This is a genomic window from Acidiluteibacter sp., from assembly GCF_055129545.1.
Map to the genome: position 1 here is coordinate 1 of NZ_JBSRUB010000004.1, position 57,671 is coordinate 57,671.

Genomic DNA, 57,671 nt, shown 5'->3' on the forward strand with positions numbered 1-57,671 from the left:
GTTGTAAAGAATTCTGATAACCAACAAATTTGATAAAAAATATAATAATTTCTGCTGCTCTACTCTTGGCATTTAATTTATTTGCCCAAAAGTCAAATAGAGAACCTTTAACCTTTGATTTATATGAAATTCAAATCTATACAGGACTTACAATTAACGGCGACCACATTCTAAAAATGGATAAAGATGGAATGCTATTGAAGAAAAATAATTTTAATAGCATGAAAGACAGTGAAGCAGATGTTGTAAATTTTCACAAATTAGTTAGCGACCTAAGTGATTCTGATTTAAAATCATTTAGAAAAAGTTATAATAACCTGCTCCAATTTATAGAAGGTTTTGATTTTAAAAATTACAAAGCGTTAAATCAAAAAATTGATACCATAATTGTGGATGAAAAAGTTCTAATTAGGGAAACAATTAATTCCAATCACGATTTAGGAACAAGAATCTTAATTATAGATAAAAACTACAAGTCGTATTTTATAAATTATCAATTCTGCGATAAAAAACTTGAAGAATTTATTCAAAAAATGAATAATGTTATTCCTGAAAATTTAAGAGAAAAGTATAAATTCAGCGGAAGATGCTCTTAAGAATATTGACTTTGCAAACTTCATCAAAGTAGATTTTAATCAAATAAAATCAGCCAATTTTGGCTTTTCACATTAGCAACTTAAAAGGCTCAACCATGCTTATCGGACGGACTACAAAACTGATATTCCTTTTCTGCAAGCTTGCTACTACTCCACTTCGCTTTATCGGTTGGACTAATTACCTAACTCAAAAATTATATAACTTGTTAACTTTGCATATTTCTGCAAGGTAGATTTTGAACAAACAAAATCGCAAGCTTCAGCTTTTCAATTTAGTGCTTAGTTTTTGTGTAAATGGACTAAGTATTTGACTCGAGTATCTTCTTGTGAGTACTTAATTCTGAGAACAATAACTCTTTACAACATAATGTAAAATTCATTGGGGTTTAGGCAGTTAGGTTAGCTTTGGTGCTGTTTGACGTCCCACAAAATCCGTCTCGGATTTACGGGACGACAAAAAATCTTTCAAATCCCAGCCGGTTTTTGTTACTTGGTAAACTGAATATATTACTTTTACTTAGCTCCCAACAAATCTTACATGGGCGTTGTGGTTAATTCCCGAACTTCATTTTAAGAAAAATAAAGTTTAATTCAAGAGTTTTTTATTCTTCTAAAGCAATGTTTTTTTTACCCATATTTTTTATAGTTATTCTAACATTTATATCTATTTATACCATAAGTAGAGTTATAAATGCGATACTAGAAATAATACAAAAGAATAACCATCTAAAATTCAACAGTGTTAAAATAGCAGGAATTATATCTTTCCTTTGCCTTATTATACTCGTTATTTTTATATTATCACAAGATGGAGAATGGATAAACTAAAAGTTTAATAAATGATAGATTTTCTGAAAAATGGCAACATACTAAATAGCATCAAATTAGGAACTAACTTGGAATTTTTATACTCCACCCTAGGAGATCCAACAAATATTGTTGGAGATAAAAAGCATGGCTATTTGTATTATGGTGCTTATCGATATGGATACACTAATAATATTATAGATGAGCTAGCTGTAGAATTTAAATATTTAGAAAAGCCCTTAGAGTTTAAAAACCTTGAATACAAGTCTTCTGATATATCTATTTTTGAAGACTTTATCATAAAACCAAACAGTAAAGTTCATGACTTCATCAATTTGATAAATCATTTGAAATTAAATTGGGTTTCAAAAAACAACATTGATAAAGACTATATGAATGTTAAAATTGAAGGAGGTCCATATCTAATCTTCGATTTATATAATGGAACAATTGATAAAATATCCACAACGACATGACAACAATATACTAGAAGTCTATCTTAATTTACAATCTGAATGTAACATTCTGCAAAATTGCAACTACTCCACTTCGCATCACTGGTTTGACTGAGTCCATAACTCATTGACTTCGCCAACTTCATCAGTTTAGATTTTAATCAAATAAAATCAGCCAATTTTGGCTTTTCAATTTTGTACTTTGTTTCAGTGTAAATCGACTAAGTTTCTGACTCGAGTTTTTTCTTGTGAGTGGTTGATTATAAGAATAATAACTAACCACAACATGCTGTATAATTCATTGTGAGTAAGGCAGTTGTTCTGTCTTTTTCCCTATTTAAAACTCCACAAAATCCGCTTGCGGTTTTGTAGAAAATGAGAAATATACAAATCCGCTGCGCGGCTTTTGCTATTTAGTAAATTGTAAGTGTTACTTTTATCTATCTCACAACAAACCATACAGGGGCGTAGCGGGCATTCAAAAAATTAAATATTGGACCTTAAAAAAAAACTAAAAAAGATTGATGACGAGATTGCCAGTGGACTTAAATTTAAAGCTGCTGACCAACTCCGAAATATGATAAATGTCAATCCCAATGATTTAACATTATGGAATAAACTTGCAGAATTATATTATGAAGGTGGCTTTTTAGATGCAGCAGGAAGATATTGGATACTTTTTGAGCCAAATGATGATCGAATTAGAAAAAGTATTGAAATCTACACAAAAAGCACAAATAATTCAGGGTATCAAATCCTAAGAGAAATAACTTTTAGAGGAGATAAAGATAAACTACCTCATTATGCTCGTAAAAAATTATTTGAATTAGAAGCTGATAGCTTCAAACAAGTTAAGACTGTTCCAAAATTCACTCCGATTTTAAATAAACAACAGAAAAAGAAACCCAATGAAAAGAGAACTTTAAAAGATAAAATCATTGAGAAAATCTTTATTGGATTTATAATACTTATTCTAATTTTAGCAATAGTTGGGTTAATTAGAGTAATCCAATGGATATTTTAATTATTTCGGAGTAGATTTTAATCAAGATACAATAGCTTTCAAATTGAAATCTTAAATCATAATAATTTGACGGACTACAATACTGATATCCCAGTTCTGCAAACTTGCTACTACTCCACTTCGCTTTATTAGTTGGACTGATTACAAAACTCAAAATTATTTCTTAAATTTGTATCCAAGTGAATACACTTATTTATGTACTTAATTGAAAAAACTTCTGAATTTGATAAATGGCTTCGCAAGCTAAAGGACAGACGTGCAAAAGCAAAAATCTTATTTAGGATTCAACGGATAGAAGAAAAAGGAAACTTTGGAGATTGCAAGCCAATTGGAGACGGACTAACTGAACTAAGAGTTCCAGAAGGAAAAGGGTACAGAGTGTATTTAAAAGAACATGCAGGAATTGTGACTATTCTGCTATTTGGCGGCGATAAAGCCACACAACAAGCAGATATTGAAAAAGCTAAATTACTGTGGACTAAATATAAAAAAGACTAATTATGAAAACTACAAAATTTGACATCGCAGATTATATTGATGATAATGAAATGGTAGCTGAATATTTAAATACAGTTTTAGAAGATGGAGACGCTTCTGATGTAATTGCTGCAATTGGACATATTGCTAAAGCCATCGGGATGACCAAAATTGCTGAAGAAACAGGACTTAGTAGACCTAGTTTATACAAGGCTCTTAATCAAGATTCAAAACCACAATTTGACACTATTTTCAAAGTTTTAAAAGCTGTTGGTGGTCAGCTCCATATCAATTCTATGCCTGTCGCATAATATTACCGCCTTGACTAATTACAAGTCTCAAAATTGATAGACTGAGAACAAGGCTGATAAAAATAAAAAACGATCCGCTAACATTAATTATAGTGCATAGGGAGACAATAGGTTAAGAAATTTTTTTATTCTTTGATACTCCGTAAAATTCGCAAGCGAATTTTGTAGAAAAGAAAATGCACAAAATCCTTTTAAGCAAATTGTATCTTTACTAACCTCATTACGCACTATATTTGGCCGTTAGCAAAAATTCGGTGCGTTAAACAAACATGCGTTACAAAGTTAAAGATACATCCTTTACACTTTTAGGACGTATAATCTGAACACCAATTCAGATTATCATGCCTTGGAAAGCATCAACAACTCATTGAACAAAAAGCAACAACAAAAAGTTCTCCTATTGAGAACTTTTTTATTTATCTTTGTAACTCAGTCGACAGGATGAAAAGAATAGTTGCAAAAAAGACATTAAGGGATTTTTGGGAAAATCACGCTGATTCAGAACAATATTTAAAAACTTGGTTCGAGACAACTAAAAACTCGAATTGGAATTCTCCGAATGACGTAAAACAAACCTTTATCAATGCAAGTATATTAAAAGACAGTAGAGTTGTTTTTAATATTAAAGGAAATTCATACCGACTAATTGTAAAATTTAATTACGTGAGACAATGGGCTTTTATTCGTTTTATAGGAACTCATGCTGAGTATGATAAAATAGACGCTGACACTATTTAAAAATTAAGAATTATGGAAATAAGACCAATCAAAACAGAAAACGATTACGAAAAAGCGCTTGAAAGACTTGAAGTAATATTTGACGCATCTCCTAATTCAAATGAGGGAGACGAAGCTGAAATTTTAGCAATGTTGATTGATAATTATGAGAATCAGTTTTTTCCTATTGATGCTCCTGATCCAATCGAAGCAATTAAAATTCGAATGGAAGAAATGAATTTTAAGCAAAAAGATTTAGTCGGAATTATTGGAGGTAAAAGTAGAGTTTCTGAGATTCTAAGCCGAAAAAAAAGATTGACAGTCGATATGATTAGAGAACTTGAAAGAGTTTTAAACATTTCAGCCTCCGTATTGGTAAACAATTATCAACTGACAAAATAATAACAACCAGTAATCATAGACTATAATTCATTTGGGTTTTAGAGAAAGCTAAAAGCACAAAAACGACACCCCTTACTCCCCCTTCAACCGATTCCACAAACCACTCATTGCCGCTTTGGCTTTGCTCACGTCGTTTGGCTTACGGTCCACTTGTAGGCTGCCATCTTCGTTGCGAGTGAGGTAGTATGAAAACACAAAATTATGTTCCGCCTCTACTGAAAGTCCATCATTCGGGATGCTTTCCCAACCAGATAATTCCCCAAAACGCAAATCATTCATCACTAAAGTATCTGATCGTTGCTCTAACGTATAATATCCTTTGGTGAGAAACTGCAATCGCTGAAAGCCATACTCTTGAGCAACATTATCTTGTAGGATTCTATCTTTTGGAATGCGCTTAAACACCAACTCTGGTTTGGTGTCCAACAAAGAGAAATAGCTCATTAAAAAATCGTCCTCCAATTCTACATTGGCGGCCCACAAAATGGTATTGAAAGGTGTTGGCCGAGTTTGAAAGCTTTCAAAAGCAATGTCTTGTCGCCTTAAGCTGTCCACCACGACTTCGTTTACATGTGTTTTGATCAATAAAGTCACTCCTAAATAGGCAGTGCTGTAAAAGATACCAAACCGGTTCCACCGCCTGCGAATTTGAGAATCGCGCTTGTAGAACAATACGGCAATGGTGCTGATGAGAAAAGGAACGGTATACAAAGGGTCAATCACAAAAATGCTGTGAAAGGCCACCCGATAATCCAACGGCCAAAATAGCTGAGTGCCCCAAGTGGTAAAACTGTCCAACAATGGATGCGTGAACAATGCCCAGAAGAACAATAAAGTCCATCCGCGCCAAGTAGCTTCTTCTGATTTTTGATAGAGTTTATTGACTAAATAGCCCAGAATGGGCGCCAACAATAAACTAAAAATGATAGAATGACTGAATCCTCTGTGAATGTCTAATTCAGTCACGGTGTCGAATAGTTTTCCTACGAAAACATCTAAGTCGGGAATGGTGCCTCCTATGGCTCCCCATAGGAGGGCTTTATTCCCTATTTTTTTTCCTAAAGTCGCTTCACCAACAGCGGCTCCAAGAATAATCTGTGTGAGTGAATCCATTTAGAATGGAAGATCGTCCTCTTCAGAAGCCTCATCAGCAGGGCTCATGCTTGCAGGTGGCGGCGGAGTATTGGTTGCACCAGGAGCAGCTGCTCCGATTACATCAATTTTCCATGCATCTACATTGTGAAACCACTTTCCATTGTATTCTCTAGAAGACAAGTTAAATTCTACTTTAATGTCCTGACCTGATTTTAATCCATTTAACATGGCAATTTTATCGTCACCAAACAAACTAAAACAAACCTCTGGATTGTATTGAGCACCTGTATCTACTACAAATCCTTGCTTTTTCCATTCTTTACCGGCTTTACTTGTTCCACTTTCTACCGGCAATATTGATGTTAATTTTCCTTCTACTGATAAACCCATAATTTCTTAATCTTCTATAATTTCTATTTTTTGAATTTTATCGCCCATTTTAATGGCATCGATTACATCTAAACCTTCTACCACTTTACCAAAACAAGTATGATTACGATCTAAATGAGAGGTATTTTTTCTGCTGTGGCAGATAAAAAACTGACTTCCTCCTGTATTTCTACCAGCGTGTGCCATAGACAATACGCCTCTATCATGGTGTTGATTTTCACCATTCAATTCACAATCGATAGAATAACCTGGACCACCTGCACCAGTTCCATCAGGACATCCACCCTGAATCACAAAATCAGGAAGTACTCTGTGGAAAGTTAATCCATTGTAAAATCCATCGTTTGATAATTTTACGAAATTCTCAACTGTTTTAGGAGCGTCTTTCTCGTAAAATTCGATCATCATCTCACCCTTATCGGTAGTCATTTTTGCTTTTTTCATCTTTTCCAAAATTTAAGAACACAAATTTAAGTTTTTGAATCTCTTTTTCATAATCCACACACTTATTATTCTCCATTAAATAAATTTGGAATTAACTTTTTTTAAGTCTAAATTAACTGCTTAAACTAAAATTTAATTGCTATGAAAAAATTGTTACTAATTATGAGCGTTCTTATACCTTTTGGAATGATGGCTCAAACTTCGGGAGGACCAGATAATTTTGGGTACACTTGGAAATCGTCTGCTGCGAGCGGCGGTCCAACTTATGCTTGGTATGATATAGAAACAATAGGTACTCAGGTTGTGGGCCTAGGAGACGATAACGTTATCGGGCCATTTCCACTTTCAGGTTTTACTTATTACACTTCGCAACCAACTAGCTTTTATGTTGGATCAAATGGTTATGTTTCATTTACTTCGGTTAACATTGCTTCTGTTGGTGCGGCATTTCCGATCATTCCTACAATAGGTGCTCCCAATAATTTTATTGCAGCTTTATTGTCTGATTTATCGTTTGCCAGCACAGGTAATCCTGGGCGAGCATACCACCATGACAATGGCGATAGTGTTTGTATCTCTTTTATCAATGTGCCCTTTTGGATTAATAATTCTGCACAATATGGCGGAAGTAATACCTTTCAGATCATTTTAAATAAACTAGACACTTCAATCACAGTTAACTATAAGTCGCAAACTGGTTTACCAGATCCTACTTATACCACAAATGGTTTATCTAATGGAATTGAAAATGCATCTGGAACTGACGGATTGCAACAGTACAGAGGAATGACATTTCCTACTGCTAATACTTCTGTAAAATACTATTATCCAAATGTAGTAGCTCCTTTAACAGATGCTGCTGTAAACTGGGTTGGAAATTCCTCTTCTGCAGGAGAATTCGTACTACAAGGACAAGTATTGGATTTAAAAACCAACATTAAGAATACAGGGAATCAACTCATTCCAAACGTAACTGCGAATGCAAACATGACACCACCAGTAGGAGGTACGCCTTTAAACACTACTAAATCCATTGCAAATTTAGCAGCAGGAAAAGATTCTACCATCACGTACAATGTACCTTACACTTTCAGTCAGCTTGGAGCTCACGCATACCGAACGAATTTAACTGGTGTAACCGGTGACAATACGCCTTCAAACAATTCATTAACACAAAAGATTATTGCATTGAATCCAACCAGTGATACCATCACGATGGATTACACAGATGGAGTCTCCACTGGAAGTATTGGTTGGTCAGGTGGAAATGGCGGTACATCCGTTTACATGAGTCCTCCAATATATCCTGCAAAAATTATTAGTACAGAATTCTACATCACAGCATTAGGTGCGGTTCCTGTGGGTTTCCATGCCATGATCTATGATGACAATGGTCCAAATGGAACTCACGGCACTTTATTAGACAGTGTTTATGTTGCTCCAGGTTCTATAACCATCAACTCATATACTAGCGTAAAACCAAAAGACACCAACATTTCAATTACAAGTGGCGGTGTATATATTCACTGGTTGATGGATGGTGACGGTATTAACATTGGTACAAGCACAGCCACTCCAATATCTAAGCGTGCCATTGAGGTGATTGCTGGAAGTTGGGCCGATTATAGAGATCAATCTACACAAGACTTTATGATGGGAATGACGATTGCGACTCCTTCTGAAGATGGAGAAATCACCACTTTAGGAAGAGATAATGGAAAAGCAGTATTCTCTCAGCGAGTACGTCCTTATCCATTGACCACTACAGTAAGCAATATTGGCTTTAGAGATGCAACAAATGTTACTGTAACCAACAAGCAATTCACCAATACTGCGATTCAAGTAGGAACGGGATCTTCTGTTTTACCAATTTTAAAAGCAGGAAGAGATACGACCTTTACTTTTTCAAACACATTTACTCCTTCAATTGCAGGAACGTATAGTTATCATGTTTACTTAAGTAAACTACTAAAAGATAACGAATTGGAAAATGATACGATGATTCAAGAGATTATGGTAGTAGATACCAACAATAACATTGTAAATGCATCATATGCAAATACAACTTCTGAAGGTTCTACTGTAAATGCATCAACCATGCTAGGATATGCAGTGTATTTCAAACCTCCTTATGCATCTTCTAGAATCAAGCGAACGTCATTTTATCACACTGCTTTGGGTGGTGCATTTGGATTTGATGCATTGATTTACAAAGCTGATGGTGCCAACGGAATGCCAGGTACTTTATTGGACAGTGTATTGGTTGGTTCAGGAAACATTACTGTCAATACCTACAATGACGTAACTCCAGCCAACAATAATATATTGGTTGATACTTCTGGTTTTTATGTTGTATGGAGACCATTTGGAAATGGAATTACATTAGGAGTGGATAAAGACCTTCCTTTCTCTAAGTACAGTTACCAATTGGATGCAAATGGATATGCACCTTATGTAAACAACAATTCAGAAGACTTTATGATCAAAGTTCAATTCGAAAACGGAACTGTTCCTGTTGGAATTGAAAAACAAACTTTAGAAGAATTGTCTGTTTATCCAAATCCGTTTAATAACAATACTACCATCGAACTATCAAACACCATTGATGGCAATGTGGTAAATGTAGAGATTAGAGATATTAAAGGTCAATTAGTAAATCCTAAGGTGATTAAATACCAAGATAAGATCATGATTTTTAAAGGTCAATTGCCAGAAGGTCAATACTTGTACCAACTGAATAGTAATGGCAAAATAATCGCTAAAGGAAAGTTGATAATGAATTAAGTAGTTAATTAGTTTTTAAGTTAGTTTAATTTAGAGATGTCTTTGCCCAAGCAAAGACATCTTTTTTTGTTTTATCCCTTTAGTGTGAATTGATTTTCTTAATTTTTCAACTGAAAACATAAAAAAATTATTTATGAAAATGCTAACATTTAGCAACGGAGATCAAATTCCAACAATCGGATTAGGAACATGGAAAAGTCGACCAGGAGAAGTAAAAGCCGCAATTATCTCAGCCATTGAAGCTGGGTATCGCCACATAGATTGCGCTGCCATTTATGGAAATGAAAAAGAAATTGGAGACGCTTTCGCTGAATTATTCAAAAATGGAAGTGTAAAAAGAGAAGATCTATTTGTTACCTCAAAACTATGGAATGACAAGCATGTTCCAAAAGATGTAGCTCCAGCAATGAAACAAACGTTAACCGATTTAAAGCTCGATTACCTCGATTTATACCTGATGCATTGGCCTGTAGCCATGAAAAAGGGAGCCGATCCTGCCGTATTTTTACCTTTAGAAGAAGTGCCCCTTTTGGACACTTGGAATGCGATGATTGAATTAAAGAATGAAGGTTTGAGCAAGCACATTGGAGTTTCCAATTTTTCAATTAAAAAGCTAAAACACCTCAATGAAAACTCAACCCAGCAAGTTGAAATGAATCAAGTGGAATTACATCCATTCTTTCCACAGGAAGCCTTGAAACAATTTTGTGATGCGAGCCATATTTTAATGACGGCCTACTCTCCACTTGGTTCTTCCGATCGTTCTGAAGGATTTAAAAAAGCAGATGAACCACAAGTATTGACGAATTCGACTATTAATAAAATAGCCAACAGTCATAATTGTACAACAGCTCAGGTTGTAATTGCTTGGAATCAATTCCGGGACATTTGCGCCATTCCTAAGTCGACTAACGCAGGCAGACAAGCGGAAAATTTGGCAGCAAATAATATTAAATTAACTGAAAGTGAAGTAAAACAAATCGCCGATTTAGACAGTAATTATAGACTAATCGACGGATCATTTTGGACCGACAACCCATTTTATACGAAGGCGAATTTGTGGGATTTATAAATCCTATTTAATCAACATTGATATCAAATTACAAAAGTGATGGTTCGGGAATTAAAATCCGATGTTTCCATCTACCTTTGTAAAAATTCAGTAAAACAACTATTCCATGTCATTTTCTTCTTTAGGCCTTTCTCAACAGCTTTTAAAAGCTATTGAAGCACAAAACTATAAAACGCCTACCCCAATTCAAAAACAAGCTATTCCTGAAATATTAAAAGGAAAAGATCTATTGGGAATTGCGAAAACTGGTTCAGGTAAAACAGCTAGTTATGTATTGCCAATTTTGATGAATTTAGACGGAAAAATAGTTGTAAAAAACAGAGCAATTAATGCTTTAATTTTAGTGCCTACTCGTGAATTGGCCGTTCAAGTGAATGAAGTTTTTCAAGAGTTAAGCGCACACCTCTCCTACCCGTTTCGATCAATGGCGGTGTATGGTGGGGTTTCCATCAATCCACAAATGAAGAATCTATTTGGAGTCAATGCGTTGATCGCAACTCCAGGTCGATTACTGGAATTAGTGGAATCTAAAGCTATAGAATTTGGAAACATCAGCACGCTGGTATTGGATGAAGCCGACAAAATGTTGAATCTTGGATTTAAAGCCGAAATGGACAGAATATTTGCTTTATTGCCAAAAAGGAAGCAAAATTTGCTTTTTTCGGCCACTTTAAGTCCAGAAGTTCAAAAAGTAGAGCAACTGTTATTGCAAAATCCTGTAGTCATAAAAGTAGAGGATGAAATTGCAGAAATAGACTTAATCAATCAAAGTGGTTATTTTGTGAGTACAGAAAACAAAGGTCCTTTGTTGCGTCATTTGATCGAATCAAAAAAAATAAATCAAGTATTGGTTTTTGCTTCTTCTACCCATGAGGCCGACAAAGTTGCTGACAAATTGTATAAAAATGGGATCTCGGCCAGAGCCATCCACAGTAAAAAAACGCAGGGAAATCGAACAGAAACCATGAATTTATTCAAATCTGGGAAATTAAAAGTGATGGTCGCCACAGATTTACTTTCAAGAGGAATTGATATTGAATTTTTACCCTGTGTGATCAATTATGAATTACCTCGATCACCAAAAGATTTTGTGCACAGAATAGGTAGAACTGGACGTGCAGAAAATGCCGGCGAGGCCATTACTTTTGTAACGCCAGAAGATACACATCACTTCAAAGTCATTCAGAAAAAGATGAAAAAATGGGTCACCATGATTGATTCAGAAAACATCGATTTTTGAAAAATGATTGCTATACTTTAGATTTTGCGTACTTTCGCGCACCATTAAAAAAAGCAGCAATGAAACGCATAAATGAATACAAGAAACTATTTTCTGTAGAAAAAGAGATTGATTTAAAGGAACTTAAAACCACTTACAGAAATCTTGTAAAAGAATGGCACCCTGACAAATTTCAGGCAGGTGATGAGAAAGCTGAAGAAGCAGACAAAATAAGTAAGCAAATTATAGATGGCTACCACTTTTTAGTGAGTATTGCGCCTGAAACAAAAGCGGCCAACTTGGAAGAATACACCAATATGTTGGAAACCGAAACTGTAGTAGATTACAAACACAAAGGACTGTTGTTCGACATTACTTTTACTGATGGTTCTACTTACGAGTACTTTGGAGTAAATGCAAAGTTGTTTCAAAAATTTAATAGTTCAGACAAGCAAATGCGTTTCGGTAAGCGAAACATCTTTCATTCTTTCCTTTATAGAAAATCGAAAAAAGGGTCTGATCAAGAATAAAATAGCTTAAAAAATAGATTTAAAATGCCTCATTGGAAGTTCCGATGAGGCATTTTTTTTGAATAAATTGAGTCAATTGATTTTTAACTATTATTGTATTTCTATCAGGAAACCGAATTATACATGACCAAACAAATGCAATTCGCAAACGCAATAAAAGAAGCCTATACCTTCGAAGGAGAATACATCACTTTAGGTGCAGCAATGGTAAATTTTGAAACCCAGACGAACTCTTTTGTAAATATTCCATTAAACACATTGAACCGCCATGGATTAATTGCAGGAGCCACTGGGACCGGAAAAACTAAAACCTTACAAATCTTAGCTGAAGAGTTATCTAAAAAAGGAGTTCCTTCCCTAATCATGGACATTAAAGGGGATTTAAGTGGAATTGCCGCTGCTTCTCAAGGTCATCCAAAAATTGATGAACGGCACGAGAAAATAGGACTTCCATTTAGAGCAGGTAAAAGTCCAGTTGAATTTTTATCACTCAGTGATGAAAAAGGGGTGCAATTACGCGCAACAGTTTCAGAATTTGGACCAGTGCTATTTTCAAAAATATTGGGGCTGAACGACACACAATCGGGTGCAGTATCTGTTGCATTTAAGTATTGCGACGACAAAGGATTACCCTTACTGGATTTAGACGATTTCAAAAAAGTATTGAATTTCATTTCTCGAGAAGGAAAATCGGAAATAGAACAAGAATATGGCGCCATCAGTAGTTCATCTGTCGGAGCCATTTTGAGAAAAACATTGGAATTAGAGCAACAAGGAGCCGATCGTTTTTTTGGAGAACCTTCTTTTGAAGTAGAAGATTTATTACGCACTGATTTAAATGGAAACGGAATTGTCTCTATTCTAAGACTTACTGACATTCAAAACAAACCAAAGTTATTTTCCACTTTTATGTTGTGTTTGATAGCAGAACTTTACGCCAAATTACCTGAAGAAGGCGACATGGAAAAACCCAAGTTGTGCGTTTTTATTGATGAAGCACATTTAATATTTGATGAAGCCTCAAAGGAATTGTTGGAACAATTGGAAACAACGATAAAATTAATTCGATCTAAAGGAGTTGGATTGTTCTTTATTACACAAAACCCTATAGATGTGCCAGAAGCCATCCTTTCTCAATTGGGCTTAAAGGTGCAGCACGCATTAAGGGCATTTACTGCAAAAGATAGAAGATCCATTAAATTGGCCGATGAGAATTATCCATTGACCGACTTTTACGATACCAAAGATTTGTTGACCAATTTAGGTACAGGAGAAACCTTAATTTCTGCATTGGGGAAAAAAGGTCGACCAACAGAATTGGTTCATACCTTATTGAGAGCTCCACAATCAAGAATGGATGTTTTAACTCCTATAGAAATAGATCAAATTGTATCCCAATCTAGAATTGCTGCTCATTACAACAGAAGTATTAACAGAGAATCTGCTTATGAAATACTGACAGCAAAACTAGACAGTGCTGGACAAGCACAGGATATTTCTGATAAAAAACCGATTAAATCAGCAAAACAAGAAAAATCGACATTGGAGAAAGTGTTGGGCTCAACTGCTGCCCGTCAAATAGGCCGAACTATAGCAAGAGAGCTGACTAGAGGATTAATGGGCGTTTTAGGAATAAAGCAAAGAAGGTAGAATTCTTTATCGCCCTTCTTAAAATTAGTAATTTAAATCAGGCATTAATGCTATCTTTATTCCAATAAATTCTACTGCAAAATGAAGTCTACTTTACTCATCCTCTTTATTCTAATTTCTTTTTTAGGCATTAGCCAAGATAAAATCGTAAAAACGAATGGAGAAGAAATTTTCTGTCAAATCACAAAAATTGGAAGTGATTCTATTTCATATACCCTACCTTATAAAGATGCCACTAAAATCATTTATTCTATAGCTAAATCGCAGGTTAAGCAGTACTCTTTAAATGTGAATGAAAGCACTAAAAATAATGAGTACAATGATTATGTCAAAGAGTTTGATGAACCAAAAATGAAGACTATTACACCCATAATCAATGATCGCCCGAAATTTACAATAGGTGCTAATGGTGGATTTAGTTATTTATTAGCACAAATAGGCGATGTAATCGATCCAGAAATTAAAGAGTATTATAAAGATTTGAAGAAAGGTTATCACTTTGGTGGAGATGTCACCTATTTTTTAAATAAAAACATAGGCTTAGGAGCCAGATTTTCAATCTTTAAAACGGAAAACTCTATAGAAATAATTGCTTTTTATCCTAATGGAACAAATAGAACTGGTTTACTTAAAGATGATATAAGGAATACCTTTATTGGACCCAGTTTTACTTTTAGATTATTTCCTGGAATGGGAAATAGTCCAATAGTATTATCTCATTCGATCGGTTACTTCGGATACCACAATCAGGGATTAGTTATCGATCCAATAAAATTAACCGGCAAAACTTTAGGTATGGTAATAAATGTTGGGTACGACCTTCAATTAGAAAAGCACTTGTATCTATCTTTTCAAGCGAGTCTAATTGCAGGCTCTCTCGCAAAAGCGGAAATAGAAATAGGTGGTAAAACTCAAACTATAGAATATCCCATAGACCAGCAAGAAAACATGAGCAGAGTTGATCTGTCAATAGGCATTCGATTTGGAAAGTAACAGTTTAGTAGGGCGATGCTTTAACTACAAAAATGCGTTTGAAATCAATTGATTTTTCAATGCAAAAAGAACCAACCCCACTACATTTTTAGCTTCTGTTTTTTGAAACAAATTAGTTCGATGGCGCTCAACGGTCTTTAGGGAAATAAACAACTTTTCTGCTATCTCATGAGTGGTTAACTGCTCACAAATAAGAATCAGCACATCCACTTCTCTTGAAGTTAATCCTTGGTTAACTAACTCCTTCTGTGCTTTCACAGAAGCAATACTTTCGTGATAGGAATTCAGCACCAATTCTTCAAAATAAAAGCCTTCTTCGGCTACATGTCGAATGGTTTTTTCGAGCCTTGGAATGGTTGCATTTTTTGGTAAATAAGCTGAAGCGCCAATCTTTAACATTTCAAAAATTAACACATTGGAATAATGAGAACTCAATCCAATGATTTTAACTTCTGGTGTCTTTTTAGCGAGTATTTTAGTGAGTTCAATGCCATTAATATTGGGCATTTTCATATCCACCATAATGATATCAGGTCGATCTTCATTCTCTTCCAGCTCTTTAAGTAAATCTTCAGGAGCGGTAAAAGTCTTGAGCACTTCTACTCCTTCAAACTGGGTTAAAATACTTTGTAGTCCTTTAATAAAGAGTATTTCGTCGTCAACTAAGTATATTCTTATCATTCTGTTTTACTCAATGTTTGTGTAATGATAAATTTTAGACCCGGGGTCAGTTGTTCCATTTCAAGTGTAGCGTTTAGGATGCTCAATCTACTATTAATATTCTTAATTCCTAATCCTTTTCCCTTTAAAACTTGCGTTTTCTTTCCAATTCCGTTGTCGTTATAAATCAATTGAAAACCATCCACTCCTTTCTTTAACGCGATTGATATTTTGGTACAATTGGCATATTTTATTGAATTATTCACCAACTCTTGAACAATTCTATAAATGTGTATAGACGACTCCAATTGAAAATCAGCATCTTTATAATCAACCTCTAGCAGGGTTTCTATTTGATTAGAACGATTGAGTTCTTTCAATTCATTTAGTGCGGTTACAATTCCAAAATTTTCCAAAACTACTGGAAATAAATCATGAGAAATCCGTCTAGTTTCGTCGATGGTTTTGTGCAATATTTCATTGATGGTCTGAAAAGATTCATCTTCATCTGCTGTTAGTTTTCCAGAAAAATGTGACAATTGAAAGTGGATGATATTGAGTTTTGATACAATTCCATCGTGCAATTCTGCTGATAAACGGTCTCGCTCCTTTTCTTGGGCAAAAATAGAATGTTCTAGTAAATCTTTGCGGTAGGTACTTGTTAGTTTTTCACGTTCCAATTGTTCATTTTGCACCTTATTCTTGGCTTTATTGATAAATATAATTAGCATGAGAACAATCGTTAACATACCAAACATGACCAATAGAATCAGCCCAACTAATGATTCGCTTTCCATAATTTAGATTTATAAAACTCAACGAAATAAAAAATTAATCCAATTATAAAAGCAGAAGAATTTACAATCATCAAAATCATCCTTCCTTCTATGGTAAATGCATCAGTGATACGAAGATTCCAAAAAGTGAAATAACAAATACCGACGACAGATAAAAACACGGTTCCAATGTTCAAATAATAATAGTGTTGCTTTGAAATGAGTTGATTCTTATATACTTCAATTAATCCCATTATTATTACCATTAACTTGAGTGCAAAATAGCCTAGGATGTTAAATTCAGTGACTGCATTTATGAAAATGGAACCATATAGCATAATCAATAATACAAGAATAGAGACCCCTTTAACTAAGCTTTTATAATTGTCTGGATAAAAGAGTACAAAAAAACAAGACATTAATAACCATTCTATATAATTAAAATAATGCCATAAGAATACATTATGGATTCTGAACTGTCCCAAAACGAAACCAGAAAAATTTACAGAGGCCAATAAAAACAGAAATATTGAAAATATCTTTAATGGCTTTGACAATTTCCTATAATTGGCTAAATACATAATTGACAGTATAAATGAAACTATATGTCCTAAATACCTCAATATTTTATATGTGGTCATCCAAAAAAAGAGTTATCAACTATCTATTTAGATAGTTAAAGTAAGTAGCATTAGGGTGAAGATGGGAATACTCCATCCTGAAATTTTATGAAATATTCCCTATTGAAATGTCTGTTTAATTACAAAGTACACTTGTTTCATCACAAATATCAGGACAAACTGTAGTAAAATCATACACATAATATCCTTCGCTGTAATTGATCAAATCAACACCAGCTTCATCCACACCTACAAGTAAAAGGTGTTTCCCACCTTCGGCATCGTTTCCAATGTAAACACGAATATTACAACATCCCTTACTGATGATTTGGGTCAAGTCATCCATTGGGATTAAGAATCCTTTGAAAAAGTCGGTACCTAATTTCTCTTCGCCTAGTGTTCTCCAGCTTGCGGCATAGTCAATTGCTTGCTGCTCAGGCAAGGCATTCTCTGGTAATTCATTTGTTGGGTTACTCATATCTAAATTTTAATGGTTTGTATTAGTGTGGACTAATATCGCACTTTTTAGATACAGTAGAAAAAAAAAGAAGGTTTTTATAAAAAAATTAAGGAAAAGTTAAAGTAGAAATTTAAGCCGCTTTTAGTAACGTTTTCATAACTACTACATCAGTAAGGTAACCTTCATATTTTTCTGGAATGATTTGTTCGGCTTGGAGTTGAGAAATACTACGTTTTTCTTTTACATAGATTTTAAAACAAAGTTGACTTGTATACTCTCCTGCCACTTCTTTTAATCCAATAGATACACATAAAACACCTGGGAGATGCATCATGTCATGAAGAATCTTTGTTCTGAACTGCATTAAATCTTCTCGCTTATATTGTTCAGGCTGAATATTCATGGGATTTCAAATTTAAAGGGTTAGCACTTTAGGAAAAGATGAAAAGCTGAACTACTACACTACTAGTTGGGCAACTCTTAAACCCATTTTCAACTTTTCATCTTTTCAATCCCTCATCTAATAAATTAGCTTGAAAGGTAAAGTGTGTTACACAGTTTAACCATAACAAATATGAGTCTAAATGCAGGATTGGTCAATGAGAGAAAACCCCCATTTTAGTATTAGGTGTATTTATATAGGTATTTCACTCAAGTGAAAATGGGAATTTTTACATCCCAAATAATTGTGATTCTTAATAGTGTATTCTTAAGCTGAGGATAGTAAATAACCTACTCCACAGCAGAAATACGTGCTATTTTTTCCAAATGTAATTGATTGTGATTCTTGAATTACCCTTGATTTGACGATTGATTGCATTGATTATACTATAAAACAGAATATAAAATCCCATAAAACTATAATTTAGAGATTTTTATATTTAATGCCTTAATCGTTTTATTCCTTAACAACAGGAGCACAACTCATTATCAAAAGATTAATTAAAATTTAGCACAAGGAACTATAAACTTTCGCTTTCTTCTCTTTTTCCTTTTGCTAGCTGTTTCATAGATTAAAGAAATTTCGTGTGCTCCTCCAGAAGCTGAAACTAATCTAGAAATAGTAATATCATAACTATACCCAATCTTAATATCCCCAGCTTTATACCCCAGTAAAAGAACCATTGCATCATTATTGGCATAGCCCTCATAACTTTTAAAGCCTTGAAGCCCTCTGTACCAAGCCCCAAAAAAGATATTGTACTTTTCATAATACCCTCCGAGGTCAAGCTGATCCCAATCTTGTTGACTTTTATAATGAAACAATAATCTAAAAGTGGTGGGGCTTGAGACCACCCCTTTTTCTTCAATTTTAAAATTCCATCCGCCATGAAGAGAGAAATTTATTGGCAACCCACTTTCAAAACCAACTAGTGCATAATTGGGTCTATTAATATGATTAACAGCAATCCCCAACCAATATTTTTCGGAGTGTGACAAAAGAACTCCTGAAGAAATATCCGCATAATTAATTCCATCTTGCAAACTTTCTATAGATGTAGGAGCTCCACCTCTTGCAATTTGATCACCAAATACCAATTTAGAATAATCTACTTTTCTAAACGTATAACTAAACCTCATTCCTGCTCGCAAAGAAACTTGTCGACTTAGTGGAATATAATAAGCGTAAGAAAGTCCCACATTTGTAAAACTCAATCCTCCGCTACCTGCCTTATCTCTAGTAAATAGCAGCCCAAACCCACTATTGGCTTTCTCTAGATTGTAATCAAATGCCGCAGTATTTGACACAAATGCTCCGGGGATACTGGGCCATTGATTTCTATAGGTTGTTGCAAGTCGATACTCTGTTGTATTCCCCGTAAGAGCAGGATTTAAATAAAGGGAGTTGGCATAGAATTGAGAAAATTGAGGGTCTTGCCCGAATGAGTAAAACGCATTGGAAAGCCCTACAATCAGGAAAAAATAATATAAAATGTACTTGTATAGCAGCTTTCCCATCTATCTCAACAGAGTTATATCCCCCACTTTTTTAGTATTCGACCCATCTATCCATGTAATTTCAACCTTATAAACATACACATCCTGTTGCAGTAATCGATTGTGATAATATCCATCCCATCCAATATTAACGTCGTCTGAAATAAAAATTAACTCTCCCCATCGGTTAAATATGCTCATTCTAAATTCCCTTACGTATTCTGCATACACAAAAAATACATCGTTGTTGAGTTGATTAATATTGTAAGTTCCTCCATTAGACCCGCCTGAATTTGGCGTAAAAGCAGTTGGTATTTTAAGGTCGAAGGTTGGCTCCACAATCACTTCTTTACTAATTGAATCAATGCAACCAAAACTATTCCTAGCAATTAATTTAACCACATATCTCCCTGTATCCTGATAAGTTATCATTGTGTCATTGATACTTGTATACAAGCTATCAAAAAATGCCCACCGAATCGAATTTGCTCCAGTTGAAGTATTCGTAAAATTAATCCTAGGAAACTCTAATTTCGTAAGGTATCGAGATGCATTAAAATTGGCAATTGGAGTAGGATTCACATTCACTTGAATCCCACCATTAGAGACGCTTTCACACCCTTTATTATTGGTTATTTTAACGTTAACACTATAGTTTCCAGCAGTTGTATAAGTATGGGTTATTGGCATGGTTCGTTTAAGTGAAGTTCCATCCCCAAAGCTTACTTCATACGTATAGTCGCGATTGGGTATATTAAGTGTATCATTAACAGTAATTGTCAATGGAGCGCAGCCTGACTCTGCTCGAACAGTAGGATTCAATTTTGGATTTGGATTCACCTGAATTAAAATCGAATCTGTTTTTTCTACTCCACATATATCTTTTACAGAGAAAGTATAGAATCTGCTCACTTGGGGCCTTACTGTAAAAGGTCCTAGTCCATTACCTAACCCTTTCCAGAGATAGGTGTAAGTTGGAAAATCTCCTTGATGATTGGCGAGTACAGTCGATTCTTCGCCTTCACAAATATCTCCACCAGAAGTAAGGGTAAGAACATCATTCCCCAAATCTCGAATACTCACGGTGACACTGTCAAGATCAATACACCCTTTACTATCTGTCGCAGTGACTAAATAGGTCGTATTTTGCGGCGGACTCACTCGTTTGCTTGTCCCCAAACCTAAGCCGGCACTCCAGCTAAAAGTATAAGCTGGGTTTCCCCCACTTCCACTTGCTAATAATTGAATAGTGTCGTTAACACAAATGGTATCGGAAGCAGACAAATTCAACTTAAATTCAGAGGGCTGAGAAATAGAAAAAGTGGAGTCTAATTGACATCCATTAAAGTCGGTTAATGTCACAGAGTAACTTCCTACTTGTAAATTAGTAGCGTTAGAAGTGGTCATTCCTCCTGTCCATAAATAGGAATAAGGCAATTGTCCACCGGTTGCAGTGATTAAAATTGCTCCATCGTTTCCACCAAAACAACTCACATTTGTGATCGCTGCGTTCAATTGAATCGTATCTGGTTGTGTAATGATCACACTCACAGTATCTATACAACCCTTACTATCAGTAATTGTAACGACATACCTTCCGGCAGATAAATTCACTTCGTTTGAATCGGTATTTGTTGATGTCCACAAATAAGTATAAGGTGCGGTTCCGCCTGTTGCCATCGCTTTTGCGGTTCCATCATTCCCTCCAAAACAGCTGACATTAGTGGAATTTAAAATAGAAGCTACCAATAAAGTGGGTTGAGAAATGGTCACACTCGCAGTATCCACACAGCCTTTGTTATCAGTCACTGTAACGACATACCTTCCTGCGGATAAATTCACTTCATTTGAATCGGTATTGGTCGAAGGCCATAGATACGTATACGGAGCGGTTCCACCGGTTGCTATCGTTCTTGCCGTTCCATCATTTCCGCCAAAACAACTCACCTGACTTGAGTCCACTATTTTTGCGACTAGTAATGTGGGCTCGGTAATGGTAACGCTTGCAGAATCGATACAGCCCTTGTTGTCAGTTACCGTAACCACATATGTTCCTGCCGCCAAATTCACTTCGTTTGAATCGGTATTATTTGATGGCCATAGATACGTATAAGGAGCTGTTCCGCCTGTTGCTATCGTTCTTGCAGTTCCATCGTTCCCACCAAAACAGCTCACCTGACTTGAATCCACTATTGTTGCAACTAGTAATGTCGGTTCGGTGATGGTCACACTTGCAGTATCGATACAGCCTTTATTATCAGTTACCGTAACGACATACCTTCCTGCCGCCAAATTCACTTCATTGGAGTCGGTATTCATCGATGGCCATAGATACGTATAAGGTGCGGTTCCGCCTGATCCCTTGGCGTTTGCGACTCCATCATTCCCACCAAAACAACTCACATTGGTAAAGTTTAAAATTGAAGCTTCTAATAAGGTTGGTTCGGTTATAGTCACACTTGCAGTATCTACACAACCCTTATTGTCGGTAATTGTGACCACATAAGTGCCCGCGGATAAATTCACTTCGTTGGAATCGGTATTGGTTGATGGCCATAGATACGTATAAGGTGCAGTTCCCCCTGTTGCTATTGTTCTTGCCGTTCCATCGTTCCCACCAAAACAGCTCACCTGACTAGAATCCACTATTGTTGCGACTAGTAAAGTGGGTTCGGTGATGGTCACACGCGCAGAATCGATACAGCCTTTGTTGTCAGTTACCGTAACCACATATGTTCCTGCCGCCAAATTCACTTCATTTGAATCGGTATTGGTCGATGGCCATAGATACGTATAAGGTGCGGTTCCGCCGGTTGCAATCGTTCTTGCCGTTCCATCGTTCCCACCAAAACAGCTCACCTGACTAGAATCTACTATTGTTGCGACTAGTAAAGTAGGTTCGGTGATGGTGACACTTGCTGTATCCACACAGCCTTTATTGTCAGTTACCGTAACCACATATGTTCCGGCAGATAAATTCACTTCGCTTGAATCGGTATTGGTCGATGGCCACAAATAAGTGTATGGTGCGGTTCCGCCTGTTGCGATTGTTCTTGCAGTTCCATCATTCCCACCAAAACAGCTCACATTAGTAGATTCCACGATTGTGGCGACTAGTAATGTCGGTTCGGTGATGGTCACACTTGCAGTATCGATACAGCCTTTATTGTCAGTCACTGTAACGACATAGGTTCCTGCCGCCAAATTCACTTCGTTTGAATCGGTATTGGTCGATGGCCATAGATACGTATAAGGTGCGGTTCCACCTGTTGCTATTGTTCTTGCCCTTCCATCATTTCCACCAAAACAACTCACCTGACTAGAGTCCACTATTGTTGCAACTAATAAAGTGGGTTCGGTTATGGTCACACTTGTAGTATCGATACAGCCTTTGTTATCGGTAATTGTAACGACATACCTTCCTGCTGCCAAATTCACTTCGTTTGAATCGGTATTGGTCGATGACCACAAATAACTGTAAGGTGCTGTTCCGCCAGTTGCTATCGTTCTTGCCGTTCCATCATTCCCACCAAGACAACTCACCTGACTAGAATCTACTATTGTTGCGACTAGTAAAGTGGGTTCAGTTATGGTCACACTTGCAGAATCGATACAGCCTTTGTTATCGGTAATTGTAACGACATATCTTCCTGCCGCCAAGTTCACTTCGTTTGAATCGGTATTCGTTGATGGCCATAGATACGTATAAGGAGCGGTTCCGCCGGTTGCAATCGTTCTTGCCCTTCCATCATTTCCACCAAAACAACTCACCTGACTAGAATCCACGATTGTGGCGACTAGTAATGTCGGTTCGGTTATGATCACACGCGCAGAATCGATACAGCCTTTATTGTCTGTAATCGTTACCACATATGTTCCTGCCGCCAGATTCACTTCATTTGAATCCGTATTTAAAGATGGCCATAAATAAGTGTATGGTGCGGTTCCACCTGTTGCCATGGCTGTTGCCGTTCCATCATTTCCGCCAAAACAGCTGACGTTAGTGGAATCTAATATAGAAGCCACTAGCAATGTGGGTTCAGTGATGGTCACACTCGCAGAATCGATACAGCCTTTAGTGTCAGTCACTGTAACGACATAGGTTCCTGCCGCCAAATTTACTTCGTTTGAATCGGTATTGGTCGATGGCCACAAATAAGTGTATGGTGCGGTTCCGCCTGTTGCTATCGTTCTTGCCGTTCCATCATTTCCACCAAAACAACTCACCTGACTAGATTCCACGATTGTTGCAACTAATAAAGTGGGTTCTGTGATGGTCACACTTGCAGTATCGATACAGCCTTTGTTATCGGTAATTGTAACGACATATCTTCCTGCCGCCAAGTTCACTTCGTTTGAATCGGTATTGGTCGATGGCCACAAATACGTATAAGGAGCTGTTCCACCTGAAGCTATCGTTCTTGATGTTCCATCACTTCCTCCAAAACAACTTACCTGACTAGAATCCACAATTGTAGCGACTAGTAAAGTAGGTTCGGTGATAGTGACACTTGCAGAATCGATACAGCCTTTGTTGTCAGTTACCGTAACCACATATGTTCCAGCCGCCAAATTCACTTCATTTGAATCAGTATTGGTTGATGGCCATAAATAAGTATAAGGAGCGGTTCCGCCGGTTGCGATCGTTCTTGCTGTTCCATCATTTCCACCAAAACAACTTACCTGACTAGAATCCACGATTGTTGCGACTAATAAAGTAGGTTCGGTTATGGTCACACTCGCAGAATCGATACAACCTTTAGTGTCAGTAATTGTTACCACGTATGTTCCTGCTGATAAATTCACTTCATTTGAATCGGAATTGGTCGATGGCCACAAATAAGTGTAAGGTGCGGTTCCGCCTGTTGCCATGGCTGTTGCTGTTCCATCATTTCCACCAAAACAACTCACATTGGTCGAATCCAATATGGAAGCTACCAATAAGTTTGGTTCAGTAATCGTCACAGTGCGAATAGAATCACATCCTATGGAATTAGTAATTGTAATAGAATAAGTTCCTGCAATTAAACCTCGAGCTGTATCACCTGTTTGAATCCCAGTGTTTGTATTCCAACTATAAGAGTAAGGTGAATTTGCACCTGTTGTATTTACAGCGGCTTTTCCGTCAGCTAATCCATTGCAACTTACATTGAATGAATTCAACGTAATTGCACCTACAAATGCCGGAATGGTAATTCTGACCTCATCCGTATCTGGTGTGCAAATTCCAATGCTCGAAGAAATCAACTGTAAATCAACAAATCCAGCACTTATCTCAGCAGGAGTCGCATCATAAGTTGGATTTAAAACATTTCGACTCGGATCAAATACTCCATTCCCTCCTATCCATCGACCATCATTACTGATAGAAACAGAACCATTTAAAAGCGTTGGAAAATCTTCTTTACAGACGATTTGATCTATTCCAGCATTCGCTTCAGGAGTTGGTTGCAGGATTATTGCTACACTATCAGTTGATGCACAACCATTGGTGTCAGTAACTTCTACGAAATAAGTCGTGTTAACTATTGGCGATACATCAGGATTCGCGACCGTTGCATTGGAAATGTCTGTGGTTGGAGTCCAACTATAAGTAGCATTTAATGGCCCGGTAGGTGCTCCACCAATGGTAACTGTTTGACCCACACAAATATTCTTGTTGGTACCAGCATCCACTATTGGTAAATCGTTCACATTAACCGTAACTTCCGAAGTATCAAAACAACCATTGGTTGAAGTCACAGTTAATTTATAGGTTTGGGTAGAAACCGGAAATGCCTTTGGATTGGAAATGCTTGTACTACTTAATCCGACTGCAGGCTGCCAAGTATAGGTAACCCCTGCTGTGGTAGAAGTTGGACTGCCGCCAATAGTAACGGTGTCACCGATACAGATGGTTTGTTCTGCACCTGCGTCAATCACAGGCAACGGTTTAACAAAAACCGTCATGGTATCAATATTGGTACATCCATTTGTATTGGTCACCAAAACAGTATAAACGGTGGTATCGCTTGGCGAAGCATTAGGATTCGATATAGTTGGATTTGACAAACCACTGATTGGAGTCCAACTATAGGTAACGTTTAAAGTGGAAGAAGTTGGACTGCCTCCTATCTGAATTGAGTCCTTCAAACAAATAATTTGATCTGGTCCTGCCTCCGCAAATGGAACATCAGGAGTTACTGTTTTCGAAACAGTATCAACACATCCTTTTGTGGTGGTGGTTATTAACTGAACCGTATAGGTTCCGGGCAAAGTGTATGTATGACTCGGGTTTTTTAAAGCACTGGTGTCTCCATCTCCAAAATCCCAAGCAAAAATTGAAATGCTATCTGGAACAACAGTAGTTGCATTGGTGAATGGAATTGTTAAATCGCTACAAGGAGTAGTAAATGTAAAGTCAGCTAACGGATCAGGATATTTAAATCGAATTCCTTGCGTATTTGAAGTAGAGAATGGACAATCGCCACTGTTACTTCCCAATTGAATTCGATAGGTAACCGTATCTGTACACACATTAAACGTATCGCAATAGCTTAATAAATTAGTGGAATCGTACAACACAAAACCACTTCCAATTGGATATTCTTTAAAGATTAAATAATTGGTATCGCTAGTGGATACCGCTGTATTTAGTCCTGTCCAATTAATACTAATACATGTATCATTTAAAATGGGATTAATGTAAAAAGTTGAAATGGTATCTGCTGGAAGAATGGTCCATCCTGCTTGACAGCCTGACCTCACTTTAACAATGTAATGCTTCCCATTGTTATTGGCTCCCGCACCAATATGTGTATAGTTGGTGACGGTCGAATCAAAAATACTATCTAGCAAAGTGTAAGGTCCATTTCTGAAGTCAGAGACGTAAATCATAAATGCCGAAAATGCCTCATCAGGATCATGAATTCCATCCCAATCAATGGTTACATCTCCATTGGTAAAAACGTTTGCACAGTTAATGGGTGGATTTTCTACCAAGGAATCAGCTAGTATAGTAATGGTATAGGTCGCAATTGTTTGCCCTGCTGCCGGACAAAAGTCATCAAATGCTCGAATAATAAATTGATAGGAATTTGCGGTTGCAAAACAGATTGGAGTTGTATTTTGAATGTGATCACAAGTCGTTTCCCAATAGAAGTCAGTCGTATACCTACCAATTCCTGTATCTGGTAATGGAGAAGTTAAAATAGCACACGGTGGATTCAAGCAACCTGCATTGGGATTGGTAAAGTTGGTCCCAAACTGCTGACCACTAGCAAAAACAAAAATGGAATCCACATTGGGGTTGTCTGCTCGAATCGAATCCAAGATGCTAATTCTAAATCGGACGGTATCCCCAACTTTCACCGTATCTCTATAGCTATTGTTTGCCAATTTAGAAATGATTGGAGGCTCATTAGACGAACAACCGGAGGCAATAACGGTCTGTAATTCTCGAAAGATTTCCGCCACCTTCTCTCCACATTTGTAAGCAGTTACCTTGATTACTGAAACATATTCCCCTTCAGTAAATGAGGTAAAAGTAATTTCTCCTGTTTCAGGATCTAACACTGCTGCCTCATTCAATGCATTTTGAGTAACTCCTGGATATGGAGAATCAAAACTATATCCATCTGCTCCTTTAAAAGGAATTTCCGGTGGATTTGTACCTTTAACAAAAACGCCTCCAATGCGGCAAGGACTAGTTCCACACGCATTCCCCTCTAAAGGTTTTGCCCATTCATAAGAAAGGGAATCTAAGTTATTATCGAAAGCACTGTGGTTATAAGTAAATCGCTCTCCTGCACAGATAATGGTGGATGGCTTCTGGTAAAAATTAGGTGATGAATCAAAACATAAGTTCGCGTTTTGTCCAAAGTAAGGAAACATAATTGCTCTTAATGTAATCCCGTAGTTACTCGCATTATTAATATTATCAATAGCTGCATTTCGGTTACCAGAGGTCCATGTAAATGCCCAACCATTTGCAGGTGGCACGCCATTTAAGGTGATGGGTGCACTTTTCAACACATACTCTTCAATCGCTCCCGCAATGTCGGGATCACTAACCGATAAGGTGGCACATGGACTTCCTTCACAAGAAGGAGTAATGTCTATCACACTAAAAAAACTGACTGGAATTAAAGTTCTGTCTCCTGTATTCGGATAGTTATGGGCTTCTAGTGCAAGATTATTAGTACTGTATGAAACCCCATTACAATCTCGATACACTTTCAGCGTAAAAACATATTGTCCATTATTTAGACATTCCCAAGTAATTTCTCCTCCCATGATGTGGGTGGCAAATACTGAGGTTCCAAAAAATAAGGAGACAAAGAAGAACGTTATTTTAAGGAATAGCCTTTTCATAAACTACGTCTTTAGAGTTTTAGTTTATACTTACGAATTCCCAGTATTTTGGATTGCTTAAAAAATGACTTTTAAAAGTATTTTCTTTGATGCAACCATCGGGTATATTTTTACTGAAGCAAAGACCTATTCTATTGATAGAATGGCTCTTCCACAAGGAGTATTTATTTCCTGCTAAGTGTGTATTGAGCGTTGAAGGAATCATCCCACATTGCGCAACGTCTTCTGAAATATAATATTTGATCCATGATAAGTGTAGTATTCGTTTTATTGTCGATTTCAAGAGAATGGGGAATTGGTTTAATTAATTATTTAGAGTTGTATTTTTTACGAAGATAAGGAGAAAAGGTTAGCCCATTTTAGCATTAAAAGTAAATACTATTATCGTAACTAATCAAAGCCAACCCCTTACCTAGCTTTAAAACTTAAATATTTTTTTTAGTAGATTAAATTCCATTCTTCCAAAAGGAAAATAGAACGCTCTTTATCCAATGATAACTAGATAAACCACTTTTATTTATCAAGGAATTGAATGTAAATAACTTTGAATTGACAGTTTGTCTCCTAAAGAACTAACTAAAACAAATACCACTAAAAGTATAGTTCGACTCAAAATTGATTTGCTTAAAAATGGCCCCTTCAATAAATTAATGAGCGCTGATTAACAATATTGCCTAAAGTAAATCCAAATCAGTATTCATTTCACTTTTGTAATGAGTTGGATGAGAATGATCTCAACGATCTCATTAGTGAAATCGATAATCTAAACTAAATAAAATATTGTTCCTATATTTACAGACTGAACGGACGGTCAGTAATTGAACTATTTTTTTATGGAAAAAAAAGAACACCTATTAGAAATTGCAACTAGATTATTTTCTGAGAGAGGATATGAAAACACTCCCCTATCAATGATATGCGAGAAAGCGAATGTTTCCAAAGGACTTATTTCACATCATTTTAAATCTAAGGATGGTTTACTAAGGGAAATATTCCAAAGAACAACCGACTTGATAGTGGAAATGAACAATATCGATCAAGTCAATCTATCTGCTAAAGAAAGATTAATCCAACTCTTGGAGTCCTTTTTTTTACAACTAAAAGCGGATAAGCTGTTCTTCCAATTTAATTTAAATATAATCGTTCAGCCAAGTACACGAAGTATTCTAAAAGACTTGATTGACGAAAGGTCAACTTTTATCCTGAATGCAACTCGTAACATTTTTAATGAGTTTGATCCTGAGAATTCACTGGTAAAAAGTCATCTATTCATTGCTGAACTTGATGGCATTGCAATTAGCTACTTAACTGTTTATAAGGATTTTCCAATAGAACAGATAAAACAAAAGATTATTCAAAAATATACTCAAATATGATCTTTAACAAAACAGAGGCTTCAAACCTCATTAGCGAACTTAGGGCAAAACTATATCTAAAGCTTAAGGCTCCAATAGATGCTATGTGGGAACAGCTTTATATTGCATCGTCGCAACATTATCTTATAGAAAGTAATAATCACACTTATGGGTACTGTTGTATAAATGACGAGAAAAGTCTAGTCCAATTATTCCTTATCGATGAGTATAACCCTAAAATGGAAAATGTAGTTATTGAGCTAATAAATTCTAACCTCATAACTTCTGCTATTATAAGCACTAATGAGCCCACTTTATTTAACTGGTGTTTAGCCTTATCAAATAGCATTAAAGTGAATACATACTGTTTTGAACATACTAATACATATAAGGAAATTGATTCTAATTTAAATATGGAGTTAGTAACAGCTGAAAGTATTCCACAAATTAAAATGTTCCTTAAAGATCAAGTTGGTATGAACGATACCTTTGGTTATACTGAAAACCTTGTTTCAAGAAAAGAAATCTACATGCTTAAACAAGCTGATGTAATTATTGCAACCAGCGAGTGCAGAATGAGTGATTCACAGCCGGAGATTGCTGATTTAGGAATTATCGTAAACCGAGATTTTCAGGGAAAAGGTATTGCCACACAAGTAATGCAAAAGCAGGTAAACCGAGTTTTAAAAGCTAAAAGAAAGCCTATTTGTTCAACTACATTAGATAATGTTGCTGCTAGAAAAGCTATTGAAAAGTCAGGTTTTTACTGTACAAATATCATATTTGACATCTGTTTTTAGGTAAATAACTTGTCATACATCATAAATAATATCACTAAGATAAAACAAATGAATATTACCACGATTATTAGAATAGAAGCAACCATGAGTTCAATAGGAGCTGTCGGTTTATTGATGTGGTGGTTTTCAATGCCAATTTTTCTCCCAATTGCTGATGCAACGGAACATTTTCAGAATTTAATCCTTGATAGCAACTGGGTTTTTGTAAATGTAATCGGGTTATGTTCTGTCTTATTATTGACTTTGGGTTTCCCCGGCTTCTACCTAAAGAACTATGAGAAGTTTAATAAATTAGGTTTTTACGGACTTACCATTGCTTCGATAGGACTTATTTTATTTACTAGCATTCAATATTATGAAACCCTATTGTGGCCTGCAGCTGCTAAAATCAATCCGGAGCTACTTCAAATTAAAGGAGCTTTAGTAGGTGGTGATCTAGGAGTTGTGGTTGGATTAATTTCTTCCGGTGCATTTTTGGGAATTGGATATATTCTTTTTGGTATTTCTGCACTGCAAACAAATTCATATCCAAAGATTCCATTATGGTTTCTTATTATTGGAGCACCGGTATTTGGAAACGGTATAGCATTCCCAATAAGGACAATTGGATTGCTATCATTTTGCACTGGAACTATATGGTTATCAATAAGTATTAAAAGAAATGAATAAATTTATTCGACTCTGTAATCAACTTTCGACACTTGACAATGCGGCAAGTGACGAACTGTTTGATAAACTCAAAACAAAAACTTTTCAAAAAGGAGACTACCTATTGAATGATGGGAATGTATGCAGATACTTATACTTTATTGACAAAGGACTTACAAAAACTTTTTTTTACAGAGACGGCAAAGAATTTATCATGCGGTTCTTTCCAGAAAATATGATGTTTACAGTGGTTGACAGTTTTATCACTCAAACTCCATCAACTTTTACGATTGTGGCATTAGAGCCCACCACAGTTACCTGTATTCGTCAAGACGAATTGGAAGAGCTTTGTAAAAAGCATCATTGCATCGAAACATTTTACAGAAAGCTTGTTTCTTTCGCTTCAATAAATATGACGAAACGAATAAGCGAGTTGCTTGAAGAAAATGCATCGGAGCGCTACAATCATTTTGTAAAAGAAAATAATTCTCTTCTGCAACGCATCAGTTTGGGTGACTTGGCTTCCTACATTGGCATCACTCAAGTTTCTTTAAGCAGAATTAGAGCAAAGAAGTAATTTTTTATCATTTGATAAATGTTGGCTCATTAATAAGTTGGTGCTTTGCACAAATAAATCAACAAAACTGCCATGGACTTTAAGGACCAACTAAACATTAGCGATGACCGAAAAATTACCCAACGAGACATGGTAATTGCCTCTATAATAACAATTATTATGGGCTCTTTTTTTACATATCTATCACACGGAAAATCACTATTAGTAACATTTCTACCAGGGCTTGCATGTGCATGGAGCATTTACCTATTAATGTTCGTAAAGAAAATTTCGCTTCCACAAACTGAGAAATTTACACCTATATTTTTAATTGCTTTAGCAGCACAGTTTTTACACTTTGCTGAAGAACATGGAACAGGTTTTATTTCATTCTTTGGAATTCATTACGGAGGCGCTCCATACGATGACAATATTTTTACATGGTTCAACATGGCTTCGTATGCTATTTTCACATTAGGCTATGTTTTCGGAATGTATTTTGGCAAGCGTTTTTTGTTGGTCCCTGCTTTCTTTTTTATATGCGCAGGTGTTTTAGGAAATGCTATTTGGCATGTAGTGTGGTTTTTTGAAACTGGACAATATCAACCAGGTTTTTACACTGCATTGCTTTATCTGATAATTGCTCCCTATTTATTATATAAATTACTAGGTGAAAAAAAATACGTCGTGATTGTGATTGTTGCTTTTATATCAGTACTTGTTCCATTATTACTGACTTTTTCTATTAAGTAACATGATCAAAACTATAAACGACGCAGCAAAGAAGGTAAATCAACTAAGACAAACTGACTTCAAATATTGTCAGAAAAGATGCTGATGAACAGCACGGCAGCAGGTGACAGGATCTATCATATGTTTAGTAACATTTATATTGAAAGATTAGAAAGTATTAATTGCAAAAAATATAATGAAAATGATGCTTAAAATATGGACACAACTATCTGTAGGAATTTTATTACTCCTCCTTTGTGATTTATCCTTTGGACAAGGTACTGTAGAAGCTGAATTTGACACCACCTTTCATTATCAATTCAAATCATTGAAGGACAAGAACAATAAAAAGATTCTAATCGATCAATCTCATAATACTATTTATTCGCTCTCCTATGGGCAGGAGACGGCTCGTGAAATGTTAGATATTATGAAAAAAGATGGGTTTGATGTGAAATTTACAGATCAAACATTAGATTCAGTAAATCTAAATTCTACCAAACCAGATATGCTTATTTTACATGGTATGCCCAATGATAAAATTGTATTGGGTAGCGGAGACAAAAAAGAAATTATCTATAAATCACCTTTAAGTGATATAGAGGTTATGGACATTACTAAGTATGTATATAATGGAGGGAGTCTATTTTTATTTTTAAGTCATTTTCCCGGAGGTAGCGGTGCTTTACCTCTTTTAGAAGCATTTAGTGTTAAATTTAGAGATGGTTATGCTTATCACCCAAATTACCCAGGTCATGATGGCAGTTTATGCAGTCACTTTATAATGACACCAGAAAATGAATTATTGAATGTAAATCATCCAGTTATAGCATCAAGACTTTCAAACGAATATTTGCCAGACAGTATAAAGTTTTTATGTGGAGCAGCTATTTTTAGAAATCCAGAAGACAACATATTACCCTTTCCAAAGAATACAATAAATTTCACTCCTACTCAAGATGGAAGTATAGATATTGAAGAAACATCTGACTCCTATGCAGGAATGATTGGTTTTAATTTTGGTGCTGGAAGAGTTATCGTTTGCACAGATCAAGGGATTTTTAGAAGTCTCGATTTAATTATAGATGGAGAAAAAATTCCAGTAACGATACATGATCCCGATTGTGATAATGCCGCTTTGTTTTTAAACTCAGTAAGATGGTTGACTAAGTTGCAATAAAAACTTTATCCTATGAAAATAAAAAATAGATCCCTCCTACTTGTATTGGTTTTATTAGCAATTAATCCAATTTCTGCCCAGTCAAGTGATGACAAATATCAAGAGATTCTGGATAAAGCCCACGAGAATGGCTTACCTGCCATTGTAGTATCAGTAAAGCCTGCAAACGAAAGTGCATGGATTGGTAAAGCCGGTGTCAGTAATTTAGAAAGTTCTAGCCCACTTGATATTGATCAAAGTTTTCGTTTGGCGAGTATTTCAAAGATATTTACCTCAGTAGTTGTTTTACAATTAATTGATGAAGACAGAATAATACTCTCTGACCCCATTTCAAAATACATTGATCCATCTATTTTACGAAAAATACCTTACGCCGACGAAATCACCATCCTACAACTCTTAAGTCATAGCAGTGGAATTTACAGTTTTACTGAAAACAATAGTTTCTGGAAAGAATGTTATTTAAATGGAGGAATGTCAAGAATCTGGCAACCACATGAATTGATTAGTTATGTGGAAAATAAAAAACCAATTCATAAACCAATGGTACCTTATTCTGAGAAGTATTACTCCAACACCAATTATATTTTGTTAGGAATGATTATCGAAAAGGTAACTGGAAATTCATTGGTAAACGAGTATCAGAAGCGCATTTTTAGCCCTTTAAAGATGGATCATACTTTTTTAGAAGGTTATGACAATCAAGATAGAAAACCAATTGAAAGCTATGCCGTTCCAAATACTTTTTTCCTAAAGTCTGCTATGAAAAAGAAAGACTTTAAAAAAGTTGGAAATTCTGAATTGATTAATTTAAGTAAAGAGTATAACCTATTCAATAGTTGGGCTTGGGCTGCCGGTGGTATTTCTTCTAATGTTAGTGACCTTTCAATATTCTTATCCGCTTTGAGAAAAGGAGAATTATTAAACGAAGAAACTCAGAAAGTACTCATGCAATTAAACTCTTCTGTAGACAATGGCATTACCTTTTTTGGGGGAACTGGTGGTTCTGATGGAATTCAGGCTACTATGCTGCATATCATGCCAAGCGATATCGATATTATTATCTTAATTAATTCCACTGGAAGTAAGGAGGTAAATTTAAGTTCGGTATTTATTGAGCTATACAAAAGGGCTACAAACTAATATATTCCATTAAATTCTAAATTATTACGAATTAAAATTCTAGATTAATCATGGCACATAAATTATCGTTCAATAGACTATTTCTTATCACATTCATCATCTTTGCAAGTACAACTTATGCTCAGAAGAGTGTTTCTTTTGCTGATAGCACTGCCATTTGCAAGAAAGTAAGCAATGAGTATTTTGAAGCTTATTTTAATCTTGATTTTGATTCCATGCTAAATATAATGCATGATAGCATTTCTTTTCAAGACCCGACTGCAAGGTTTGTTTTTGGAGGGAAAAAAATTGAAGGGAAATACAAGGTTTATGAAAATTTCAAACAGTCATATGCCTCAATACTCGAAATGAAACAAGAGCCGTTAAGAACAATATTTTCAAGTAATACCGGCATTTTTGAAATCAATCTGACCTGGAAGTTTAAAAACAGCCCCGAGAAAATAATTTCCATAGAAATGCCGCTTATCGTAATCTTAACAGTAAAAAATGGGAAAGTTATCGAACATAGAGATTATGGTGACTACAACTATTTTATTGACCAATATAACCACCAATTAAGTCAAGGGAATTAACCCTAATACCATTAATACAATTGGACAAAATGAATAAACAGAAAGTATTATTAGGCTTAATTCTTTTTGGATTAGGGTTAATTGGAGTTTTATCCATTCTAACCATGGACATTCCTCTTCCTCCAGAAGCAGAAGCAATCTTAAAAGAACGATTTACTCCTCAACAAATAAAGTTATTGACCTTAATCAATCCAACAATAATGCTGATTGTTGCTGTAACCGTAGGAAGCATTCTTTATCAAAAGGCAAATTTGAAAGTGCCACTAATTGAATGGACGCTAGGTAATAAAGATAACCATTCAGCCTTTTCTAATCTCTTGATTTATGGGATTCTGGGAGGTATTTTAGCAGGAGCAATTTTATGTCTTATTACTCTACTATTTTACCCGATACTACCCTCGGAATTTTTGGATTTAGAAGAATCACTAAAACCGACTTTAGCAGTCCGATTTTTATATGGTGGGCTAACCGAAGAAATTCTTATGCGATTTGGCCTAATGACTTTGATCGTTTGGCTAACCTCCAAAATAATTAAGCGAAATAATCCAATTGTATATTGGTTTGGGATTATAGTAGCTGCACTAATCTTTGCATTGGGGCATTTTCCAGTCGCTTTTCAAGCTGTTGAAAACCCATCATCGGGATTATTGGCTTACATTCTAATCGGTAACACAATTGGCGGACTAATCTTTGGTTGGCTGTATTGGAAAAAAGGATTAGAAAGTGCTTTTTTGGCCCATATATTTGCTCATGTAATTATGGTAATGGCAGAACCAATGATAAATTAAAAAACTAAATAGGTAGTTATCAATTACAGCAGGTTCTTCAAACGCAATTTTCGTTCGAATTTAGCAATACTCATAGACTGTCGTACTTTTTTAATTTTACGAAGTTTTGTTCTATCATCTACCCATTTTTGATAGTTTACTTCCTTCATTAAAAGGCGTCTAATTTTATACTTCACGCTTCTTAATTTTCGATTATTTCTAGTTATATTCCCTATTACTTGATCTTCATCTACAAATAATACATTCTCACTACATAAATCCAACGCCATCATTTTTCCATAATAAATTGAATTCATTTTGGTGCCAAATGAATTCCAATCGTTCAATAAATCGCCAGTGATAATAAATTTTGTACCTTTTTCTTGTTGCGGCAAACCGCGAAAACACTCAAAACCTTTATCGATTAGCACCAGAAGCGTATCACTTTCATATGCTCCCTTCAATATCCTATTCACCTTCACTCTTGTAGCTGTATATCCATTTTTAAAAGTGTCTAGAGTTATTACATCTATTACTTCAACTTCAATTATATTCGACCCAACCGAATGCATAAATTTATCAGGTCCCGTGCAAGAACAAGCCACCGCTTGCAGTTGAATGAGCAACCCAAAAAAGAGCACCAATAGGGAATGAACTACTCTCATTAATCTGAAGGTATATTAAAATAAAAAGGCATATTGGTATAACATTCACGTTTCCTTCCATATCGATCTTCAGCAGCTTCCCATGGTGGTAAACTAAAGGCTTTATCTCGAGCCAAACTATCCAAAAGAGGATGCACGCCATACAAGATCTCCACATCACTTATTACTCCATTTTCATTGATTAGCAATTTAGTAATCACCGTTCCTTTAATTCCTTGATCAGCTAATGGATTTTCATTTTTCCCCATAAAGTATTCCATTTCTTTGCCCGAATAAGGATATTTTGCTCTTTGATACAACACCTCGCAAGCTTGAATAGGAAGTACCGCTATGTTCTCATCAGGCACAGGTTCTATTTGAGGTTCTATCTCTTCATCCATTTTACAATCTAGGCTCATCCTTCCACATCTCTCAAAAGCAGCAATTAATTCATTGCTATTGATTTTGGCTAAAAGACTTTGCGAATCAACAGTAGGGACATACCTCTGATTCGAGACAACTAATTGGTAGGTTTCTGCAAATTCTCTGAGATATGGATTTATCGTTTCCGTTTTTCTGCCTGGTACATTGACGAAACTCAAACCGCAATAGCTAGTTTGTATGTTGGCAAATTGGTTGACCGGTTTTATGGACTGTATACTACTGTAATTCAATACCCAACCTTTGGGGGCTTTTTTTAAATAATACCTATCGTGTTTATAGCTTGAAAAATCAACCACTGTCACCCAGCCGTCATCTTCACGAAATAACTTGAGTTGATCCCCTTTTTTAATTCCGTAATGATCCCCTTTTATGCTTTCATTCACGATGATGTAGAAATAAGTTTGATCCTGACTTTTAAAATTAGCATCTACGACTACATCTGCTTCAAATAAGTTTCTTAATTCAGGGTGCTCAATCTCTTCTGCATAAGAAGATAGATTTAATAGAAAAGCAATTAGCACTACAAAATGTTTCATAACCTAAAATTACGTTTTTACAAAAAGGATAAAGTCTCTTTTTTGACCAATGGACTTAAATCATTCTAAAAGGTAGGTCAAGTCTTATTCTGTAAATACGTTCGCAACTAAAGATTTGGAATTTTAAAACAGGGTGTATCTAATCATGTCCTCACGATCCTGATACACATATTTTACGGTTCGGTTAGGTAGCCCATCAAATGTAGTAAAACGTTGGACATCCGCAATGTATTGATTGGTATCAGACAACGATTGTCCCTTCAAATCTGCAAGAGAATGAAATAGTATGCTAAAAAAAAGGAGTACAATGTGTTGTTTAATGCCCAAGTTGTTGGTTTATGAGAATTGACGAAAGTAAGGCAATTATACTTAGCTTCTTGCTGAATTTCTAATTTTGAATAGGAACTCCCTAAAATGAAAGTTTAAAACAGATGAATACTATATGTAAAAGCATATAAAAATGAAGATAAACTCATTTTTATATCTAAATGCATATATTTTGAAATAAATAATTACTTTTATATTCAAATGCATATAAAATGAACAAACTTACAGAGTTCGTAAAAGCCAAAAGAAAACAATTGGGCATCACCCAAGAGGAATTTGCAGAGAAAGCTGGAGTGGCCTTAACTGTCATTCGAAAAATAGAACAAGGGAAAGATAACCTAAGTGTATCTAAGGTAAACCAAGTGCTACTGCTTTTTGGCCATGTGTTAGGACCAATAAATGAAAACGATGAGACAGGGAATAGTTAAATACAACAACCAAATAGCCGGAACCTTGACTGAGGAAGATAATGGGGCGTACACATTTGAATACGACGAACACTATGCCTTAGAACATCCCAATCAGTTGATAACCTTTGAAATGCCAGTAACAAACCGTCCCTATAAGAGCAAAAGACTTTTCCCATTTTTTGATGGATTAATTCCTGAAGGCTGGTTGCTAAACATTGCAGCAGAAAGCTGGAAAATAAATAAAAATGATAGAATGGGATTGCTGTTAGCCTGCTGTCAAAACGCAATAGGTGCAGTAAGTGTTCACCCAATAAAAGAAAAAGCCAATGGATAAGTGTTTGTACTGTTACAAAGAATTGGATGACAAATCTGAAGGTGATTACCACCTAAAATGCATTAAAGCATTTTATGGAACCAAGCATGCTCCTGCTCTACCCTATCAGTTTTCTGAATTGGAACAATTGGCAAAAAATGCAGCAGAATTGTCCATAACGGTTCCTGGTGTGCAGCCCAAACTATCTTTAGGCTGGGTGAAAACCGAAATCAAAAATGGACACCAAGGCCGCTTAACCATTCTAGACGCATTGGATGGAAACTACATCTTGAAACCACAAAATACCGATTATGACCAGATGCCAGAGAACGAACACCTTTCTATGAAGTTAGCTTCCTTGTTTAAAATAGATACCGTTCCTGCAAATATGATTCGTTTAGCATCCGGAGAGTTGTGCTACATTACCAAACGAATAGACCGCAATAAAGACCATTCAAAAAATCACATGATTGATTTTTTGCAAATTTTAGAGCTAGAAGATAAATACAAAGGCAGCATGGAGGCAGTTGGGAAAACAATTGGTGACCTTTCAGTAAATACCCTATTGGACAAGCTCCGTTTCTTTGAATTGACCCTATTTAATTATGTGATTGGAAACAATGACATGCACTTGAAAAATTTTTCAATGATTCTTTCCGATATCGGATGGACATTTGCTCCTGCCTACGATTTGTTAAATGTAAAATTGATTTTACCAAAAGACAAAGACGACACCGCTCTATTGCTTGGTGGCAAGAAACAAAATTTTAATAAAAGCTATTTTGACCGTTTTGGACAAGGTCTAAAATTGAATGACAAACAAATCAACACCGTCTACAAAAAATTAAACAAATGGCTTCCTGAAGCCACTCAATTAATAGACAGCTCCTTTTTAGATGAAAAGCACAAAGTCAGCTATAAAAAATTAATAAGTAAACGAGTGGGATTGATTGATGGGTAAGGAAATGAGGGCTATTTTACTCTAAACGAAAAGTTAGGCCACGTAAAAATTAATAACCCTCTAAAAATATTTGAGCATTCTGAGATTCTATTTTTTCAGCTATAATTTCCGATTCTTCAGAACTAATTAAATTGAAGATTGACTCCGCATCTTTTAATTGTTTGTAGATTCTATATTCTTCGGAAGTTTTCGAAGTAGGCTCATCAGAGATTAAAAAGAACTGGTTGTTCTTATGATCGACAGCCTTTATCGTTTTTAGATGTGCGATTACACTTATGTAAGTATTAAGCTCTTTGTGTAAAGTAGTTGTAGTTTTGGTAAGTGGTAATGTTTTCGCACCTATAAAGGCACCATTCTTACCTATACAATCTATTTTAAAGGCACTCAATAGCGTAGGCGCAAATCTCGAATCTAACTCAATATTGGTATGTACTTTTTTAGCTACTCGAGTAATTAACTTTGAATTTACCCTATTGTAAAATTGAACTTCTTTCTCCGTGTTTTTTTCTTTTTGGATGGGTTCTATTTGATCTACCAATAAATGAAAAAGCTGATTAAATTTCACTACATTAATGCTATCATAAATTGCTTTAGGAGCAGTAAAGCCTAATATACCATTACTATACTTCGAAAGGTATTCAAAGTAGTTTTCTGATATAGGTTGATTGATATTAAAAAATACGTGCTCTTGATTCTTGTTTTGGTTATTTACTTTTTGAAGATTAGCAGCTATTTCCTTCACTAATAAGTCTATCTGTTTAGAATCGGTTTTCATTAATGATTTTGCAACTCTCTTTTTTAAATCAGAAAATTGAAAATGAAATGAATGGCCATCAAAAACGATTAATCCAATGATAATAGAATCTTGGGTAAAAGAATTGGGCGATATTTTTACAAGGCTATAGAAAGAATTCATTTTTTTATGTCTTTAATAATGGAACAAAAAAGTTGGAAAACTAGTTTATTTCTGTTTTCGTTGAATAAAAAATGGCCTAAAGCTTAATCATTGGTCTTGTCTATCTGAATTTCCGGAGGAAAAAATTGAGAGATTTCCGGAAATTTACTTTTGCATTGTGCTATGCAAAGATAACTATTTCAGCAGTAATTTCTAAAAAACCAACTACAATTCCATCTTAATAGAGCTATTCAATTTAGCAACTGGCTTTTTAAAAGCATTCACCATTTTGGGAGCCATTTCTATTAAAAAATCAATCATTCTTAGCCAATCTTGCCAATCCCTACTCTAATACAATATACATATGATTTTAAGCGATAATTAAAGGTAAGCCAACAGTTAATTAATCCAAATCAAAGACCTGATCTGTCGTTAATTTTTCGCTAACGTTAATGGTTGGTAAAGGATAGTGGTTGTATTCTGTTTTTTCTGTTTTAGCATGCAAAATTCCACGAGTAGTGCCCACACTTATAATCGCTAAATGCTGTAGAAACCCTTTTGAAACTTTAAACTTTTTACCAGGCTTTATAAAACTAGCCCAAGCTGCTTGTTCAATTTGAAATTCACACTTCACCTCTATTACCATAGCAACTTGACCATTTTGCAAATAATTAATATTTACAAAACAACCAATCATGTTGGTGTTAGCATCTATTCCGAAATTGATGTCAATGTTCAAACTTAGTTCTGAAACATTCTCTAACTCTTTAATGAGAATTGCAAACTGCTCTGTATTTATATTGGCTAAATAAAAGCCAACTTTTTTATTAGTAGGCATATTTTTTATTTTTTTCCCAAACTCCTTGCTGATTCAATTGAATCACTTTGGGCTCGTTGTGAGTAATTTTGGAGTAGTGTCCTACCGTATGAACCGCTCGAATAGCCTGATGAAAGCTAAATTTGATTTCTACTTTAATTTCTTGCGTCTCTTTTACGCCTACCTGAATTAGTTCAATGCCAAGTGCAGCCTCAATTTTTGAAATGGTTTCGAAGGTGAAATTTTCTTTTCCTTTTACCCATTTGTTTACTTGCTGAGGAGAAACTTGCATCAATTCGGCTAACCCTTTTTGGGTCATCTTTTTTGACTTCAGGTTTTGTAGGATTATTAGCGCAACAGCCTGAGCGTTTTTCAACCATCTCTGGTTTTCTGCCCTCCAAGTTATAGCGTCTAACGAACTCTTGTCGTTATCGCTTACTAAAGCTAAAAATTTTTCTTTATTGGTCAGTTTCATATGGTATTACTCGTTATCTTCTAGTAAGAACTCATAGAACGAATCGGAATCAAATACGTCCTGTTCCTTTAAAAAACTGCGACATCTTTCTAATTTATTCAGCTCGTCTTGAGTGTGCGTTCTGTCTTTTATTAAATGAGTAAACTTTATCGTTCCTCCTGTAATAACAAAACACTCCGTATCTATTTTTAAGGCATATAGTCGAAAATAGGTTTTTCTTCCCTTCTTCCTAGAAAGTTCACCTTCGTGATATTCTTGATTGTTGAGTGGTTTAAAAAAACCTCCGAGGGTTGCTTTTCCTTTACTACTTTGGTATAATATATCATTGATTTCATCTGCACTTTGAATTAGTTTTTGAGGTAATTCATTGATATTTTCATTGTCAGGCACATCAGATTTATGTTCTTCTACAAATTCTATGAGGTAGCTCGGATCTGTCCATTTTCCATCTTCTCCTAGAAGTTTTGCGAATTCGTTTTCTACCTCTTCATTGAAATGAAAGGCAAACAAATTCTCCGCAAATATAGACACTATCTTCACAAAATCAACCTACAGGTTTATTTTTAACTAAAACTTAACAAGATTAAGGATTAACTACCAACTTATATGGCTTATGGCCGTCAGTTAGGTATTGACTATCAGTTAGGATTACTTTTTTATATATTAGTTTATTTATCAGAATTTTAATTAATCTATTGAATCTTTATTTCCTAAATTATCAACAAGCTTGGTTAAAATTTTCTTCAAGTCTGATTTACTCATTCCATCAATTTTCTTTTGAAGATCTTTGTCTAGTTTATTCTTTTCAGTATTCTTTTTAATGACTTCGACCAATTCTTTAATTTGAATTTCTAGTGGTTCTTCTGGTTTTAGTCCAGTTTCTATAGCTAATTCATCTTTATAGGCCATAAAAGGTTCATATAACCTATGGTAGGCTCTACCTACTGCCCCTTGAAAGAATTTTACAATTGGGTCACTTGAAGAGTTGTTCTTTAAAACATGAGAAAGTGATATACCAGGATAAGGATCGATGTAATAAATATTTCTTATTCCTAATTGATAAGCCTTTTTAGAACATAATTCACAAGGACTAGCAGTTGTAAAAAGATTTCCACCTTCTAATGCAATTCCACCATATTTAGAAATCTGAAGCATAGCATTTTCTTCCGCATGTAATGATCTTGTATGAACTTGATTATCCTCTCCAGAAAATTTATTATATGCCGACTTGAAACAAAATGAACAGGGTTTTCCAGACTTACCCATTTTCTCACTTGCATTTTGATATGTATCTAGTAGATAATCTTTGAATTTTTTTGAGTCACTTAAATTTAAATGAGATTCTTCTGTCTCAGACTTGTTTGACTCATACTCTTCTTTCCCAACACCTTTTTCAAAGTCTGTAAAGACTTTTATTTTATCTTCCTCTAATTCTCTTATATCTCTTAAATTGCAAGGTGTGGCTCCAGATGGGACGTCATTCCAACCAACTGATTTTATTGAAAAATTCTTATCAGTAACAACAGCACCTACTTGTCTTGATATACAACCAGAATTTAATTTTGCGCTGTAAGCAATTTGCATACACCGTTCTGTAGAAGATGGGGTTATAATTCCTGGTTGTTGAATTAATGCTTGAAATTTTAATACTTGTTCTCCAAGAGAAAAAAATCGATTACTAATTGTCTTATCCTTATTGAAATAATCAATTCCATATTGTTTTAGAGTAATACTTCTGTCATTCTTTAATTTAGTAGACTCATCAGCATTGAAAACATGAATATCACTTTGAGCTATGCAATTTTGAACATCAGGAGATCCAAGTGAGCCTTTTTTATAGTCATTACATCGGTATTCTATATTATCTAATTCAATTAAGTTATCAACTAGTTTTTTCTGCTCGTCCTCTGTAATTTTAATTTTTTTTATTCTTCTTTCTAATCTATACCTTCTTGATTCTCCTTTTACTGCAATCATATTAAAAGCAGAGTATCGTTCTTTTAAAAACATAATCTCCATTGAATTTCGTAACGAATCAATAACAATATGACAATTACTATTTACACGATTAGCATTTTTAATTTGCTTTATTAAACCATTAATAAATTGAATAATAGTATAAATATTATCTAGACTTGGGTTTTCATTTTCTACACTATATGCTGTTCCAAATGTTCTATAATTATCCCCAATCCTATGAAGTAATAATGTTCTTTCAAAATAATGTTTTGTTAGAGCATTATTCAAATCTTTAAGTAAATCTTTAAATTTCGGCGAGTCGTATACTTCCCAAATTTTTAACATTAATTCATCACTTAATTTTTTTTCGAAACTTATTCTTTCAACAAATTTGAGATTAGATTGGAAATCTCTAATTAACTTGGTTGCAAGATCAACTGCTTCATTATTTTCTAGTATTTCATCAATTTTATAGCAGTTTTTTAAGACTTCATCTAATAACTTTTCATTTCCGATTGTTTCAAATATTAACATTGCATACAATATATTTTTATATTCTATGTGAATATATTTTTTCCAGTTAGTTGAAGAATAATTGTACGCTACCTTATACTTCTGAATGAAATTTCTATTCGTTGCCTCTTTAGTTAGAGTTAATTCCTCAGGCTTCCGAATTAAAGAATATTTTATACTTACATCTTCAAAACTTGAAGATAGAATTTGAGCTAATTTAGTGCAGCCAGAGCCTGTTCTACCTGTAATTCCTATTATTGAAAATGAATGTCTTAATTCGTATAGTTTAGTTAATTCCATAATTTGTATTTTTAATATTTTTCATCCAATTCAGCGGCAACCCAAAACTCTACTTCCTCCAACTTATCATAACCGATATTGGTCAAATTGAGCAAAACAGTAACCTGCCCATTAATCAACATCGGCAACAACCAATCGCGAAGAGAGGAAAGTAGTTGGTTTTGTTTGTTATAAGTTGTCGATGTATTGAAAGTCATTTTTTCTCTGTGATTTACTTTTTAAAATAGGTTTCTATTCTTTCTAGTTTCTTCAATTTACCTACTGAGATTCCATCTTCCCTACCATTTAAATTCTTTTCAACTAACTCAACTTTAACACTAAAAATTAGTGTGGGCTGATAATATTCATTCAGCTCCACAAACATTAACTCTTCAAAGTTTCGCTTTCGAAGCCAAATTTTGGCAGTATTGCCAGGTGTGGTTCGTGTTTTAATTTGAACCTTTTTACCTGCTTTGTTTATTCCGTCAAACCCCTCATTTACTTTATTGTCAACCAACTTGACTAAACCGAATTCCTGACAATAATACTCGCCTAAATCACCAACCATTACCTTAGAGCGAATTATGCCTTCATCCATTAATAGCTTGTAAGAATCAGCTATTGACTTTAATGTTTCATTAAGCTTTTGTTTTTCCATAATCTCTCCTTTTATTTATACTCCCCTCCCCCTTCAGCTGCAACTCCCAACTCAACTTCCTCCAACTTATCATAAGCCCCTTTTACCGTAACCTGCCCATTCATCAACATCGGCAAGAACCAATCCCGAAGAGAGGAAAGCTATTCGTTTTGAATTTTCAAATTTTCTTGCTTCTTATTGATAATTTGAATAATTCGGTTGTACTCCTCAATTATATTTTTAGACGGAAGTATCGTTTCTATTAGTTTTAAATTATTCTTATTGAGCGCTTCAGCAACTTCTGCTACTTTCATCGATCTGTTCTCACGAACTAAAATTTGCGCTATGGCTTCATGTAAAATCATTTCTTTTATTTTTTACGCCACCCCCGCATTCGCATTTATAGTATCTATAATACTGATAATCTTCACCGCATCACCGTCGTCAAAGATCCCAGACACACCGTCTTGGTGAGAATCCGTGAATGGAGATTCGAACAACATCCGCTTATCTATCGTTCCGTTGGTGCTTAAAAATTCGATTATCTTTTGAATAAAGGTGATTTGATTGGCCGTAAAATTCCCCGATTGAAGGAAAGTCGCAAATGCTTCTTGTGCAGCTTTAACATCTAGACCAATTATACTTCTGACAAATTTCCCAAGCGGTTCTGCTCCATAAGATTTCCTGAAATCTTCCACACTCCCTCTGTCTGCTCCATCAAACAATACGGTCTCCAATTGCTTCAATTCATCTTCTGTAATGGGTAGATTGGTATTCAGTTTAGAAATCACCAACAAGTTTCTATTCTCTCGAATGTATGCCTCTACCCTCTTTTTATAAAGCGATGAATTAGCCGTGTTGTATATTGTAGCTCCGTCCTTCACCTCTGCCTTAGAATCAGTAAAATTGGTGTAAAATGGCTCTTGTTCTCTACTTTCTAAGTACTGCACCAATTCACGAATTTCTTCACGTATTTCGTTTATCCTTCGCTGTTTTAAAGCAGTATAAAAATTAGGATCCTTTAAATTTTCTATCAACTTTGTTGATCTCAACACCTGAGGAATGGTATACTTTTCAGATAAACGTTCTGCTATTCCAATCAACTTTTCGTGGAAACCTTTCTCTGAATTCAATTTTAAATGAGTTGCGATTTGTAATTTCAACATCATCAAGTCAAAGCGTCGCACCACTTCGTTCACTTTCTCCGGCGACGGCAAATCCGACAAATGAGTTTCTATTTGATGAACATCGTCCGCAGATAAATTATTCCACCTTCCTCTATCTTTGAAATCATCCACATACCTCAAATTCATGTTGACTTGAAACCTCGAACGGTCTAAGTTTTTTATAGCGGCATGCAAAATATCCAACAGTTCACTAGAAAGGGCAATGTTATCAGCATCTCCAGTTTCCGCCAACAATCGACTCAACTGCAGTCTGGATTCGAAAATCAATTGAGAAATGGGTTTACTCAAAGTAGATTCTTTTCCATTCTTATTGATTCCAAAAAACTCAAAGTTCATGCACACATCAAAAATCAAGAACTCTGTCTTCTTTTGACCTGGACCAAAAACATCTGGACACAAACGAGTTCCTCTTCCTATCATTTGCCAAAATTTAGCATACGACCGTACCACTTTAAAAAACACCAAGTTCAATACTCTTGGAGCATCAATTCCTGTATCCATCATGTCTACCGAAACGGCAATTTGTGGTAAGTTCTCATTAAAATGATCACAGAATGAATCGATTAAACTTTGCGCATGCGATACTTTATTGTGAATCGAAGCAATAAAACCTGCCGGCTTATCGGGATATCTTTTTTCAAAACATTCTACAATAAACTGAGCATGATTCTGATTCACCGCAAAAATGATGGTTCTACCAATTTTATCGCCACCTTCTACTTTCAACCCCTCTTCCATTACAGTATCCAACACCTTGTTCACCGTATCTATATTGAAGAGCTTCTTATTCATTTGGCTGGCTTCAATTTCTTCTGGAAACAACCCCGTGGTTTTATCCATAAAGGTTTCCTCGTATTGCCTTTTATCTTCATCAGAAAGCTCGCTGTACTTTATTCCTTCTCGGATAAATTCTGTGGAAACATCTTGATTATTATATGGAGTCAGGTATTTAGGAACTGCTTGTTCCAAATCATAATTAAAGGTTGGATCTTTTGTTGGACAACCAAACAATTCAAATGTATTGTGATCGATACTTTCCTTCGGAGTAGCTGTTAATCCCACCACTAACGAATCAAAGTACTCAAATATAGCTTTGTACTTACTGTAAATAGAACGGTGCGCCTCATCAACTATAATTAGGTCAAAATGACCCACGCCATAAAAACGCTCGTCAGAATTACTCACATTGTCTATGCGGTGCATCATGGTTGGATACGTACTGAAAATCAACCGAACTCCATCCTGCTCCTTGTCTTCTGTTAAATCTACTGATGAAAGGTTGGGCAAATATTCACCAAAATTCCGCTTGGCCTGACGAACCAACGCATTCCGATCGGCTAAAAACAGCACCCGTTTAATCCAATTATTTTTAATCAATAAATCGACCAATGCAGCCGCTGTTCTTGTTTTACCACTTCCTGTAGCCATTACCAACAAAGCACTTCTCATGTCTCCTCTTAAGCCGTCCTTCGTCTTCACCACAAAAGAATCTGCCACTCGCTTTATCGCTTCTATCTGATAAGGTCTACCGGCGATATCAGCATTAGGGTTGGCCAAGCGAATGTCTGTTCTGGTTTTCCGTTTTTGAATCATCCACAGCAATTCATCTTTGGTGTAAAAGCCATACACCCGACGTGGTGCCGAGTAAAAAGTATCGTCCCAAATGTTGGTTTCATACCCATTGGAATAAAAAATAACTGGGCGCTGCCCGTGCATTTCCTCCAAACAATTGGCATATAAAAACGCCTGATGCTTGCCCACCTCAGCTGCCTTAGTGGTTCTTTTGGCTTCTATAATGGCCAAAGGCTTGCCCACATTGTCCCACAACACATAATCTACAAAGCCATTGCCTTTTGGATTATCTGCATTTATGGGCATTCCTTTCACCGGATATTCGATATGGTAATTGGGCTTTAAATCATACCAACCAGCTTCTTTTAGATTGACATCAATGAGGTTTTTCCTCGTTTCTGCTTCGTTGTATTCAGAAGGCACTTCGATTAATCGTTCTTCCTTTTGCTTTTTCAGAACGGCCTTCGCTTCTTTCTCTTTTTCAGCGTATCTCGCTAAAGCTTCTTCACTTTCTCTTGCTTTTTCTAATGCGGCTTCGTTTGCTTTCTGCAACGCCTCTACTCTAGCCAACAGCTCGTCTTGCTCTTTGCTTCTTTCTTTTTCTAGTTCTTTTAATTGCCTTTTTTGTGCCCCAATTTTCGGAACAAAATTCATGTCAAAAATCCCAGGCAAACTCACTTCTTCTTGGGAGTAATTTCCTGCAAACCATTTCAAAAACCCGTACAAGTATTTTATACTCACCAAGGCATCTGCAGGGTTTACTCTATTGCCATAGTGCGCTGCATTATTGCCAGTTTTTCTTACAATGTGCAACCCAGTTAGATGATGATACGGTACAATCGCCTTGATCTCCTCCTGCTCCATCAAATTCACCAACTCTTTGTTGTACGGCAAATCAATGAACTCCAGATCATGCAACAAATGCATGCATTCCTCTAAAATTAAACGGCAATAGTTGGCCGTAGAAACAGGTTCTGTATTGATCCGCTCCTCCGCCTTTTTCATCTTCTTGTAAATAGAAGACCACTCTTGTTTTAGAAACACAAAATTGCTCATGGGTTCATTTGTTAATTATTTGCCACTCCATTGTCCGAATTGGGATTTTTTGGATGATTGGATGATTGGATTTTGTTCGCATTTCAATTAATCAGTTGTATTGGGGTATTTATTATTGGGATGTCGTAAGCGTTTAACTTCCAAACTTCTTGCACCGAAATTAAGCAATAAGCCCAAATCAACTTTATAGGCTACCAAATAATTAAGCCCTTGTGCCAAGTGAACATCTTCCATTTTTACTAATGCTTTCAATTCAACCATCACAGTTTCTTCCACTAAGAAATCTACTCGACGAGAGCCAATTCCCTGTCCATCATAATAAAGTGGCATTTCTAATTCTCTTGCAAATGATAATCCTTGGTTTTTCATTTCAATAGAAAGTGCTCGTTGATAAATAACCTCCTGAAATCCGTTACCTAATACGGAATGCACCTTCATGGCGCAACCAATAATTTTGTACGTTAAATCATCCCTTATTTCTTCCATTCTATTTTTTCTTTCTTCCTTTTACAATCAAATCCAACAATCCGTAAATCCAAAAAATCCTAATTCTTACCATTTTTAAACGCCCCCTGCAACAAACTACCAAACAACTCCTCTGCCTTTACCAACTCGGCTTGGGCTTGTGCTTTTTGGACTTCTATCGCTTCTACTCTTTCTGCAAATTGGTTTTGGAGTGTGATTGGAGGGAAACCAATTTCTATATTCATTAGTTTCGAAGGAGAAGTATGTCTGACTTTAGTTCCAGTCGCATCCTTATGAACTCTTTTTCTAAAACTATCTTGATTAAAAACTGTATAAATAAATGTTGGATTAATATCTAGTTTATATTCAAATAGACCCAAACGTTGATTATGAAGATAAACCCCTTCACTTGGGACAAATAGTGTACTACCTAACAATCCTGCTGCTTGTTCTGTCATAGCAACCAATACATCTCCTTCTTTTAAAATATAATCTTTAGGAATCACTCCATTATAATATTTCTGTTTTTGACCTTGATTCTTATATCCTCCTTGTTCATAATAATTTCCAGGTGTCAATAAAGTGTAGTCGCTTTCATCAACAAAAAATTCACTTTTAAATGCAAATCCATGCTTGATATTTATATATTTATTTATAGGAAATTCATCCCACCCTTTTGGATTAGTTACCGGATCCCCAAACATGTCCAAAAACAAACTTTGGGTCAATTCATCGTATTTGGTAATGAGTGCTTTTGTTTTTTGGCGGTAGCTGTCTGCTTCATCTAAAATAGCCGCTATCTTTTTTTGTTGGGGAAGTGGTGGGAGTGGGATTTGAAACTCACCAATTGCCTTAGTGCTAATATTTGGTTGCGCAGCACCGCCTGCTTTTCTTAGTATTTTGTCTTGTAAAATTGATAGGTAATGATAAAAATATCTGTCGTTTAACTCTTGGGAAACTCCACTTTTTAGTAATCCAATTCGTTGATTTAATAAACTTGGTTCATCTTTATCGTAAAATCCATATTTACCAGTTGTAGCACCTGACAAAGCAATTAAAACATCACCTTTTTCAACTAAAAAATTTCTTTTAGTATTTAGGTTTTCTTGGTCTACAAATACACTTGATTTGTTGATTGAAACAGGCCCATTATCAAAATTTGATATTCTAATTAGAGGTACTCCTTCAGTCAGAAATTCTGAGCTTTTGAAAGCATAGCCATTTTTAATTTCACAAACAGTTCCTAACTCTACCATCCTCATTTCAACATCTCCTTTAAAGCGGTTAATGCTTGGTTTCTTTCTTGGTCTATGGCTTCAATGGCAGCTATAATGTCCGTTGGTTTTTCGTAGGCTATTTCTTCGTATTCTATTTCTTTGTAGCGGTTTATACTCAAATCCCAATCGTTGGCTTTTATTTCAGAAAATGGTACGAGAAAGGATTTGTCAGTGCGGAGGCGCAGGTGTTCCGCAGAGTGCCCTTCGATACTATTTTTTCGGTCGTCGAGTGAATTCTGAGTATCAGAATTAGTATCGAGACGCCCGGAAAAATCACTCAGGGTACTCTGCAAAGAGTGAAATCGTTCAATAATATCAGGAATGTTGTTGTCTTTTATTTCGGCGCGTTTGTCGTCTAGGCTGAAGCCGTCGGCGGTCATGTCGTAAAACCAAACGTTGTCGGTGCCGCCAGTGCCTGTTTTGGTAAAAAATAACACTGCGGTGCTTACTCCTGCATAGGGTTTAAACACACCACTCGGCATAGAAATAACGGCTTCTAGTCGGTGGTTTTGGATAATCTCCGAACGGATTTGTTTGTGTGCGTTTGAGCTTCCAAACAATACGCCATCTGGGATAATCACGGCTGCTCGTCCACCTGTTTTCAACATCCGTAGCATCAAGCCCAAAAACAACAATTCAGTCTTCTTGGTTTTCACCGTTTTCAATACCGATGCTTCTACATCGTCATAGTCCAAACTGCCCTTAAATGGCGGATTCGCTAAGATTAAAGAGAATTGTTCTCGCACATCTCCGTTGCTGTTGCTCAATGAATCTTTGCCAATTAAATTGGGTTTTTCTATGCCGTGCAATTGCAAATTCATGGCTGCAATCCGCAACATAGTAGGATCGGATTCTATTCCAGTAAACATTTCAGTATCGAAATGCTTTCTAAAGTCTGGTTTATTGAATAGTTTATCGTGGTTGTCGTGGAAGTATTCTCCGGCAGTCACCAAAAAACCAGCTGTACCGCAACTAGGGTCACAAATGGTATCGGTTTCTTTGGGTTGCACCATGTCCACCATCATTTTAATAATGTGGCGAGGCGTTCTAAATTGTCCGTTTTGCCCTGCAGATGCTATTTTAGAAAGCATGTATTCGTACAAATCGCCTTTGGTATCTCTGTCGTCCATTACTATCAGGTCGATTTGCTGCACCACTTTGTCCAACAATCGTGGAGTTGGAATCATAAAAGTGGCTCCTTTCATGTATTGCGCAAATACACCCACCGAATCGCCCACTTCTTTCATGTGGTCGAACACGGTTAACGGTCGTTTGTCTGTTGTTTTGGTAAACAAATCAAACATCGCTTCAGGATCTTTATTTTTAAACGAATTCCAACGCAACTCCGCTTCTTTGTCCGTAAAAATGGGGTTCTTCATTGTTTCACCAATCAAATTGGCTTTCTTTTCCTCAGTTATTTGTCGCTCGTCCAACCGTCTTAAAAACAACAAAAAGGTAAACTGCTCTATCACAGACAATGGATTGGCTATTCCACCGTTCCAAAATGCTTCCCATATTTTATCAACTTGACCTCTTAATTCTCCTGTTATCATGTATTGTGTTTTGCTTTAAATTCTAAGTTGTAAATATAATGTTCAATTGGGCTGTGGTGGTGGGTTAAAGGTTTATTGTTTTGTAAAATTCAAAAATGGTATCTAATACATCTAAAGGTGAGTTGAAAGTCAAACTTGCTCTCACTCCTGTCTCCACAATAGCACTAAACTCTGAATCCTTCAATTGAGCTAAATCGAAACTTATACTCATTAAAAGGGTTTGATTACTTCCACCTTCAACTACCATTTTGAATCGATTAGAATTAGGAAATTTTTCATTTAGCATTTTAATTAAATCCTCACCATTCTTTTTATGGTTATTCTTAATCACTTCAAATAGGCACCAATAGTTCTTTTTGAATCTCAATCGATTCATATCTACAAAGAATCGAAAGTTATCAGTAATCTTTTTATCCCATTTTTTTTCAATGAATATCGTGTTCTTAGAATCAAAGTAATAGTGTTTAAATCGAGTACCTATAGTTGTTGTACTAGGTCTACAACCTATTTCTTTAAAAGCAGCGTTACTCTCATTATTTACATAATTCAAAAGCTTTGTATTGGTAACCAATAACTTTTCAATATTAGTTGCCTCATTTTGGAATTGAATTAATTGCTCTTTCATAATATGTTCGGGATTATAATTTTTATACAAGTTTTTGATGTTCAAAAAGTATTCTTTTAAAAATAGTAGATGACGGTCGTCCGCTTCCAAAAAGTATTCTGAAAGGTTACTTTCTAGTTGGTTGATTAGCTCCAAATGGGTAATAGAAATGTATTCAACACCATTTTTTAGTTTGTAAAGTTTTAAGTCGCTCTTCGATTTGGAAAGTACTATGCCAATTTTATTTTTAGCTTTAACCGTATTCCAATAATCATTTAAATCATTTTTAAGTTCATGATAAATCTTATTCTCGATTATTATGGCCCAATCCTCTTTTTGTTCTTGATCTTCTTCTTTGGCTTCAGTCTCACTGTCATTACTCTCACTTTCTATTAACAGGTCAATTCTCCCACCTTTAAGTGTGGTGTATTCTCTGTAAACAGAAAAGGGAGAATCGAAATTCTCTATTTTAAAAATTCGATCTTCTCCTTCTTTACCGCCATTCAGCTTATCTGAAATACAATCCAATAAACTATTAAAAAATAGCTTCTTAAAATTGTGTTCTTCATTCTCTTGAAGGTAAAAGGCTAGGAAATTACTATTGACATTTTCCCAGCTTGGGAAGCCAGAGATATCGAAGAAATTTCTTCTTTCTTTTGGCAATTCAGGCAAGGAGTTGATTAGATCCTCTAACCATTGGTAGGGATTATTAGTCTGCGACATATTTTTTTCAGTTTTAGTTCTTTTAAGGGCTTCTAAACTAAGGATTAAAATAGATATTCGGAAATAAAAATGACTAAACAGCCAAAATTGAGTGAGAACTGAATTTGGAAAGCTATTTTCTTTACAACCGTGCTTGAAATTAATTTGCAATTCGCGAATAGCGAATTAATATACCCTTCATACATTTAATTCGGATACTGAGTGGTTTTGCTGAAAGCAAAATTGTATCGAAGTGCCCGAATTAACCACTCAAGGTACAAAATGAATTGTATCGAAGTGCCCGAATTAACCACTCGGGGTATATTAAAATTGTATCGAAGTGCCCGTATTAACTATTCATGGTGCTTTCATTTTGTATCGAAATGCACTTTTTGTTTTCAAGATAGTTTGAAGTAAACAATGGCTTTTTAGTGGCAGGATAGATCTTCGCTTTGGTCATCCTGTATTGAGGTTGCCACAAGAAAAGCTTTAATTGCAATTCTTAGAAAAGGAATTGAGAAAGCTAGGGAATAAAAAAACCTAATAATTTTATATTTACATAATATATAAAAGCCAATTACACATTTACTATTTCTACCACTCCATTCACAACATTTGTTACAAAATTTCGTACAAATAAAATAATAGACTACATTTGTAACATCAAAACCCGCCATCATGACTCCTAATACAACGCTTGGAAATAACCTGAAGCTCTTTCGAGAGAAACTAAATTTATCTCAGCAACAACTTGCTGATTATTTAGAAATTAATCGAGAAGAAGTGTCTTATTACGAAAATGCGCAACGAGCTATGCCACTTAGTCTATTGCAAAAAGCAGCACAACTTTTTGGAATAGATGAATATGATTTAGAAGAAAGTGAAATTGCAGACCAAGAGCTCAACTTATCCTTTGCATTTAGAGCTGATCAATTGCAACCGGAAGATTTGGAATCAATCGCCAAATTTAAAACCATAGCTAAGAACTATTTAAACATGATAAAGCATGGTTAATAGTGTATCGCTTTTACAAAAGCAAGCCAGTGAGTTTCGCAGAAATCATGACATTGGAAGCAACGATGCCATCCGATTTAAAAGTTTACTGCAAAACCTAAATGTAATCAGTAATTTTCAAGCACTTAGTGGAGATTTTTCTGGTATGGCTATTAAAATTTCAGCAGAAAATGTTCCCGATATTCGATTAATGATGGTAAACAGTAACCACTCATTAGGAAAGCAACATTTTACAATTTGCCACGAACTGTACCATTTGTACGTTCAAGAAAACTTTACCTCAATGACCTGCAATACCGGTCTTTTTGATAAAAAGTCGGGTGTAGAATACGACGCTGATCGGTTTGCAAGTTATTTATTGTTGCCAGAACAGGGCGTAATGAACTTGATCCCAAATGAAGAATTAGAAAAGAAAAATAAAATTACGATTCCTACTCTTTTAAAAATTGAGCACTATTACTCTTGCTCAAGATCTGCACTATGGACTAGGCTCAAGGAAATGGAGTTGGTAGGTAAAGAAACCTATGACCATTATTGCTCCAATGTAAAACGTTCTGCCATTGCGCATGGATTTACGACAAGCTTATATAAAAAAGGGAATGAAAACTTGGCTTTGGGTAACTACGGAAGCTTAGCAAGAAAGTTATTAGAGGAAGAGAAAATATCAGAATCACATTATCTATCTCTTTTAAGCGATTGGGGTGTTCCTGCAGAACAGTTAGAAAACCTTTTTAGTGAAAATTCGAATGAAGAAGAGTAAAACTAAAAAGATATTGATTGACGCAGATGTTGTTTCTCACTTTATAAGTGGCGGGGAAATTTATCTTCTCCCAAAAATTTTTCCTTTTCCATTATTTGTTCTAGATAAAGTTTATAAAGAACTTGAAAGATTCAAGAAAAAGAAAACAGAAATAGACAATTTACTCAATCAAAGAATTCTAACACTTTTTCCCTTCCCTGAAAGTGATCAAGCGGTTCGTAAGGAATATTTATATCTAAAAAACAAAGAATTTAGAGGTTCCGGAGAAAGTGCCTGTATGGCTTTAGCGAGACATTCCAGTGATATTATAGGAAGTAGTAATTTAAAAGACATTGCCGACTATTGCAAACAGCATAATATTACGTATTTCACTACACTAGATTTTATTGATTATGCTTATCAAAATGATCTCATGGATGATAAAAGGGCAGATAACTTTATTCAAAAACTTCACAGTGCCAAGCATAAAATTCCAAAAAAAGTTCAATCGATTAAAGACATTAAACCACGGAATTTCGAGATTTAGCTCAATATCTCTCTTCCAAATAAACAAAAAACCAAAAACTTTATTTCCGCTTAGATAAATAGAATGCCTCACAAAAAAGCGATTCAGAATCCTCTGAATCACTTTTTTCTTTGACCCTGCCAACTCATTTTTGAGAAGAAGCTGATTGAGTATCTAATGCGACTTTCTCTACTAGTACTGATAAAGAAGCCAGATATCGTGCAGAAGAACTCAAATTGATAATTCGTGGCAATTGACTTCGGTTGAGTTTTGAGCATCCTAAATTGGATTTACCTCAAAAAATACATTGAGTGGAATTAATGTACCCTTCAATACTATTAATTCGGACACTGAGTGGTTCATTTTGTGCCTTTGGATACAATTAATTCGGACACTGAGTGGTTTTGCTGAAAGCAAAATTGTATCGAAGTGCCCGAATTAACCACTCGGGGTAGATTAATTCTATATCGAAGTGCCTTAAAAAATACTAAGGGTACAAATTTAGCTACTCAGGTTACTTTTAAAAATTGTACGGAAATGCCCGAATTAATCAGTTGGAGTGTATTCATCGAAAGCAAAATACATTTTTTTTAAAACAAACTTTAGAACAAATCATCAAAAAAATCAACTCATTAAGGAATAATAAAAAGACTGTTTTTTATTGTAAAAAGGGGAATAAAAAATAAAGTAGAAAATTTTCTCAATAATGCTTTTAGATTTGAAATAGATTATTACTTTTGCTCTCCCGTTTGAGGGATGGACACAATATCGATTGTGTTATGTGAAGAGGATTTGAAACGGAAAGCTAGGAGAGATGGGTGAGTGGCTTATACCAGTAGTTTGCTAAACTGCCGATCTTGTAAAGGATCCGGGGGTTCGAATCCCCCTCTCTCCGCAAGAAATTGAAAGACTGGAATAGAACAGAGAAAACTGTTGAAAATTAAATCGGGGTGTAGCGTAGTCCGGTCATCGCGTTCCGCAAAAGGCGGAAAGGTAGCAGGCTCGGATTAAGCTTAAAAGAAAAAAAACAGAGAAAACTGTTTTAAAACTAAATCGGGGTGTAGCGTAGTCCGGTCATCGCGCCTGCTTTGGGAGCAGGAGGTCGCAGGTTCGAATCCTGCCACCCCGACCAAGAAAAGCCTTCTATCGAAAGATAGAAGGCTTTTTTGTTTTTGGGCGATTTGTGCTCGCACAAGCATAGAACAAAAATAAAAAAGACAAAAATCTGTGCAACAGATTTGGCTTTTCTTGTGGCAACCCCAATACAGGATGGGCCGACTGCAAGGAGGCCAACCCTGCCACCCCGAATGTTTATTTATATCACGATTTGTGCTCGCACAAGAATCGAACAAAAATAAAAAAGATAAAAAGTACATTTCGATACAAAATGAAAGCACCCCGAGTGGTTAATTCTGGCAATTCAATTTTACTTTCAGCTAAACCATTGTGTGCCTGAATTAATAGTATCGAGGGGCACATTCATTCCACTCAATGTACTTTTTAGAGGCTACTCTGGCTGAAAAAACCATACAGAATTAATCGGCTAAAGGAAGATCAATCTCGAAATATCCCTTATTTCACTTACACTAGTCTTGAAAACAATGCAATAATTACTCACTCTATAGTAATCCTATTTATTAAAAATATACTTGCCTTATCTCCTCTATCAATTATATTTGTAGTCTACCAATTGCTATTTCTTATGTTCAAGTTTCTCTCATCGTTTATTTCCATCTTATTTTTCTCTGCAGCATTTCAATCCTGCAACACTTCTACCCCACCACCAACTGAAATTGTATTAAACATTAGAGAAAGCGCAGGTGCAAGCACCATCCACCCCATCTTATTCAACGATGAATTATCTGGAAATATAGCGACCTACATTTTCCAGACGCTAACAGTTATTGATTTTAAAACGTTGGAATTAACCCCTCTATTGGCTGACTCCCTGCCAAGGGTGGCCATGTCGGATAGCGGAACTATTTCTTACTACTATCGAATACGAAAAGAAGCAAAGTGGGACAATGGCCAATCCATTACCGCTAAAGATGCAGAATTTGCCATCAAAATGAACATCATACCAAATCCTGAAGGGTTTTTGATGAACTCATTTAACGAAACCATCATCGATTTTAAATATGACCCATCCGATCCAAATGGATTCTACATCTATACTACGGGAGATTTAGTCTCCGGAGAGTTTCATTGTGGAGACATTAGTTTTATTCCACAATACTTATA

At 35.5% G+C, this 57,671-nt stretch carries 55 protein-coding genes and 2 tRNA genes (1 of these 57 running past the window's edge); 31 read left to right on the plus strand and 26 right to left on the minus strand.

Features of this window, described 5'->3' with window-relative positions; all coding sequences use genetic code 11:
• The first annotated feature begins 29 nt into the window (after positions 1-29).
• From ACTB0X_RS01315 to ACTB0X_RS01345, 7 genes are all read left to right on the plus strand, one after another.
• The gene (locus ACTB0X_RS01315) at positions 30-596 is read left to right on the plus strand and encodes a hypothetical protein (RefSeq protein ID WP_463023173.1); all 567 of its coding nucleotides are present in this window, start codon (positions 30-32) and stop codon (positions 594-596) included.
• Positions 597-1,435: 839 nt separating this feature from the next.
• The gene (locus tag ACTB0X_RS01320; protein ID WP_463023174.1) at positions 1,436-1,879 is read left to right on the plus strand and encodes a hypothetical protein; all 444 of its coding nucleotides are present in this window, start codon (positions 1,436-1,438) and stop codon (positions 1,877-1,879) included.
• Positions 1,880-2,351: 472 nt separating this feature from the next.
• Complete coding sequence (locus tag ACTB0X_RS01325) at positions 2,352-2,882, plus strand: DUF6584 family protein (protein WP_463023175.1); 531 nt, start codon at positions 2,352-2,354, stop codon at positions 2,880-2,882.
• Positions 2,883-3,077: 195 nt separating this feature from the next.
• A complete protein-coding gene (locus tag ACTB0X_RS01330; RefSeq protein ID WP_463023176.1) occupies positions 3,078-3,380 on the plus strand; it encodes a type II toxin-antitoxin system RelE/ParE family toxin in 303 nt (100 codons plus the stop codon).
• Between the two features lie 2 nt (positions 3,381-3,382).
• Entirely contained in the window at positions 3,383-3,670 is a 288-nt protein-coding gene (locus ACTB0X_RS01335; RefSeq protein ID WP_463023177.1) for an addiction module antidote protein, read from the plus strand.
• A 441-nt stretch (positions 3,671-4,111) separates the two neighbouring features.
• On the plus strand, positions 4,112-4,408 hold the full coding sequence (locus tag ACTB0X_RS01340; protein WP_463023178.1) for a type II toxin-antitoxin system HigB family toxin: 297 nt from the start codon (positions 4,112-4,114) through the stop codon (positions 4,406-4,408).
• A 12-nt stretch (positions 4,409-4,420) separates the two neighbouring features.
• Positions 4,421-4,789 (plus strand): helix-turn-helix domain-containing protein, encoded by a 369-nt coding sequence (locus ACTB0X_RS01345; protein ID WP_463023179.1) that lies wholly within the window; start codon positions 4,421-4,423, stop codon positions 4,787-4,789.
• Positions 4,790-4,861: 72 nt separating this feature from the next.
• Here the strand turns inward: ACTB0X_RS01345 and ACTB0X_RS01350 are convergent, their stop codons facing one another.
• From ACTB0X_RS01350 to ACTB0X_RS01360, 3 genes are read right to left on the minus strand one after another with little or no spacing between them, the layout of a single operon-like run.
• Positions 4,862-5,902, minus strand: coding sequence for a metal-dependent hydrolase (locus tag ACTB0X_RS01350; protein ID WP_463023180.1), 1,041 nt, complete (start codon positions 5,900-5,902; stop codon positions 4,862-4,864).
• Positions 5,903-6,274: a DUF3127 domain-containing protein gene (locus ACTB0X_RS01355; protein ID WP_463023181.1), complete on the minus strand. Its 372-nt coding sequence runs from the start codon at positions 6,272-6,274 to the stop codon at positions 5,903-5,905. It abuts the gene before it with no gap.
• 6 nt (positions 6,275-6,280) lie between these two features.
• Positions 6,281-6,718 (minus strand): peptidylprolyl isomerase, encoded by a 438-nt coding sequence (locus ACTB0X_RS01360; protein ID WP_463023182.1) that lies wholly within the window; start codon positions 6,716-6,718, stop codon positions 6,281-6,283.
• 141 nt (positions 6,719-6,859) lie between these two features.
• On the opposite strand from ACTB0X_RS01360, the gene ACTB0X_RS01365 reads away from it, so the two are divergent.
• From ACTB0X_RS01365 to ACTB0X_RS01390, 6 genes are all read left to right on the plus strand, one after another.
• On the plus strand, positions 6,860-9,502 hold the full coding sequence (locus ACTB0X_RS01365; protein WP_463023183.1) for a T9SS type A sorting domain-containing protein: 2,643 nt from the start codon (positions 6,860-6,862) through the stop codon (positions 9,500-9,502).
• 133 nt (positions 9,503-9,635) lie between these two features.
• Positions 9,636-10,574 (plus strand): aldo/keto reductase, encoded by a 939-nt coding sequence (locus tag ACTB0X_RS01370; RefSeq protein ID WP_463023184.1) that lies wholly within the window; start codon positions 9,636-9,638, stop codon positions 10,572-10,574.
• Positions 10,575-10,680: 106 nt separating this feature from the next.
• Entirely contained in the window at positions 10,681-11,814 is a 1,134-nt protein-coding gene (locus tag ACTB0X_RS01375; protein WP_463023185.1) for a DEAD/DEAH box helicase, read from the plus strand.
• Positions 11,815-11,873: 59 nt separating this feature from the next.
• Complete coding sequence (locus tag ACTB0X_RS01380) at positions 11,874-12,323, plus strand: KTSC domain-containing protein (protein WP_463023186.1); 450 nt, start codon at positions 11,874-11,876, stop codon at positions 12,321-12,323.
• A 123-nt stretch (positions 12,324-12,446) separates the two neighbouring features.
• The gene (locus ACTB0X_RS01385; protein ID WP_463023187.1) at positions 12,447-13,973 is read left to right on the plus strand and encodes a helicase HerA-like domain-containing protein; all 1,527 of its coding nucleotides are present in this window, start codon (positions 12,447-12,449) and stop codon (positions 13,971-13,973) included.
• An 81-nt stretch (positions 13,974-14,054) separates the two neighbouring features.
• A complete protein-coding gene (locus tag ACTB0X_RS01390; RefSeq protein ID WP_463023188.1) occupies positions 14,055-14,966 on the plus strand; it encodes a porin family protein in 912 nt (303 codons plus the stop codon).
• Positions 14,967-14,990: 24 nt separating this feature from the next.
• Here ACTB0X_RS01390 and ACTB0X_RS01395 read toward each other — a convergent pair whose 3' ends face one another.
• From ACTB0X_RS01395 to ACTB0X_RS01425, 7 genes are all read right to left on the minus strand, one after another.
• The gene (locus ACTB0X_RS01395; RefSeq protein WP_463023189.1) at positions 14,991-15,647 is read right to left on the minus strand and encodes a response regulator transcription factor; all 657 of its coding nucleotides are present in this window, start codon (positions 15,645-15,647) and stop codon (positions 14,991-14,993) included.
• A complete protein-coding gene (locus ACTB0X_RS01400; RefSeq protein ID WP_463023190.1) occupies positions 15,644-16,423 on the minus strand; it encodes a sensor histidine kinase in 780 nt (259 codons plus the stop codon). Before ACTB0X_RS01400 ends, ACTB0X_RS01395 begins: the two co-directional genes overlap by 4 nt.
• Positions 16,405-16,821, minus strand: a complete 417-nt coding sequence (locus ACTB0X_RS01405; RefSeq protein ID WP_463023191.1) for a hypothetical protein — start codon at positions 16,819-16,821, stop codon at positions 16,405-16,407. The genes ACTB0X_RS01400 and ACTB0X_RS01405 overlap by 19 nt, the downstream gene beginning before the upstream one ends.
• Before the next feature lie 337 nt (positions 16,822-17,158).
• Entirely contained in the window at positions 17,159-17,500 is a 342-nt protein-coding gene (locus ACTB0X_RS01410) for a hypothetical protein (protein ID WP_463023192.1), read from the minus strand.
• A gap of 112 nt (positions 17,501-17,612) precedes the next feature.
• Positions 17,613-17,885, minus strand: coding sequence for a hypothetical protein (locus tag ACTB0X_RS01415; protein WP_463023193.1), 273 nt, complete (start codon positions 17,883-17,885; stop codon positions 17,613-17,615).
• 539 nt (positions 17,886-18,424) lie between these two features.
• Positions 18,425-19,441 (minus strand): PorP/SprF family type IX secretion system membrane protein, encoded by a 1,017-nt coding sequence (locus tag ACTB0X_RS01420; RefSeq protein WP_463023194.1) that lies wholly within the window; start codon positions 19,439-19,441, stop codon positions 18,425-18,427.
• A complete protein-coding gene (locus tag ACTB0X_RS01425) occupies positions 19,442-27,772 on the minus strand; it encodes a PKD domain-containing protein (protein ID WP_463023195.1) in 8,331 nt (2,776 codons plus the stop codon).
• A gap of 833 nt (positions 27,773-28,605) precedes the next feature.
• Here ACTB0X_RS01425 and ACTB0X_RS01430 point away from each other — a divergent pair.
• The 9 genes from ACTB0X_RS01430 (at position 28,606) to ACTB0X_RS01470 (ending at position 35,546) form a co-directional block, all read left to right on the plus strand.
• Positions 28,606-29,148: a TetR/AcrR family transcriptional regulator gene (locus tag ACTB0X_RS01430; RefSeq protein ID WP_463023196.1), complete on the plus strand. Its 543-nt coding sequence runs from the start codon at positions 28,606-28,608 to the stop codon at positions 29,146-29,148.
• A complete protein-coding gene (locus ACTB0X_RS01435; RefSeq protein WP_463023197.1) occupies positions 29,145-29,927 on the plus strand; it encodes a GNAT family N-acetyltransferase in 783 nt (260 codons plus the stop codon). Before ACTB0X_RS01430 ends, ACTB0X_RS01435 begins: the two co-directional genes overlap by 4 nt.
• Positions 29,928-29,975: 48 nt before the next feature.
• Positions 29,976-30,596, plus strand: a complete 621-nt coding sequence (locus ACTB0X_RS01440; RefSeq protein WP_463023198.1) for a hypothetical protein — start codon at positions 29,976-29,978, stop codon at positions 30,594-30,596.
• Positions 30,589-31,152, plus strand: a complete 564-nt coding sequence (locus ACTB0X_RS01445; protein WP_463023199.1) for a Crp/Fnr family transcriptional regulator — start codon at positions 30,589-30,591, stop codon at positions 31,150-31,152. The genes ACTB0X_RS01440 and ACTB0X_RS01445 overlap by 8 nt, the downstream gene beginning before the upstream one ends.
• Positions 31,153-31,224: 72 nt before the next feature.
• Complete coding sequence (locus ACTB0X_RS01450; RefSeq protein ID WP_463023200.1) at positions 31,225-31,884, plus strand: hypothetical protein; 660 nt, start codon at positions 31,225-31,227, stop codon at positions 31,882-31,884.
• 181 nt (positions 31,885-32,065) lie between these two features.
• Positions 32,066-33,043 (plus strand): motility-associated ABC transporter substrate-binding family protein, encoded by a 978-nt coding sequence (locus ACTB0X_RS01455; RefSeq protein WP_463023201.1) that lies wholly within the window; start codon positions 32,066-32,068, stop codon positions 33,041-33,043.
• Positions 33,044-33,055: 12 nt separating this feature from the next.
• Positions 33,056-34,186, plus strand: coding sequence for a serine hydrolase domain-containing protein (locus tag ACTB0X_RS01460; protein ID WP_463023202.1), 1,131 nt, complete (start codon positions 33,056-33,058; stop codon positions 34,184-34,186).
• Between the two features lie 50 nt (positions 34,187-34,236).
• Positions 34,237-34,758, plus strand: a complete 522-nt coding sequence (locus ACTB0X_RS01465; RefSeq protein WP_463023203.1) for a nuclear transport factor 2 family protein — start codon at positions 34,237-34,239, stop codon at positions 34,756-34,758.
• A gap of 29 nt (positions 34,759-34,787) precedes the next feature.
• Positions 34,788-35,546 (plus strand): CPBP family intramembrane glutamic endopeptidase, encoded by a 759-nt coding sequence (locus tag ACTB0X_RS01470; protein ID WP_463023204.1) that lies wholly within the window; start codon positions 34,788-34,790, stop codon positions 35,544-35,546.
• 23 nt (positions 35,547-35,569) lie between these two features.
• Here ACTB0X_RS01470 and ACTB0X_RS01475 read toward each other — a convergent pair whose 3' ends face one another.
• The 3 genes from ACTB0X_RS01475 to ACTB0X_RS01485 all read right to left on the minus strand — a co-directional run bounded on the left by ACTB0X_RS01475 (position 35,570) and on the right by ACTB0X_RS01485 (position 37,476).
• Positions 35,570-36,190: a hypothetical protein gene (locus ACTB0X_RS01475; RefSeq protein WP_463023205.1), complete on the minus strand. Its 621-nt coding sequence runs from the start codon at positions 36,188-36,190 to the stop codon at positions 35,570-35,572.
• The gene (locus ACTB0X_RS01480) at positions 36,190-37,149 is read right to left on the minus strand and encodes an energy transducer TonB (RefSeq protein WP_463023206.1); all 960 of its coding nucleotides are present in this window, start codon (positions 37,147-37,149) and stop codon (positions 36,190-36,192) included. Before ACTB0X_RS01480 ends, ACTB0X_RS01475 begins: the two co-directional genes overlap by 1 nt.
• Before the next feature lie 123 nt (positions 37,150-37,272).
• Entirely contained in the window at positions 37,273-37,476 is a 204-nt protein-coding gene (locus ACTB0X_RS01485) for a hypothetical protein (RefSeq protein ID WP_463023207.1), read from the minus strand.
• 212 nt (positions 37,477-37,688) lie between these two features.
• Between ACTB0X_RS01485 and ACTB0X_RS01490 the strand changes: the two genes are divergently transcribed.
• Genes ACTB0X_RS01490 through ACTB0X_RS01500 form a run of 3 tightly spaced genes read left to right on the plus strand, consistent with a single transcriptional unit; the run spans position 37,689 to position 39,160 of the window.
• A complete protein-coding gene (locus ACTB0X_RS01490; protein ID WP_463023208.1) occupies positions 37,689-37,904 on the plus strand; it encodes a helix-turn-helix domain-containing protein in 216 nt (71 codons plus the stop codon).
• On the plus strand, positions 37,885-38,220 hold the full coding sequence (locus tag ACTB0X_RS01495) for a HipA N-terminal domain-containing protein (protein ID WP_463023209.1): 336 nt from the start codon (positions 37,885-37,887) through the stop codon (positions 38,218-38,220). Before ACTB0X_RS01490 ends, ACTB0X_RS01495 begins: the two co-directional genes overlap by 20 nt.
• Positions 38,213-39,160 carry a HipA domain-containing protein gene (locus ACTB0X_RS01500; RefSeq protein ID WP_463023210.1) on the plus strand — a complete coding sequence of 316 codons (948 nt, stop codon included), beginning with the start codon at positions 38,213-38,215 and terminating at the stop codon, positions 39,158-39,160. Before ACTB0X_RS01495 ends, ACTB0X_RS01500 begins: the two co-directional genes overlap by 8 nt.
• Before the next feature lie 49 nt (positions 39,161-39,209).
• On the opposite strand, the gene ACTB0X_RS01505 is transcribed toward ACTB0X_RS01500, so the two are convergent.
• The 13 genes from ACTB0X_RS01505 to ACTB0X_RS01565 all read right to left on the minus strand — a co-directional run bounded on the left by ACTB0X_RS01505 (position 39,210) and on the right by ACTB0X_RS01565 (position 53,172).
• Positions 39,210-40,076 (minus strand): hypothetical protein, encoded by an 867-nt coding sequence (locus tag ACTB0X_RS01505; protein WP_463023211.1) that lies wholly within the window; start codon positions 40,074-40,076, stop codon positions 39,210-39,212.
• A gap of 382 nt (positions 40,077-40,458) precedes the next feature.
• On the minus strand, positions 40,459-40,893 hold the full coding sequence (locus ACTB0X_RS01510; protein ID WP_463023212.1) for a hypothetical protein: 435 nt from the start codon (positions 40,891-40,893) through the stop codon (positions 40,459-40,461).
• Positions 40,883-41,347 carry a helix-turn-helix domain-containing protein gene (locus ACTB0X_RS01515; RefSeq protein ID WP_463023213.1) on the minus strand — a complete coding sequence of 155 codons (465 nt, stop codon included), beginning with the start codon at positions 41,345-41,347 and terminating at the stop codon, positions 40,883-40,885. Before ACTB0X_RS01515 ends, ACTB0X_RS01510 begins: the two co-directional genes overlap by 11 nt.
• Positions 41,348-41,353: 6 nt before the next feature.
• Entirely contained in the window at positions 41,354-41,887 is a 534-nt protein-coding gene (locus ACTB0X_RS01520; protein WP_463023214.1) for a hypothetical protein, read from the minus strand.
• A 147-nt stretch (positions 41,888-42,034) separates the two neighbouring features.
• A complete protein-coding gene (locus ACTB0X_RS01525) occupies positions 42,035-44,119 on the minus strand; it encodes a hypothetical protein (RefSeq protein ID WP_463023215.1) in 2,085 nt (694 codons plus the stop codon).
• Between the two features lie 11 nt (positions 44,120-44,130).
• On the minus strand, positions 44,131-44,316 hold the full coding sequence (locus ACTB0X_RS01530; RefSeq protein ID WP_463023216.1) for a hypothetical protein: 186 nt from the start codon (positions 44,314-44,316) through the stop codon (positions 44,131-44,133).
• Positions 44,317-44,330: 14 nt separating this feature from the next.
• The gene (locus ACTB0X_RS01535) at positions 44,331-44,756 is read right to left on the minus strand and encodes a DUF6998 domain-containing protein (RefSeq protein WP_463023217.1); all 426 of its coding nucleotides are present in this window, start codon (positions 44,754-44,756) and stop codon (positions 44,331-44,333) included.
• Between the two features lie 140 nt (positions 44,757-44,896).
• The gene (locus ACTB0X_RS01540) at positions 44,897-45,100 is read right to left on the minus strand and encodes a hypothetical protein (protein ID WP_463023218.1); all 204 of its coding nucleotides are present in this window, start codon (positions 45,098-45,100) and stop codon (positions 44,897-44,899) included.
• A gap of 12 nt (positions 45,101-45,112) precedes the next feature.
• Positions 45,113-48,550: a DEAD/DEAH box helicase family protein gene (locus ACTB0X_RS01545; protein WP_463023219.1), complete on the minus strand. Its 3,438-nt coding sequence runs from the start codon at positions 48,548-48,550 to the stop codon at positions 45,113-45,115.
• Positions 48,551-48,637: 87 nt separating this feature from the next.
• Entirely contained in the window at positions 48,638-49,036 is a 399-nt protein-coding gene (locus ACTB0X_RS01550) for a GxxExxY protein (protein WP_463023220.1), read from the minus strand.
• Between the two features lie 59 nt (positions 49,037-49,095).
• Positions 49,096-50,277 carry a restriction endonuclease subunit S gene (locus tag ACTB0X_RS01555; protein WP_463023221.1) on the minus strand — a complete coding sequence of 394 codons (1,182 nt, stop codon included), beginning with the start codon at positions 50,275-50,277 and terminating at the stop codon, positions 49,096-49,098.
• Positions 50,274-51,845, minus strand: coding sequence for a type I restriction-modification system subunit M (locus tag ACTB0X_RS01560; protein ID WP_463023222.1), 1,572 nt, complete (start codon positions 51,843-51,845; stop codon positions 50,274-50,276). The genes ACTB0X_RS01555 and ACTB0X_RS01560 overlap by 4 nt, the downstream gene beginning before the upstream one ends.
• A 64-nt stretch (positions 51,846-51,909) precedes the next feature.
• On the minus strand, positions 51,910-53,172 hold the full coding sequence (locus tag ACTB0X_RS01565) for a PD-(D/E)XK nuclease family protein (RefSeq protein WP_463023223.1): 1,263 nt from the start codon (positions 53,170-53,172) through the stop codon (positions 51,910-51,912).
• A gap of 657 nt (positions 53,173-53,829) precedes the next feature.
• Between ACTB0X_RS01565 and ACTB0X_RS01570 the strand changes: the two genes are divergently transcribed.
• The 6 genes from ACTB0X_RS01570 to ACTB0X_RS01595 form a co-directional block, all read left to right on the plus strand.
• Positions 53,830-54,165 (plus strand): helix-turn-helix transcriptional regulator, encoded by a 336-nt coding sequence (locus ACTB0X_RS01570; protein ID WP_463023224.1) that lies wholly within the window; start codon positions 53,830-53,832, stop codon positions 54,163-54,165.
• Positions 54,158-54,925 carry an ImmA/IrrE family metallo-endopeptidase gene (locus ACTB0X_RS01575; protein WP_463023225.1) on the plus strand — a complete coding sequence of 256 codons (768 nt, stop codon included), beginning with the start codon at positions 54,158-54,160 and terminating at the stop codon, positions 54,923-54,925. Before ACTB0X_RS01570 ends, ACTB0X_RS01575 begins: the two co-directional genes overlap by 8 nt.
• Complete coding sequence (locus ACTB0X_RS01580; protein WP_463023226.1) at positions 54,912-55,451, plus strand: hypothetical protein; 540 nt, start codon at positions 54,912-54,914, stop codon at positions 55,449-55,451. The genes ACTB0X_RS01575 and ACTB0X_RS01580 overlap by 14 nt, the downstream gene beginning before the upstream one ends.
• A gap of 787 nt (positions 55,452-56,238) precedes the next feature.
• Positions 56,239-56,325, plus strand: a tRNA-Ser gene (locus ACTB0X_RS01585).
• Positions 56,326-56,484: 159 nt separating this feature from the next.
• A tRNA-Pro gene (locus tag ACTB0X_RS01590) sits at positions 56,485-56,562 on the plus strand.
• Between the two features lie 570 nt (positions 56,563-57,132).
• Positions 57,133-57,671: the start of an ABC transporter substrate-binding protein gene (locus tag ACTB0X_RS01595; protein ID WP_463023227.1), read on the plus strand. It continues 1,204 nt past the right edge of the window; the window shows 539 of its 1,743 coding nt (coding positions 1-539); its start codon is at positions 57,133-57,135; the stop codon falls past the right edge of the window.

Excerpts from the sequence above, each read along its gene's own strand:
- ACTB0X_RS01420 (WP_463023194.1), bottom strand. The coding sequence starts at position 19,441 with ATGGGAAAGCTGCTATACAAGTACATTTTATATTATTTTTTCCTGATT.
- ACTB0X_RS01550 (WP_463023220.1), bottom strand. The coding sequence starts at position 49,036 with ATGGAAGAAATAAGGGATGATTTAACGTACAAAATTATTGGTTGCGCC.
- ACTB0X_RS01415 (WP_463023193.1), bottom strand. The coding sequence starts at position 17,885 with ATGAATATTCAGCCTGAACAATATAAGCGAGAAGATTTAATGCAGTTC.
- ACTB0X_RS01445 (WP_463023199.1), top strand. The coding sequence starts at position 30,589 with ATGAATAAATTTATTCGACTCTGTAATCAACTTTCGACACTTGACAAT.
- ACTB0X_RS01560 (WP_463023222.1), bottom strand. The coding sequence starts at position 51,845 with ATGATAACAGGAGAATTAAGAGGTCAAGTTGATAAAATATGGGAAGCA.
- ACTB0X_RS01525 (WP_463023215.1), bottom strand. The coding sequence starts at position 44,119 with ATGGAATTAACTAAACTATACGAATTAAGACATTCATTTTCAATAATA.
- ACTB0X_RS01385 (WP_463023187.1), top strand. The coding sequence starts at position 12,447 with ATGACCAAACAAATGCAATTCGCAAACGCAATAAAAGAAGCCTATACC.
- ACTB0X_RS01570 (WP_463023224.1), top strand. The coding sequence starts at position 53,830 with ATGACTCCTAATACAACGCTTGGAAATAACCTGAAGCTCTTTCGAGAG.
- ACTB0X_RS01505 (WP_463023211.1), bottom strand. The coding sequence starts at position 40,076 with ATGAATTCTTTCTATAGCCTTGTAAAAATATCGCCCAATTCTTTTACC.
- ACTB0X_RS01360 (WP_463023182.1), bottom strand. The coding sequence starts at position 6,718 with ATGAAAAAAGCAAAAATGACTACCGATAAGGGTGAGATGATGATCGAA.
- ACTB0X_RS01455 (WP_463023201.1), top strand. The coding sequence starts at position 32,066 with ATGATGCTTAAAATATGGACACAACTATCTGTAGGAATTTTATTACTC.
- ACTB0X_RS01500 (WP_463023210.1), top strand. The coding sequence starts at position 38,213 with ATGGATAAGTGTTTGTACTGTTACAAAGAATTGGATGACAAATCTGAA.
- ACTB0X_RS01545 (WP_463023219.1), bottom strand. The coding sequence starts at position 48,550 with ATGAGCAATTTTGTGTTTCTAAAACAAGAGTGGTCTTCTATTTACAAG.
- ACTB0X_RS01565 (WP_463023223.1), bottom strand. The coding sequence starts at position 53,172 with ATGTCGCAGACTAATAATCCCTACCAATGGTTAGAGGATCTAATCAAC.
- ACTB0X_RS01350 (WP_463023180.1), bottom strand. The coding sequence starts at position 5,902 with ATGGATTCACTCACACAGATTATTCTTGGAGCCGCTGTTGGTGAAGCG.
- ACTB0X_RS01530 (WP_463023216.1), bottom strand. The coding sequence starts at position 44,316 with ATGACTTTCAATACATCGACAACTTATAACAAACAAAACCAACTACTT.
- ACTB0X_RS01375 (WP_463023185.1), top strand. The coding sequence starts at position 10,681 with ATGTCATTTTCTTCTTTAGGCCTTTCTCAACAGCTTTTAAAAGCTATT.
- ACTB0X_RS01440 (WP_463023198.1), top strand. The coding sequence starts at position 29,976 with ATGAATATTACCACGATTATTAGAATAGAAGCAACCATGAGTTCAATA.
- ACTB0X_RS01510 (WP_463023212.1), bottom strand. The coding sequence starts at position 40,893 with ATGCCTACTAATAAAAAAGTTGGCTTTTATTTAGCCAATATAAATACA.
- ACTB0X_RS01460 (WP_463023202.1), top strand. The coding sequence starts at position 33,056 with ATGAAAATAAAAAATAGATCCCTCCTACTTGTATTGGTTTTATTAGCA.
- ACTB0X_RS01470 (WP_463023204.1), top strand. The coding sequence starts at position 34,788 with ATGAATAAACAGAAAGTATTATTAGGCTTAATTCTTTTTGGATTAGGG.
- ACTB0X_RS01330 (WP_463023176.1), top strand. The coding sequence starts at position 3,078 with ATGTACTTAATTGAAAAAACTTCTGAATTTGATAAATGGCTTCGCAAG.
- ACTB0X_RS01405 (WP_463023191.1), bottom strand. The coding sequence starts at position 16,821 with ATGTCTTGTTTTTTTGTACTCTTTTATCCAGACAATTATAAAAGCTTA.
- ACTB0X_RS01380 (WP_463023186.1), top strand. The coding sequence starts at position 11,874 with ATGAAACGCATAAATGAATACAAGAAACTATTTTCTGTAGAAAAAGAG.
- ACTB0X_RS01480 (WP_463023206.1), bottom strand. The coding sequence starts at position 37,149 with ATGAAACATTTTGTAGTGCTAATTGCTTTTCTATTAAATCTATCTTCT.
- ACTB0X_RS01425 (WP_463023195.1), bottom strand. The coding sequence starts at position 27,772 with ATGAAAAGGCTATTCCTTAAAATAACGTTCTTCTTTGTCTCCTTATTT.
- ACTB0X_RS01395 (WP_463023189.1), bottom strand. The coding sequence starts at position 15,647 with ATGATAAGAATATACTTAGTTGACGACGAAATACTCTTTATTAAAGGA.
- ACTB0X_RS01540 (WP_463023218.1), bottom strand. The coding sequence starts at position 45,100 with ATGATTTTACATGAAGCCATAGCGCAAATTTTAGTTCGTGAGAACAGA.
- ACTB0X_RS01355 (WP_463023181.1), bottom strand. The coding sequence starts at position 6,274 with ATGGGTTTATCAGTAGAAGGAAAATTAACATCAATATTGCCGGTAGAA.
- ACTB0X_RS01435 (WP_463023197.1), top strand. The coding sequence starts at position 29,145 with ATGATCTTTAACAAAACAGAGGCTTCAAACCTCATTAGCGAACTTAGG.
- ACTB0X_RS01345 (WP_463023179.1), top strand. The coding sequence starts at position 4,421 with ATGGAAATAAGACCAATCAAAACAGAAAACGATTACGAAAAAGCGCTT.
- ACTB0X_RS01320 (WP_463023174.1), top strand. The coding sequence starts at position 1,436 with ATGATAGATTTTCTGAAAAATGGCAACATACTAAATAGCATCAAATTA.
- ACTB0X_RS01495 (WP_463023209.1), top strand. The coding sequence starts at position 37,885 with ATGAGACAGGGAATAGTTAAATACAACAACCAAATAGCCGGAACCTTG.
- ACTB0X_RS01475 (WP_463023205.1), bottom strand. The coding sequence starts at position 36,190 with ATGAGAGTAGTTCATTCCCTATTGGTGCTCTTTTTTGGGTTGCTCATT.
- ACTB0X_RS01430 (WP_463023196.1), top strand. The coding sequence starts at position 28,606 with ATGGAAAAAAAAGAACACCTATTAGAAATTGCAACTAGATTATTTTCT.
- ACTB0X_RS01580 (WP_463023226.1), top strand. The coding sequence starts at position 54,912 with ATGAAGAAGAGTAAAACTAAAAAGATATTGATTGACGCAGATGTTGTT.
- ACTB0X_RS01450 (WP_463023200.1), top strand. The coding sequence starts at position 31,225 with ATGGACTTTAAGGACCAACTAAACATTAGCGATGACCGAAAAATTACC.
- ACTB0X_RS01390 (WP_463023188.1), top strand. The coding sequence starts at position 14,055 with ATGAAGTCTACTTTACTCATCCTCTTTATTCTAATTTCTTTTTTAGGC.
- ACTB0X_RS01535 (WP_463023217.1), bottom strand. The coding sequence starts at position 44,756 with ATGGAAAAACAAAAGCTTAATGAAACATTAAAGTCAATAGCTGATTCT.
- ACTB0X_RS01365 (WP_463023183.1), top strand. The coding sequence starts at position 6,860 with ATGAAAAAATTGTTACTAATTATGAGCGTTCTTATACCTTTTGGAATG.
- ACTB0X_RS01555 (WP_463023221.1), bottom strand. The coding sequence starts at position 50,277 with ATGAGGATGGTAGAGTTAGGAACTGTTTGTGAAATTAAAAATGGCTAT.
- ACTB0X_RS01340 (WP_463023178.1), top strand. The coding sequence starts at position 4,112 with ATGAAAAGAATAGTTGCAAAAAAGACATTAAGGGATTTTTGGGAAAAT.
- ACTB0X_RS01575 (WP_463023225.1), top strand. The coding sequence starts at position 54,158 with ATGGTTAATAGTGTATCGCTTTTACAAAAGCAAGCCAGTGAGTTTCGC.
- ACTB0X_RS01335 (WP_463023177.1), top strand. The coding sequence starts at position 3,383 with ATGAAAACTACAAAATTTGACATCGCAGATTATATTGATGATAATGAA.
- ACTB0X_RS01490 (WP_463023208.1), top strand. The coding sequence starts at position 37,689 with ATGAACAAACTTACAGAGTTCGTAAAAGCCAAAAGAAAACAATTGGGC.
- ACTB0X_RS01410 (WP_463023192.1), bottom strand. The coding sequence starts at position 17,500 with ATGAGTAACCCAACAAATGAATTACCAGAGAATGCCTTGCCTGAGCAG.
- ACTB0X_RS01465 (WP_463023203.1), top strand. The coding sequence starts at position 34,237 with ATGGCACATAAATTATCGTTCAATAGACTATTTCTTATCACATTCATC.
- ACTB0X_RS01515 (WP_463023213.1), bottom strand. The coding sequence starts at position 41,347 with ATGAAACTGACCAATAAAGAAAAATTTTTAGCTTTAGTAAGCGATAAC.
- ACTB0X_RS01370 (WP_463023184.1), top strand. The coding sequence starts at position 9,636 with ATGAAAATGCTAACATTTAGCAACGGAGATCAAATTCCAACAATCGGA.
- ACTB0X_RS01400 (WP_463023190.1), bottom strand. The coding sequence starts at position 16,423 with ATGGAAAGCGAATCATTAGTTGGGCTGATTCTATTGGTCATGTTTGGT.